Raw genomic sequence first — 57,671 nt, 5'->3', positions numbered from 1 at the left:
AGAAGAAACCCTATCTTTACAGGAAAAGGAAATAGAGCTGATAAAAAAATCACTGGAGCGCAACCGCGGAAAACGTAAAGCAGCGGCTGCCGAATTGGGGATTTCAGAGCGTACCTTGTATCGAAAAATAAAACAATACGATTTGTAAATTGCCAACTTTGCTGCACCAAATTGATATGAGAATGAAGAGAAAAAACAGTTTTAAAGTTGGACTTTTTGCACTGACCCTAAGTCTATACAGTTGTGGTGCTTATAATTTTTCTGGGGCCGATATTGGAACTGCTACGACCTTTCAGGTGAATTTTTTCCAAAATTATGCAGATCAATCCCCAAGTTCCATCATTGTTCCCGGTTTGGATCGGGATTTTACCTTGGCACTGCAAGATTTGATAAACAACCTTACCAGCCTTTCCCTTACCGGAAACAACGGTGATTTGTTGTACGAAGGAGAAATTGTGGAATACAAGGTGGTGCCCATGACGGCGACTGCCGATCAGCGGACCGCTCAAAACAGGCTTACCATGAGTGTAAACGTTCGGTTTTTTAACAACACCAAGGAAGATGCGGATTTTGAACGCCGTTTTTCCTTTTTTTACGATTTTGACGCAGCAGCTTCACTGACCTCGGTACAGGCGGCTGCCCACGAAGAAATCTTTGATCGACTTACCCAAGATATTTTTAATGCTTCCTTGGGAAATTGGTAATTACTATGAACGTATCGGATTTTATACAGATTCTTCAAAACTCAAATACCATCCTATCCCCAAAACAAACTCGGGAACTGGAAGATATCATTGAGGAGTATCCGTATTTTCAGGCGGCCCGTGCACTGCATTTAAAGGGACTTAGAAATCTTGATAGCTACAAATACAACAACGCGTTAAAAGTTGCAGCGGCCCATACGGCGGATAGGGATGTACTTTTTGATTACATCACATCGAAGGAATTTATCCAAAACAACATTGCCGATACCATAGCGGGACGACGGTCAAAATTGGAAGACCAAAATGCCATTTCTGAAGAAATTGAACCCAGTGAAAATGTGAATGCCATGCTGGTGGAAGCTGAGGAAGTAGCGCTTCCCCAAAACATTCAGGATGCCGAGCAGATATTGAACCCTGCCTTGTTCAAATCCAAATCTCCTGAAAATCAAGAAGAGGAAAAAGCAGAATCTCCCAAGGCTAAACAAGAAACCACTTCAGAAAATGACTTGAACCTTGGCAAACCAATTCCCTTCACCAAAAAGGAAAAGCACTCTTTTACCGAATGGCTACAATTGACCTCCAAATCTACCGAGAAAGAACCCGAAGAGGATGTCATGGATGAATTGGAAAAGAAGAAAAAGTTTGATCTCTTGGACAAGTTCATAGAAAACAATCCCAAGATTGTCCCCAAGGAAAATACCAATCCCAAAATCGACATCAAAGCATCCACCAAGTTCGATAAAAACGAGCTGATGACGGAGACTTTGGCCAAGGTTTATCTGGAACAAAAGAAGTACAAAAAGGCCATTCAAGCCTTTAAAATATTGAGTTTGAAATATCCAGAAAAAAGTGGTTTCTTTGCAGACCAAATTCGGGCGGTGAAGAAGCTGCAGAAAGAAAAAGAATAAGATAAAAAATGAGCACGTTTACAATTTTTTTGATTTTGATCATTATCGTGTGCCTTTTGTTGGTCTTGGTCATTATGGTCCAAAATCCTAAAGGTGGTGGATTGTCCTCGTCTTTTGGAGGCGGTGGAAATCAAGTTGTGGGAGGTGTGAAGAAAACCGGTGACTTTTTGGATAAAAGTACTTGGACCCTTGCCACATTATTAATAGTATTGATTCTTTTGTCCAACGTTTCCCTAAAGGGAAGCTACAGCCAAGCAGATTCAAAATTGTTGCAGGGCGATGATACGGAGGCCACTATTCCAGAAACAGTGCCCGAGGAAGTCCCTGAACAACTTCCTACTGGCAGTTCCGATCCAACAGACACCATCAATTGATAGTGACAACGCATACAAAAATGCCAGCTTGAGTGACAAGCTGGCATTTTTGTTTTCCATAATGTCAGTTTTTGGGCATTGGCACAATTTCTGCCCCAATGTTCCAGAATTTTTAAAACAAATACCTAAATAATTAAAAATATGGCTAAAGTTAATATCAAACCATTGGCAGACCGAGTACTGATCGAGCCTCTACAGGCCGAGACCAAAACTGCCTCCGGTATCATCATCCCGGACAACGCAAAGGAAAAACCACAAAAAGGCAACGTAGTTGCTGTTGGACCCGGAACCAAAGATGAAAAGGTCACCGTTAAAGTAGGTGATACCGTATTATATGGAAAATATGCCGGTACCGAACTTAAATTGGACGGTACGGACTATTTGATGATGCGCGAGAGCGATATTTTGGCAATAGTATAGCGGAAAATTCCAAAAACCAATAATCAAAATCCAAACCAATCCCTATCAACCTTCCAAAATGGAGTTTGGGAATTGAATTTTGGAAATTAATTTTTTCAACTAAAAAATTTAAAAATGGCAAAAGATATTAAGTTTGAGATAGATGCACGTGACGGCCTTAAAAGAGGTGTGGACAAATTGGCCGAAGCTGTAAAAGTAACCTTGGGACCCAAGGGAAGAAACGTGATCATCAGTAAATCGTTCGGTGCACCACAAGTAACCAAGGATGGTGTTTCTGTAGCAAAAGAAATTGAATTGGAAGATCCCCTAGAAGATATGGGGGCGCAAATGGTGAAGGAAGTTGCTTCCAGAACCAATGATCAAGCCGGTGACGGTACCACTACAGCAACCGTATTGGCACAAGCCATTGTAAAAGAAGGGCTTAAAAACGTTGCTGCCGGGGCCAACCCAATGGACCTGAAAAGAGGTATAGACAAAGCGGTTGAGGCTTTGGTAGCTGACTTGGAAAAGCAAGCCAAGAAAGTGGGCAACGATTCAGATAAAATCAAACAAGTTGCCTCAATTTCTTCAAATAACGATGAGACTATTGGTGACCTTATCGCCAAAGCATTTGATAAAGTTGGTAAAGAAGGTGTAATCACTGTTGAGGAAGCCAAAGGTACGGACACCTATGTTGATGTAGTAGAAGGTATGCAATTTGATAGAGGTTACCTTTCTCCTTACTTCGTAACCGATACCGACAAAATGGTGGCCGATTTGGAGAATCCTTATATTCTATTGTTCGATAAGAAAATTTCCAATCTACAAGAGATTCTTCCCATCCTTGAGCCCGTTGCACAATCTGGAAGACCCCTTTTGATCATTGCCGAAGATGTTGAAGGGCAAGCCTTGGCCACTTTGGTAGTGAACAAATTGAGAGGCGGTCTTAAAATTGCTGCTGTTAAAGCACCTGGATTTGGCGACAGAAGAAAAGCCATGTTGGAAGACATCGCTATCCTAACCGGTGGAACTGTAATTTCCGAGGAAAGAGGTTTCTCTTTGGAAAATGCTTCTTTGGATATGTTGGGTACCGCTGAGACCGTAACCATCGACAAGGACAACACTACAATTGTGAACGGTTCTGGTAAACCCTCTGACATCAAAGCAAGAGTAAACCAAATCAAATCTCAGATTGAGACCACTACTTCTGATTATGACAAGGAAAAATTGCAAGAACGTTTGGCCAAATTGGCTGGTGGAGTTGCCGTTTTATATGTAGGTGCTGCTTCAGAAGTTGAGATGAAGGAGAAAAAAGACCGTGTTGATGATGCCTTGCACGCTACTCGTGCCGCTGTGGAAGAAGGTATTGTTGCCGGTGGTGGCGTAGCATTGGTACGTGCCAAAAAAGTGCTTGAAAAATTGACTACCGATTCTTTGGATGAAACCACAGGTGTACAAATCGTGGCCAAGGCCATTGAGTCTCCATTACGTACCATCGTTGAAAACGCTGGCGGTGAAGGCTCCGTAGTAATTGCTAAAGTACTTGAAGGCAAAAAAGATTACGGATATGATGCCAAATCTGACAAGTATGTTGACATGCTTCAGGCAGGTATCATAGACCCTAAGAAAGTAACCCGAATTGCTTTGGAAAACGCCGCTTCGGTAGCAGGTATGATCTTGACAACTGAATGTGCATTGACTGACATCAAAGAAGATACTCCAGCCGGACCTCCAATGGGTGGCGGTGGAATGCCTGGCATGATGTAAGACATCCCATTCGGATTAAAAATAGGAACGCCCCGATTTTCATCGGGGCGTTTTCTTTTATCTCGTTGCAGGATTCCGGAGAATCCAAAAACCAAGTTACTTCTTCTTACCAGTAGCTTGGGTAGTCTTCTTTGCAGCAGGTTTAACCGCTTTTGCAGGAGATGACTTTCCAGTTGACTTCGCTTGTTTCATGAGTCAAATAAATTTAAAACTGAAGTAAATGTATTTCAGATTTGAATTCGTAGATTTTATTTGGCTAAATATTAACTAAAAACAAATGGCATACTTTTATCCGCAAAATTGTTGTCCGTATTAATCAAGCTGTTCTTGGTCTAAAACTTTCGCTATTCAATCTCTTTTGGAGTACTTTCTAAAAATCTAAATCACACAAAATGAAACAGCTGCGCTCCATCTCACTTCTACTTCTTTTCGGATTGATTACGGCATTTGCCGTTTTTAAAAATCAACCCAATTCCGATGAACCCTCAGTGGCCGTAATGGCCTATTATGTGCCTGAAAAAGACTATCATCCCGAAAACCTTCCGTTGCATCAATTGACACATATCATTTTTTCATTTACCCATGTCATCGATGGAAAAATGCAGTTCAGGAATGCGGAAGACGGCAAAAAACTAGAACAATTGGTGGAACAGCGAAAAAACCATCCGAATCTTAAGGTAATGATTGCCTGCGGCGGATGGGGTGCCGATGGGTTTTCCGACATGTCCCATACCGCTGAGAATCGAAAGAAGTTTGTAGAAAGTGTGGTGGAGTTCAATCAAAAATACGATTTGGATGGAATTGACATTGATTGGGAATATCCGGCCATACCTGCAGCAGGAACTGGCGCTCGACCTGAAGACAAGCAAAACTTCACGCTATTGATGAAGGAATTACGGGAAGCTTTGGATGCACTGGAACGCAAACAGACCTTGACTTTTGCTTCTGCAGGCTGGAAACCTTACTACGAGAATATCGAGTTGGAAAAGGTGATGGGTTTTGTAGATTATATGAACATAATGACATACGATCAAGTCGGAGGCAATTCTCCCTATACCGGACATCATACGCCTCTGGGATATATCAGGGAAAAAGACATTGAAGGTACTCCAGCAGCAGAGTTCATCAATGAATGGAAAAAAGAACGTGGGGATGACCGGGATTATGGGCCCAGGTCTGCTGAAAAAATAGTGGAATACTGTCTAGAGCAAGGGGTAAAACCCGAACAAATGGTCATTGGTTCCGCTTTTTATGGAAGGGCTTGGAAAGGTGTTCCTCCCAAAAACAATGGACTTTACCAATCTAACTCAGGTCCGCATATTGGATGGGCAGCCTACTACAATATCCGAACTGAGTTTGAAAAAGACCCAAATTTTAAACGTTATTGGGACTCAATTGCCAAAGCACCTTATTTGTACAATGCCAAAGACAGTATTTTTATCAGCTATGACGATACAGTTTCCGTTCGCCTGAAAACCGAATACGCCCTGAAAAAGAAATTGGGCGGCATCATGTTTTGGCAATTGGGCAATGACACTAAAGAACCGAGTAGTCTATTAAAATCAATGTTTGATGCCGCTACGAAGAACTAATTGAATTTCTTCCCAATAACTTCGTTAAAGTTTGGGATGACGTAGCCCATAGCAGAAACCCACTCAGTACCGTAATCAACCCCAAAAGGGAGAAGGCGCGGAGCACGGATGTATTAAAGTCATCCCGCCCTTGATAGTCCATGGTATGGGTCATCCACAAAAAATCAAACCAGCGCCAATTGCGATGTCGTACTGTTTGAAACGCCCCATTACTTAAAGCCACGTATGCTTTTAGGTCGTCCGCAGTGTCATACGAAATTTCATAAGCCGGTAAAGGCCTGCCACGGTACTCATGGTGCGCATCCACCTCATCCAATTGCACAACGGAAGTCACCTTTAAATCAGGACGCATGTGTTGAGCCGCCACCGACAAGGCTTCTTTTTGACTAACGGACTTCTTTTTCTCCCCTGTTCGAGCGTTGAATAAAACATTTTCATTGATCCAATAAAAAGGCTGCCCTGCAATATCAAGCAGTTGTAATGATTTAATTTCCTTTACCCCTTCCAATTGTGCGGTGCCCAGCAGGTTGGTAAATGCTGTTCTCTTGGGTGGCAACTGCTTGTAGTGATCTCCGTGGATCTCATCAAGGTCTGTCCAACTAAAGTAAAGACCACTTAAGGTCCACATTATAAATTGCAGGCCTAAAAAAAGGCCCAAATATCTATGGGCCTTTCTAATTTTTACTGCAATGGTTCTTTTTACCATGTATTAATCTATTTGTTTTGTTCTTGACCTAAGCGCACAAGATACCCAAAAAATAGATTCAAAACTCCATCGATTAGAACTCCTAAGCAATCATAGTTTGTATAATTTTCAGCCTCCTTAAAACTGGAACAACATAATCAGTGCCATCACCAACATGATCGCATTTTCAATAAAAGTTGCCTCCGTCATGGGAAGGTTCAACGCCGTTCCCAAACAAGCACAACGGATGCTTTTCTTATCCAGTAAAGATTTGGTTACACCATAGGTGGTAATGCCCAAAATTATTATGGTTATGACCAAGGACAAGGTAATTTGAAACCGCATCAAGAAAAATAGTCCCAATGCCAATTCCAGAAATGGGTAAATCCAACCATAAACAGGCACCACCTTTGCCAATGGGTCGTACATCCGAAAACTTTCCGGGAAACCTTTGAGGTCCAAAAACTTAAAAAAGCTGAAAACCACGTAAAAAAGCCCCATAAAATCGAGCATAGCATTGGAATAGTTCCAGTCGCTATAATTCAATAAAATGGCAGCGGCAAACAGGTATCCAAAAATGAGAAAGAGTGGTCTTAACTGCTCTAATTTTGATTTTTCAACCGGAAAACTTTGTGAAGCAACATCTTCTTCCGTGGTACTTATGCCATATTTAGCGGATAATGCGCCCCTTAATTTTTCAAGGGGCACATGCTGTTGCATTGCAATAGTAGCTTCCGCTTTTTCCAAATCCACATCTACCTCTTGCACATCTTCAACTTTAGAAAGTTGTTCTTTTACAGATGATGCACATCCATTGCAGGTCATTCCGGTTATGGAATACGTATGTTTCATTGTTCATTGTGATTTTTAGTATGGGTAGCTCCATCATCCGTGTTATCCTCCCTGTACTTGCAGCACGGGTGAACGGCATCATACGCCTCTTGGGTTGCTTTAAGCTCCTTGCTATCATGTCCTACTTCCGCGATTGCAGATTTTATTTGCATCGAATTTGTTTTACGTTCATCTATAACCAAAGACAATTGATGCGTGGGAATATCCCAACTCGCATATTTTACACCGGCTACCCCCAAAGCTGCTTTTTCAATTCGCATTTTGCACATTTCGCATTTTCCATTGACCTCAAAGGCCATTTTCTTGTTTTTGTCCTGGGCCGTCCCCGTTGCAGAAACCAATATGATTATTAGTACTGTTAATATTCTTTTCATGATATAAATTTTTATGTGTTAAATTTTAAATCTAAAGCCCGTATAGAGCATTCTTCCAAAAATGGGTGCGTACACAATAGTTGTGTCAAAATAATCACCGAAAGGGTCATCTGCCCCCAAAACGGCATTGTATTGTCTAAAATTAGTTAAATTCTCACCGCCAATATACACCTCAAATGTATCAGAGAATACTTTGGTAATCTGTGCATTCATTAAACCATACCCATCCGCAAATTCCCCCAATTGAAATTCCATTGGGTTCGAGGCTGTGCTTGGCAATCGCTGTTCTCCCAGAAGGTGCAAGGTATAATCGAACCGCCATTGCGCCCCATTTTCTTTGGGCTGGGTATTGTATCCCACATTGGTGAAAAATCGGTGTTTAGCCTGCAATGGTTTTTGTAACAAACCAGTCTGATAGTCAGTTTTTACGTCATAAAATTTATAGGCCGTTCGCATTTCCACATTGGGTAAAATTCTGTGGTTCAGTTCTACCTGCAAGCTGTTGGCATAACTTTTTCCATCAAGGTTAGAAAAAACAATTTCTTGCGGATTTTCCCAGTCCACCACTATCTGGTTTTCAAAATTGGTACGGTAAAAATCGATGCTGAAATCCCCAGGTCTATCGAACAACCTAAACTTTTGAATAAAACTCAGCCCATAGTTTACGGCTTTTTCCGGATCAAATCCATAAACGCTTCCCTCGTTACCATTCAGCTGAATTGTTCTTGAGGAAGCGAACAAACGTTGGTTTTCCGCAAAAATATTGGCAGCCCTTCTTCCGATCCCAAATGATCCTCGGAAACTTCCATTTTCCCAAGGTGTATAACGCACATGCAATCTTGGTGTAAAGAAATTTCCAATTCGGTTGTGTGTATCAAAACGGGCTCCTGCGGTAAGACTAAATTTTTCTAGGTTCGTGTAGTTGTATTCAAAAAAAGCCCCGGCCGACCTGTCTGAACGCGCAAAGGTTTCTCCGTTCACCAGCTCATCATACCCATCATAAGCAAAAGAAAGTCCCGTTGTGAACTTATGCTTTGTATTTCCAATAATGGAATTGAACAGTAGATTGGAATAGATACTTTCATGATCAATATCATAGGTATTGAAACCATAATAGGAATCCTGTTCATGATGGCTATAAGAAGCTTGAAATCCAAAACTTTGGAACGGCATTTCTGGAAACACATAGCCCAATTTTACAGCGCCATCAAAACGCTCCGTATCTATTTCACTGCCCCAGGCATTGGTGGTAAATCGGTCAGTTTCTGGGTCAAACCCTGCCTCGCCTACTTGCTTTTGGTCATTTAAGTAACGGACATTAAAGAAACTCACCCATCCTTTTTCTGGATTTTGATATTGCCAACGATTCATGATGTTGATTTGATTGGACAATGGCATATCCAAAAAACCGTCATCGTTGTTGTCCTCTTCCGAGTCCCTGCGGTTTCCGTGAATGTATAATCCCGTGCTCCACGTATCAGAAACTTTGGTGTTCAAGTGGGTGTTCAGCTCTAATCTGCCGTTAAGATTCGCATATCCATTTACAAAAACCGGAACATCCGTCAGTGGCTTTTGAAGTTCTGTATTGATTTGTCCTGAGATACTTTCGTACCCATTAATCACACTCCCCGCCCCTTTGGTGATTTGGATACTTTCCACCCACGTGCCGGGGGTAAAGGTCAATCCAAAGGATTGGGATGCCCCACGAACCATGGGAATATTCTCTTGGGTAATCAATAAATATGGACTGGTAAGCCCCAACATTTCAATCTGTTTGGTTCCAGTTAAAGCGTCATTAAAATTGACATCTATAGCCGGATTGGTCTCAAAACTTTCCGAAAGATTGCAACAGGCCGCTTTTAAAAGTTCGGCACTGTTCACAGTAACAACATTCTGCGCTGAGAAGAGTGCCTTTTGGACAGCTTCTTTTTTCTGCTCCACAACTACTTCATCGAGTTGGTTGGAGGGTTTTAACCAATGATGCACCGGTTTTGGCGCATCAATTGTTAAGGTATCCGATTGAAACCCAACAAAACTGATAATCAATTTATTGTATTCGTTTGAATAGGGGATGGAAAAAGTGCCATCATCTTGGGTCATGGTGCCGATGGGTGAGCCTTGCCAGTATACATTGGCCCCAGCCAGCCCTATATGCTTATTTTGTTCATTGGCTTCCATCACCATGCCCTCGACGGTCTCTTGGGCAATGCCGAAAAATGGGAGCCAAAAAAGAAATATTAAAATTTGTTTCATTTGTATTGAATTGAATTAAATGCGTGTAAAATCACTCAGCCCGAATCAAAAGTGAAACGGGTAAACGAAAATCAATTCAATAGTTTAAATCAAGAAGACCTGATCTAGGATATGGATATCCTGAACCAGTTTGGGAGGTGGGTAATGTTCGTTTGGAACAGGAAGTTTTTCCAACGGAACAAAGAGGTCAACATAAGATTTGGTAAAGGCCACCAAAAAGAGTTGGTGGTCCAAATCAAAATCGTTCCATGTAAGCTTAAGGTCATCCTGCCCCTCTATGGTGAACGACTCATCCTCACAACAACTGTTTTGCAAATCATCGTTATTCATGGCTTCCATGGATATTTCCATTCCGCAGTTTTCCGCATGCGCAAATAGAGAAATATCCATTACCCGGCCCATACAAAGATGCTTGTCCACCGTCCAAGAAACGGTAGAGGCCAACAGCAAAATTGCCATTGCCACAGATGTTATTTGATGGAAAACCTGTTTCATTCCAATGCAAATTTACAAAATATCGTTTTGAGGCACTCGACTTAACAAAAGTTTATTGTTTTTTAAGCTGTAAGTTCACTTTCTTTTGTCGGACAAATCCACGATTCAATACATTTGCAAAAAATACCTATGCTAAAATCTTTGGAACCCAAAATCCTTGAAATCGTAAAAGATGAAAACAAATCTTTGGACACCCGTTTGGGTGAAATCTGCGAACTTTTACGTAGCCATGTGGATTATTACGACTGGGTAGGGTTTTATTTTAAAAATGGGGATAAGGAAGAGTTGAAATTAGGTCCCTATGCCGGAGCCCCCACAGACCACACCATTATCCCTTTTGGAAAAGGCATTTGTGGTCAAGTGGCAGTGAGCAACCAAAACTTTGTAGTGCCCGATGTGGCTACCCAAGACAACTACATTGCCTGCAGTATCACCGTAAAGGCCGAAATTGTGGTTCCATTGTTTGTAAATGGAGAAAACGTCGGCCAAATCGATATTGATTCCAACACTCCAGACCCTTTTACGGAAGATGATGAGCGTTTTTTGGAATTCATCAACCAAGAAGTGGCCAAAATTCTGTAAAACTATTGCCATTTTGTTGATAAACCGTTTTACTTTTTAGGTTCAAAAGGGGTAATTTTGTCCGCTTATAAAATTGATTTCCAAAACCTAGAAGATGACTGCCAAAAAAGCCTCCGCTGCATTAATTTCCGTATTTCATAAAGATGGTCTGGAACCCATCGTAAAAAAATTGCACGAACTCGGCGTAACCCTTTATTCCACTGGGGGAACCGAAAAATTTATTCGCGATTTGGGCATCAATGTGGTACCCGTTGAAGATGTGACCAGCTACCCTTCAATTTTGGGCGGACGTGTAAAGACGTTGCACCCCAAAGTTTTTGGTGGCATTTTAAACCGTCAGGACAATGAAAGTGATGTGGCACAAATGCAGGAATTTGACATTCCCCAATTGGATATTGTCATCGTAGACCTCTACCCTTTTGAAAAAACCGTTGCCAGTGGTGCATCGGAACAAGATATTATCGAGAAAATCGACATCGGTGGTATTTCCTTGATCAGGGCTGCTGCCAAAAACTTCAAGGACGTGCTTTGTGTTTCCTCTATGGAAGATTATACTGCCTTTTTGGAGGTCATTTCCGAAGGAAACGGCACCACAACCTTGGAAGACCGCAAACGTTTTGCCGCCAAAGCTTTTAATGTTTCATCCCATTACGATACGGCCATTTTTAACTACTTCAACCAAAATGGAGAAGAAACCGTATTAAAAATCAGTGAAACTCAAGGTCAAATACTCCGTTATGGAGAAAATCCACATCAAAAGGGTTATTTCTTCGGAGATTTTGAGGCCATGTTCACCAAATTACATGGCAAGGAGCTCTCCTATAATAATTTGTTGGACGTGGATGCCGCAGTCAATTTGATGCAAGAATTCAAAAATGACGATCCTACTTTTGCTATTTTAAAGCACAACAATGCTTGTGGGTTGGCCACGCGGAGCACTATCAAACAAGCGTATGTGGATGCCTTAGCAGGAGACCCAGTATCTGCTTTTGGCGGAATTTTGATTTCCAACAAAGAAATTGATGCCCCAACTGCTGAAGAAATCCACACCCTGTTTTGCGAAGTGGTCATTGCTCCAAGTTATTCTAATGAAGCGTTGGAAATTTTGAAGGGCAAGAAAAATAGGATCATTTTGATTCAAAACGAGATTGATTTGCCAGAAACCTTGGTCAGATCTTGTTTGAATGGTGTTTTGGTTCAGGATAAGGATTCCAAAACCGATTCCAAGAAAGATTTGACTCCAGTAACAGAAAAACAACCCACTCCAGAAGAGATTGAGGATTTGATTTTTGCTTCCAAATTGTGCAAGCACACCAAGAGCAATACCATCGTTTTGGCCAAGAACAAACAATTGTGCGCCAGTGGAACGGGACAAACTTCACGAGTGGACGCATTGAACCAGGCCATCCATAAGGCTCAATCCTTCAATTTTGATTTGGATGGTGCCGTAATGGCCAGTGATGCCTTTTTCCCATTCCCCGATTGTGTGGAGATTGCCGATAAGGCCGGAATTAAAAGTGTGATTCAACCTGGAGGGTCCATCAAAGACCAATTGAGCATTGATTATTGCAATGAAAATGGAATGGCCATGGTGATGACGGGCACACGGCATTTTAAACATTAATTTTAGTACATTAGCCGATAATTTTTACCGTTAATCCGAAAATAAACGCTTTTTATGGGATTTTTTGATTTCATGACCGAGGAGATTGCCATTGACCTTGGTACTGCAAATACCCTGATCATCCACTTGGACAAAGTGGTGGTTGACAGTCCTTCCATTGTGGCCAGGGACCGCGTGTCAGGAAAAATAATCGCGGTAGGTCGCGAAGCCAATATGATGCAGGGGAAAACCCATGAAAACATCAAAACCATACGACCACTGAAGGATGGGGTAATCGCTGACTTTGACGCTTCGGAAAAGATGATCAATATGTTCATCAAGAACATTCCTGCGCTCAAGAAAAAGTGGTTTCCACCAGCACTGCGCATGGTTATCTGTATCCCATCGGGAATTACCGAAGTGGAAATGCGTGCGGTTCGTGAATCCGCGGAACGCGTAAACGGTAAAGAGGTTTATCTGATCCATGAACCCATGGCGGCGGCCATTGGTATTGGGTTGGACATTATGCAGCCCAAAGGGAATATGATTGTTGACATCGGTGGGGGTACTACCGAGATTGCTGTAATTGCCTTGGGCGGTATTGTTTGCGACAAATCAGTAAAGATTGCAGGTGACGTGTTCACCAATGATATCATATATTATATGCGCACCCAGCATAACCTGTATGTGGGTGAAAGCACTGCCGAGGCCATTAAAATTGAAATTGGTTCTGCCACTGAGGACTTAAAATCTCCTCCAGATGATAAATCCATCCAAGGGCGAGATCTTTTGACCGGAAAACCAAAACAGGTTCAAGTCTCTTACCGTGAAATTGCAAAAGCACTTGACAAAAGTATTTTGCGGGTTGAGGACGCGGTTATGGAAACCTTGTCCCAAACCCCACCAGAATTGGCTGCCGATATTTACAATACGGGAATTTATTTGGCCGGGGGCGGTTCTATGTTGAGAGGTCTGGACAGAAGGCTTTCCCAAAAGACAGATTTGCCAGTTTATATTGCCGAAGATCCTTTGAGGGCGGTTGTTCGCGGAACAGGGATTGCACTTAAAAATTTAGAGCGCTACAAGAGTATCTTGATCAAGTAAAACAGGAACTTTGTTCCTTTCCCGCTTGAAGCGTTCAAACTTTCTTAACGATACGATTGCATGCAACGGATCATCAACTTTATCCTACGTAATAGAAACGCGTTCCTCTACTGCTTTCTTGCGCTCATTTCGTTGGTGATTACGGTTCGGTCACATTCCTATCATCAATCCAAATTTTTTAACTCCTCCAAGTGGTTAACGGGCAATGTCTATGGCACGGCTTCGGATGTGTCCTCCTATTTCAACTTGCGAGAAGAAAATACCCGTTTGGTTGAAGAAAATGAACGATTGCGAAGAATGCTTTTCAACGCGGAAAATGCTGTAATTGAACCTTTGGATTCATCCCTCGTGAACTATGAGGTATTAAGTGCCCGACTTGTAAAGAATAGTTTTACTTCTCCCCGTAACTACGTTACTATCGACAAAGGAAAAAAACAGGGAGTGAGGCAAGATATGGGGGTAATCACCACCAAAGGAATTTTGGGCATTGTTGAGAATGTATCCAATAATTTTGCCACGGTGCAGAGCATTCTTAATACCAAATCCAACATCAATGCAAAAATTAAGCATTCCAATTATTTTGGATCACTGGTTTGGGATGCAAAAGACTACACAACCGCGCAATTGGTAGACATTCCCAGATTGGTGCCACTGGTGGTGGGAGATACGATTGTAACGGGAGGTATGTCCAGTATTTTTCCAGAGAACATCCCCATTGGGGTTATAAAAAAGTATGATCTGAATGCTTCCAAAAGCTTTTACAATATTGATGTTGAACTCTTCAATGATATGATAAACATTAAGAATGTATACTTAATTGAAAACAAAAACCGAGAGGAAATAAAGGCCTTGGAATCAACCACCACAAATGAATAACGCCATATTCTTAAATATCATTCGGTTTGTGCTACTGGTTCTGACCCAAGTGCTGATTTTTAACAATCTTCACTTTATGGGGCACATTAACCCAATGGTATACGTAATATTCTTTTACTGGTACCCCATAAAAGGCAACAGGGCGCTGTTCATGGTCATTTCGTTTCTGTTGGGCTTCATAATAGATGTCTTTTCAGACACCTTGGCACTGCACTCCTTGGCTTCATTAACCGTGGCCTACGCCAGACCGGTGGTAATGCGTTTTTGCTTTGGTGTGAACTATGAGTTTCAAAACTTCAGTTTTAAGAATACCACAAAAGTGCAACGGATCACGTTTATGGCCTTGCTTATTTTAATCCACCTACTGGTATTCTTTTCGTTGGAAATTTTAAGTTTTTACCACTTCCTGTTAATTTTGAAAAAAGTTTTTACCACAGGTATTGTAACTTTGATACTTTGTACACTCTTTAGTTCACTTTTTAGTCCTAAAAACGAATAAAAGCACTGTTGCGTCGTTGGAATAGTACAGGGCTTCGGGTTTACAAATCAGTATAGTATGAAAAAACTGCTCTTGTCTTCAATTATCGTGATCATAGGATTTACCTTTATTGGTAGACTCTCCTATTTGCAGTTATTTCGTTTTTCCCCTGATCAAATATTGGATGATCCAGCCATCAAAAAAATATACGACTACCCTGAACGGGGTTATATCTACGATAGAAATGGGGAGCTTATGGTTGGTAACCAACCGGCTTATGACGTGATGGTGATTCCCCGCGAGGTACAACCGTTGGACACCTTGGAGTTTTGTAGCCTTTTGGGAATCGACAAGGCCACTTTTATAACCAAAATGGAAAAAGCAAGGGTCTATTCACCCAGACTTCCATCTGTTTTGGTCCCCCAACTTTCTAAGGAAGATTATGCCACCCTCCAGGAAAAAATGAGACATTATGTTGGATTTTATATCCAAAAACGATCTTTACGCTACTACACCACGAACAGTGCGGCCAATGTTCTAGGCTATATCAGTGAGGTAAATGAGTGGGACCTACAGAACAATCCCTATTATGTAGCGGGCGAACTGAAAGGTCGCACCGGAATTGAGAAACAGTACGAAGAAGTTTTACGGGGACGAAAAGGGGTAAAACACATCCAAAAAGACCGATTTAATCGTGATATTGGCCCCTACAAAGAGGGTAAATTGGACACACTCCCCGAGCAGGGCACCGAGATTCGTATTACCTTGGATAAAGAACTTCAAGAATACGGTGAAAAATTAATGCACGGTAAAAGAGGCGGTATTGTAGCCCTTGAACCCAAGTCTGGTGAGATTTTAGCCATGATTTCAGGCCCCACTTATGATCCATCGCTTTTGGTGGGCAGGGAACGCTCCAAAAATTATAGCAAACTCCACTACGATACCATTTCCAAACCCACTTGGGACCGTTCCATTTTGGCAGAACCTTCGCCTGGGTCGCCATTTAAAACGTTGAATGCATTGGCAGCTTTGCAAGAAGGCGTTGTTGACCCCAGCACAAAATTTCGGTGTTACCATGGTTTTTACGTTGGCAATACACTAAGAGGATGCCACTGTGGAGGGGGAGTACGCGACATGAACTCTGGTATTTATCAATCATGTAATGCTTATTTTGCAGGTACGTTCAGAAGACTTTTTGACAAGTATCCTACTACGGATGAAGCAATGGATGTTTGGGAAAAACACATGAAAAGTTTTGGTTTAGGTAATTACCTAGGTACGGATTTACCAACAGGAAGACCAGGAAGAATTCCAGATAAGGATTTTTACGACAAATGGTACGGTGATGGAAGATGGGCCGCCTCAACCATAATATCCAATGCTATTGGCCAAGGGGAGATTGCGGCCACCCCGCTTCAGCTGGCCAATATGACTGCCGCCATTGCCAACAGGGGGTACTACTACATCCCACATGTTATAAAAAATATGGGCAGCTCTGGAACCATAGACCCCAAGTATACCGAACCTAATTACACTACCATTGACCGTAAGCATTTTGATCCCGTGATTCAAGGTATGGCCAATGTATACAAATATGGTACGGCCCGATGGGTTCAGATTCCAGATGTTGAAATTGCAGGTAAAACAGGTACCGTTGAAAACTTTGTGAGGGTTGACGGCGAACGAATGCAGCTTACCGACCACTCGGTCTTTGTCGCCTTTGCTCCTGTGGAAAATCCTCAAATTGCCTTGGCCGTTTATATTGAAAATGGGTATTATGGAGCACGCTACGCCGGACATATTGCCTCACTTTTAATTGAAAAATATATTAAAGGCGAAATCACGCGTAAGGACTTGGAGAAGCGTATGCTTGAAAAAACGTTGGAACACGAATATGCCAAACCGTATAGCGGTGAACCTTTCAAGATAAATGAATATGTCTGGTAGAGGGCTTTTTGGAAGGATAGACTGGATCACTATTTTTCTGTATGCCCTTTTGGTCTTCATTGGCTGGATCAATATCTATTCCACTTCGCTGGTAGACCCAAATACTTCAATTTTTGACTTTTCAACACTTTATGGGAAACAGCTCTTTTTTATTGGGCTGGCTGCTTTGGGCATTGTTTTTGTCCTTTTTGTGGAGTCCAATTTTTTTGAGCGCTTCGCCTCTATTTTTTACGTCATATCCATCGTTTTACTTTTAGGTCTCTTTGTGTTCGGAAAAACCATCGCCGGAGCAACATCTTGGTACAATCTTGGTTTTTTCAACCTTCAGCCATCGGAATTGGCAAAAGTGGCCACGGCCCTTGCCCTTGCCAAGTTTTTAAGTGATATCCAAACTGACCTTAAAACAGGAAGGCACCAGTTGTATGCCCTTGCCATTATCCTATTGCCAGCGTTATTGATTTTACCCCAACCTGACCCTGGGAGTGCCCTTATCTACTTTTCGTTCTTTTTTGTGTTGTTTCGGGAAGGGTTCCCATTATATTTTTTGGGAATATTATTGTTCATGGTGATTTTATTTGCCACGACTTTAATGTTCGGAACTGTATGGATTGCCATTGGATTGATCATATTGACCATATTAATCTATACCTTTAAAAGAGCTTCCGTTAAAATTCCGTTCCTGCCTGTTGCAGGTGTCATTGTCCTGTCGATTTTATTTTCCCTTTCGGTGGATTTTGTATATGAAAACATATTTGAACAGCGCCACCGAGATCGTATTGCACTTTGGCTGAGTTTAGAGAAGGATGAAAAAAAGCTGGATGAAATTAGAAAGACCATTGGTTATAACACCTATCAATCTGAAAAAGCCATTGAATCTGGAGGTTTTTTTGGAAAAGGATTTTTAGAGGGTACACGAACCAAAGGAGATTTTGTTCCGGAACAACATACGGATTATATCTTCAGTTCTGTAGGTGAGGAATGGGGATTTCTGGGTACGGCCACCGTAATCTTGTTGTTCTCCGTTTTCTTTCTACGGTTGATTCATATTGCCGAGCGGCAAAAAAGTGATTTCAGCCGAATGTACGGCTATGGGGTTATCTCCATTTTGGTGTTCCACTATTTCATTAACATTGGAATGGTGATCGGATTGCTACCCACCATTGGGGTTCCCCTGCCCTTTTTTAGTTATGGGGGTTCTGGACTAATATTTTTTACAATGTTATTGTTTATTTTCCTTAAGTTGGACTCCAATAGATTAAAGGACGGGATTTAAAACTTCCAACTGGAAGCATCTACCTCGCTCTCCAACTCGTCTTGCCAAACTTCATTCTGCTTTTCAAAAAAATTGATGCCCGTCAGTTTTTCAATACTGTCAATCGAAACCAAAAAATGATGTAAGGGCTCTTTACTTTCTTTGTTGGGCATTAAAAAAGCTACGGCCTTGTTGTTGTTTTTCTGCAAAACAATCTTGTAGAAGGTTTTGGGAACGTCCACATCTTCTTCGCCAATTTCCTCCAATCCACTTTCTAAAATGCCTCCCGTAATCACAACCAAATCGCCATAGGTTTTACACCAATACCGTACTTTCTGTTCCAATCGGTTCCAGACACCTGCATTAAAATCCCTATCCTGCGGACTTATGTTGCTGGTGTAAAATGTTTCATTATAAGCATATTCCGAAAAACGACGATCCCCAGCTGGACACAAGTGGCCTCGGTCGTATCCAGAACCCCTGTAATTTCGCCAATCAGCCGATTTGGTCTTTACCTTAGGGTCTTCAATAAAGTATGGCCGCTTTCTATCATCATAGGTAAGATGGCTTTTTTTGAGTTCATACAGTACCCACTCGGCCTGTTCAAAGGGTTCATTGTAAGAAAGCATGTAGTGCTCGTGCCGCACGATATCTCCCGTGGTGGAACTGGGTAAAAACACCTGTTCAACCATCTCTTCATTTGAACTTTCTGGATTGGAGTATGTAGCGGGAGTATAAAAATTTTTGAATACCCAAAAGCCTATCAAACAAAGGGCAAAAAGGATACTGTATATGGTTTTGTTTTTCATGTATACTGAAAAAATGCTGCTAAAAGCGCGTAAAGTTCATTAAAATATGCGTTTCTAAAAAATACAATCATTCAAAGGATATGCCTATATTGGAAGTATTCCAACCAAAACATTGAAACTAAATAAAGGTTATGGTACAAAAAAGCCTCTCTATTTCCCTACTTGTTGCAACACTCTGCTACGGCACTATGCAAGCGCAAAACTATGTCCCGACCAAAGAAAATCTGGAGAACCGCGAGTGGTTTCAAGATGCAAAATTTGGAATGTTCATTCATTGGGGCATTTACTCCGTTTTGGGTGTGCACGAGTGGGTCATGGAAACGCAATCCATCGATAAAAAAACCTATGAAAAGATAGCTCCTTTTTTTAATCCTACAGCGTTTGATGCCGAGTCATGGGTGCTATTAGCCAAGTCAGCTGGGATGAAATATATTACCGTCACCTCCAAACATCATGATGGGTTCGCCATGTTCGACAGTAAACTTACGGATTGGGACATTATGGACCGAACCGTGTATAAAAAAGATGTTCTAAAGCAATTGGCAGAAGCTTGTAGAAAGCATGGACTAAAGCTTTTCTTTTACTATTCACAATTGGATTGGAACCATCCCGACTATTATCCGCGAGGGGAAACTGGAAACAAAACAGGTAGGCCTGATGAAGGAGATTGGGAGAAATACCTGGATTTCATGAATGGGCAACTTACCGAGCTGTTGACCAATTATGGCGATGTTGCCGGTATTTGGTTTGATGGTTGGTGGGACAAGAAAGAAGCAAATTGGGAACTCAGAAAAACCTACGACCTCATCCATAGCCTGCAGCCACAGGCACTCATTGGAAGCAACCATCATCAGGCACCCATGGATGGCGAAGATTTTCAAATGTTTGAAAAAGACCTTCCTGGTGAGAACAAAGGCGGGTTCAGTGCAGAAGCCAAAATTGGTAAGCTCCCATTGGAAACTGCCGAGACCATGGCGCATCGTTGGGGGTTCTCATTACAAGATAAAGCCTATAAATCCACTAAAGAACTCATTCACTATTTGGTAAAAGCAGCCGGACACAACAGTAATTTTCTCTTGAACGTGGGGCCGATGCCCAATGGAAAGATTCAACCTGAGTTTGTGGATACCTTAAAAATTATTGGCGAATGGACTTCCAAAAATGGCGAAACCATATATGGAACTCGTGGTGGACCAGTACCCCCACAAACTTGGGGTGTTACCACGCAAAAGAATAACTCAGTCTTTGTCCATATCCTCGATTGGAAATCAAATTCATTTCTCTTGCCCAATTTCTCCGGAACTATTGCAAATTTGGTTGATTTCAATAGCAAAAAGCCCTTGGAGTATGAATCAACAGCTTTTGGCACCTTAATTCAACTCCCTGATAATTGGAGTGGCGAAATGGATTACATTATAGAGGTATCTATCAAATAAAAAAACCGGCCTTTTTAAGGCCGGTTTTTATTACTTTACTGTTATTGTTTAGTCCTTATTGGCACTCGCCAATTTTCTTTCAGTACTCTTGATGTTGTTCATCTGCAAATCTTTGAGCACATTCACGGCTTCTTCAACATAAACATCTTTGGCCAAATCTTTGTGCCATCTGTCTCTTTTCTCCCTAAGCACAGAATCTTGGGTGAACAGCTCAGTTTCATATTGTAAGGAACCAAAAGTTAATTTGGAATCATAATCCCTAAGACTTTTAAATTTATCCGACCGTTTTTTGGCTTCGCTTTCTTTTGTTACAAATTTATCGTAGTTGAGCGAAACAACGGTTTCATCTTGTTGTTCCTTGATCCATCTTGCGTTTTCCTCAATCAATTTGATTTGGGGATTGTTGGCCATACGTTTTTTACTGTTCTCAACAGTAGTTTCAAGATCGATGTAGCCATCCCAAACTTTATAATCGGCTGGGGTGATTTTATCCCATCCTAGTGGGTTTTCTTGGTCACGCTCACCCAAATCGATATAGGAATATCTGTCTGGAACAATGATGTCACTTTTAACACCTTCCAATTGTGTAGAGCCTCCATTGATTCGATAGAATTTTTGAGTGGTCAATTTAATGGCACCCAAATCGCCATGTTCATTGCTACGGACAATATTGTCCAATGGAATTACATTTTGAACCGTTCCTTTACCAAAGGTCTGCTTGCTTCCAATAACAACAGCCCGCTTATAATCCTGCATGGCGGCTGCCAAAATTTCAGAAGCGGAAGCTGACAATTCATTCACCATGATCACTAGAGGACCATCCCATTGAATACGTTCATCCTTGTCTTCATGAACTTCTTTTCGCTGTCCAGAAGAACGAACCTGTACAATAGGACCATCCTTGATGAACAAGCCGGCCATTTCAACAACCGTTTTCAAGGACCCTCCTCCGTTATCCCGAAGGTCAAGAATAATTCCTTCAACGCCATCTTCTTTAAGACGCTCCACTTCTTTGGCTACATCAGTGGCGGCATTTCGGTCTGTATAATCTTCAAAATCCACATAGAATTTAGGTAGATTGATGATTCCATATTCGTGGTCATCACTTTTAATGGTGGCGGATTTAGCATAGGATTCTTCCAACTCCACTACATCGCGTGTAATGGAAACTTTTTCGATGGTTCCATCCACTTTTCTTACGGTAAGGTTCACAATAGTACCTTTAGGGCCTTTGATCAATTTTATGGCATCATCCAATCGCATTCCCACTATATCAATGGCTTCCTCACCCTCTTGTCCAACTTTTAGAATTTCATCGCCCACTTCCAGGCTCTGATCTCTCCATACAGGACCTCCGGAGATGATCTCCACAATTTTTGCTCCTTCAGGTCTCTTTTGCAAACGGGCGCCAATACCTTCAAACTTACCGGACATACCAATGTCAAAACGTTCTTTTTCTTCCGGCGCAAAATAAAATGTATGTGGATCAAATTCATCCACTATGGTATTGATGTACTGTACAAACCAATCTTTGCGCTCTAGATCATCTACAAAATCAAAATACTCGTCCAGATTCTCTCTTACATTCTCACGGGCCTCTTGTTCAGTCACTGCTTTGTCAATGGAACTTGGAAATTCATTAAAAGCAATGATATCAGTGGACACCTCTCCATCCCCATTCTGAATCATTTCAGAAATCCTATTCTCAACCTTATTTCCAAAAATAGCCAGCGCATTGTACTTCAACTGCTTTCTCCAACGTTCACGAAGTTGCTTTTTGTTGGCCGCGAATTCTTGCTCACTGTAATCTATCTCAATGGTTTCATCCAAGGTGTAGTCAAACGGCTCAGAGAGGACCTCTTTGTAGATCTCCTTGGCTTCGTTCATGCGGACCATTAAACGTTGGTAAACAATATTGAAAAATGTGATTTCGGTATTCTTGATCTCATCATCGATCATGAACCGGTATTTTTCAAACTCCCTAACATCGCTCTCCAGAAAATAACGTTTGGTAGGGTCCAAAATGTCTATAAAGTCATCAAAAACACTGGAACTGAAGGTGTCATCCAAGTTTTTGGGCTCGTAGTGCCCTCTTTCCAACACGTAGGTAATTAAATCCAGTAACAGTTTATCCTTATCATCATTTTCAAAAGACTTGCTTGTGAAACTGCAGGAGGCTACTGCAACAAGAATTACTAGTAGTGCCAAAACAAAATTCTTCTTCATAAATCTATTTTTTTCGGAGTGATGGAATTTGAATTTTCCATTTCTTCATCCGTCATTTCTACTCGTATGAATTCCCTAAGATACTGAAAAAACCATGCCACTTCGGGCATTGTCATTTAATTTTTTGTTAAACAGTAAAGACTTCATATCCTTATGAAAAACGTATTTTTATACCATTAATTATCCAAAATGAAAAAACCACTCATACTGGTCACCAATGATGATGGAATTACAGCCCCTGGATTACGGGCTTTGATACGGACCATGAAGCAATTGGGAGACGTGGTGGTCGTGGCCCCGGACAGTCCCCAATCGGGCATGGGGCATGCCATAACCGTTGACAGCACCCTATTTTCCAAAAAGGTGGTAGTGGATCATGAGGAGGGTGCTCCCAACGAGTACAGCTGCAGCGGAACCCCAGCAGATTGTGTAAAATTGGCACTGCGAGTAATTCTTGACCGAACCCCTGATATTTGTGTAAGTGGCATTAACCACGGTTCCAATTCGTCCATAAATGTAATTTATTCAGGAACGATGAGTGCTGCCATTGAGGCAGGCATCGAAGGAATTCCCGCCATCGGTTTTTCACTGTGCGATTATTCATGGGAAGCGAATTTTGAACCAGCACTGGACGCCGTCAAAAATATTGTGTCCGAAGCACTGACCAACGGAATTCCAAAAGGAACCGTACTCAACGTGAACATTCCCAAATCGAATGACACCCCAAAAGGCATAAAAGTCTGCAGACAGGCCCGAGGAAACTGGAAAGAGAAGTTTGATGCCCGAACTAGTCCTTCAGGCAAGGAATATTACTGGCTTACCGGGGAATTTGAACTATTGGATAAAGGGGAAGATACAGATGAATGGGCCTTGTCCCAAGGATTTATCTCTGTGGTACCCACCCAATTTGACCTTACGGCGCATCATGCCATACCACAAATAAACAATTGGAATTTAAATGAACACTAAAAAGGAGATTTTAATAGGGTTTATAGTAGGAATCATTGCCAACGTTTTTGGCACGCTCATCTATGTTTTGTTGTTTTCTGATTTGGGCATTGCGGAGACCTTTAACGCTGCCATTGACCAAGGCCATATGGGTAGTCTGTTGGCTCTAGGAGCTATCTTGAATTTGGTGGCTTTTTTTGGATTCCTTCGAATAAAGCGGGAACATAGGGCCAGAGGAGTCATGATTGCCACTTTGGTTACAGCATTGGTCATTTTATTTTATAAAGTGTTTGCCTAAATAAGCGCAAATGCAAGCTCAAAATTCAAGTGCAAAATGATACTTGAACTTGTGCTTGAAACTTGGACTTGAACTTGAGATTTTGGTATGAAATACTACATCATTGCCGGCGAAGCTTCTGGTGACCTGCACGGTTCCAACCTCATCAAGGGTCTTAAAAAAAAGGACCCCTCAGCGGAAATACGTTGCTGGGGCGGTGACCTCATGCAGCAGGCTGGGGGGCAATTGGCCAAGCATTACAAAGACATGGCATTTATGGGGTTTTTGGAGGTGATTGCCAACATTCCCACTATCTTCAAAAACATTTCATTTTGCAAAGAGGACATTAAAAAGTTTAATCCAGATGTGGTCATTTTTATTGATTTTTCTGGCTTCAACCTTCGGATTGCCAAATGGGCCAAGAAAAATGGATTCAGGACCAACTATTACATTTCCCCGCAGATTTGGGCCTCACGCGAAGGCCGAATCAAAAAAATAAAACGGGATATTGATGCGATGTACGTCATTCTTCCTTTTGAAAAGGAGTTTTACGAAAAAAAGCATGGCTATCCAGTTCAATTTGTGGGACATCCGCTTATTGATGCCATCGAAAACACTCCAATAGTTGACGAAGCTACATTTCGAAAAGAAAATGATTTGGATGCGCACAAACCCATCATTGCCCTGCTTCCCGGAAGCCGAAGGCAGGAAGTCCAAAAAATGTTGGATGTGATGCTCTCCATTAAAGCTGATTTCCCTGAGTATCAATTTGTAATTGCTGGGGCACCCAGCCTTCCCGATGAATTCTATGCTCCCTTTTTAAAAGGGAACAAAGTAGGCTACGTTTCCAACAAAACCTACTCCCTTTTAGAACATTCCCACGCCGCATTGGTCACCAGTGGAACAGCCACTTTGGAGACAGCTTTGTTTGAAATCCCTCAAGTAGTGTGTTACAAGGGCAACTGGATTTCGTACCAAATTGCAAAGCGCATCATTACCCTCGATTTTATTTCCCTCGTAAATCTTATCATGAAAAAAGAAGTTGTCAAAGAACTGATTCAAAGCGAACTAACTTCTAAAAATCTTAAAAAAGAGCTCTCCAAAATTATTGAAGGGCATGAACGTGAACGTATCTTGGTAGACTATAAAATCCTAAAGGAAAAATTGGGCGGTAAAGGCGCCAGTCAATTGGCAGCTCGATTAATCGTTGAAAATGCTTAGATTTAGCCTCCAAGAAAGTAATACAATTTCTTGGATGTTACGTAAAACCATTTTCTTACTACTTTTTCTTGTCGTGGTAGCCTGCGGTCCTGGCAAGAGAAAACGAACCTACAGCAAGACCCGAACCGTTACGGTAGAGGGGTCAACCAATGACACTATCCCCCTAGAATCCAGAGAAGAAGAACCGGTCAATGCTAAGGCTGAGGCCATAATTTCTACCGCTATGGGCTATTCTGGAACACGTTACAAATATGGGGGCACCACCAAAAAAGGCATGGATTGTTCCGGATTGGTCTATGTTTCCCTACGGGAAAACGATATTCTATTTCCTCGGGTTTCCTACCAAATGGCCGAAGAAGGCCAGCGAATCAGGGTGGATGAAGTACAAAAAGGAGATCTCCTTTATTTTAAGACCGGTAAAAGCGGAAAGCGCGTCAACCATGTGGGGTTGGTCGTGGACGTGGAAGGGGACGACATTAAATTCATACATGCCACAACCTCCCGGGGTGTTTTGGTATCCTCATTACGGGAGGGATATTGGAACTATTCCTTTGTGAAGGCCATGCGTATTTTGTAGTGCGTTTGTTTAATTTTGTGTCCGTTAAGCTCTGCTTGTGCTTGATGGTAGGCATTATTTTGGGTTTTTATATCGAGGTCGCTCCGTTTTTCCCGTTGCTGGCGATGCTTCTGTTTTTCCCCATTTTATTCTGGTTGCAAAAAAGGCAGTCCCGAAAAAAATTACCCTATTTTGAAATCGCGACTGCCCTAACCACAATTTCTTTGGGGATTTTTGTGATTTCCATCGCTATGGGCAAAAGCTTAGGAAATCATTATGCCCACCACAATTTTGAAAAAGAAAACATGTGGCACCTAAAGGTGAGGGAGATTTTAAAACCAAATCCCTATTCTCAACGTTATGTTACCCAAGTCATTTCTTTGGATGAAGAAGAAGTTGTTGGAAAAATACTACTCAATCTTCCGGTTGACTCAACTTCCTCAAAATTGAGTGTGGATGATGAAATCTTTGTGCTTTCCACTACCGAAGCTATCAATCCTCCACTGAATCCATATCAATTTGATTATAAAGATTATTTGCGGAAACAAGCCATTTATCACCAAATTAGGGCGACACACAATGCTATTTTACGTGTTGATAATCCGTCAACCACCCTTTTGGGATTGGCTTCAAATACTCGAGAGCACATTATCTCAAAATTGAAAAAAGAATCATTCGGCGCCGAGGAACTGAGCGTTATTCAAGCCTTGTTGTTGGGCCAACGCGATGATATTTCGGAAAGTACCTATAACGACTACAAAAACGCAGGTGCTGTCCATATTTTGGCCGTATCTGGGCTTCATGTTGGGATTTTACTCTTGCTCCTACAGTTCTTATTGTCGCCCTTGGAGCGTTTCTCGAAGGGAAAGACCCTAAAACTATTGCTGGTGGTGCTCTTGCTTTGGGCCTATGCTTTTGTGGCAGGATTATCGCCATCCATAGTCCGGGCAGTGACCATGTTTACGTTTTTGGCCTATGCCATGTACTTGAATCGACCCACCAATTCATTCAATATCATTGCATTGTCCATGTTGTTTATTCTTTTGATTAAGCCCTTGTTTTTATTTCAGGTTGGGTTTCAAATGAGTTACGCCGCTGTTTTTGCCATTGTTTGGGTTTACCCGAAATTGCAGAAGTTTTGGTTTCCTGAAAATTTGGTTGTTCGGAAAACCTGGCAATTATTATCCGTGAGCGTTGCAGCGCAATTGGGTGTTTTGCCAATCAGTTTGTTTTATTTTCATCAGTTTCCTGCTCTGTTTTTTATCTCCAATCTTGTGATCATTCCTTTTTTGGGGTTGATTTTGGGTATGGGTATTTTGCTCATCGTTTTATCCCTAATCAATCAACTTCCCATATTCCTTGTTGATAGCTATAATTGGGTCATTGGAATGATGAACACGATAGTAAATTGGGTGGCAAAGCAAGAAGGCTTTATCATCAAAGACATTCCTTTTGATTCCGTTCAACTGGTCTTGGGGTACATCATGATTATTTCTTTAGTGGTGTTTCTGTCCCGCCCGAAACTGAAAACCGCCTTGATCCTATTTTATGGAATTATCGCGCTGCAAACATGGGCCATTTGGAGCCAATTTCAACTCCAAACCAAAGAAAGTCTCACCTTGGTCCATAAATCGCGAAACACCATTTTGTTACATCAAACTGGGAAGGATTTGAATGTATTTGCACAAGACACCGCCAGTGTGGACAGAATTGTGAATGATTTTGCTGTGGCGGAGCGCATTCAACAAATCACCAAAAAACAACGTCAAAATAGCTACTTCATCAACCGAAGAAAGTTGTATGTAATGGATAGTTTTGGATTCTACCCTTTAAACAAAGAGTTGGATTTTCTACTACTCACCCAATCCCCAAAAATTAATTTGGAAAGGGTATTGGATTCCATTCAACCGAAAATAGTACTGGCCGATGGTAGCAACTATAGAAGCATAATAGATCATTGGAAAATCACGTGTGCCCAAAAAGAAATCCCTTTCCACTACACCGGTGAAAAGGGATATTATGTTTTTGATTTCGAATAACCTTAATGGACGTTGCCCATCAATCGTTTCATCAATGGTGCAAAAATCAAGACTACGACTCCTGCGACCAACGAGTATTTGGCAATGAGTGCAAAACCATCCAGGTAGACAGAAAGGGTTTCCAAACCTCCTACGTTTTTATCCGTGCTTTCTATGGCCAATTGTTTGGAAATAAAACCAACAATTTGAAACGCGTAGGATGATGACAGGAACCATACCCCCATCATAAAGGCTACAATCCGTTTTGGTGAAAGGTCCGTTATTTTGGAAAGCCCTACGGGCGACATGAACAATTCCCCTACCGAAATTAAGAAGTACAAGGCCAACAAGTATGAAAATGGCACCATTCCGTTTTCATCGGCACTGCCCCCACTCAAAGAGACCACATAAAAAGCCAAGCCTGCAAGCACGAGCCCCATTCCAAATTTATAAGGTGTTCGTGGGTTGAGTTTCTTCTTTGCCAAATAGGTCCACATCACAGAAATAGGAATGGACAGCAATACAATAAAAATTGAATTCAATGCATTGGTCTGACTGGCATTGATAATGGAAAGATTTACGTTTCGTGCCGCGAAAAGCGTAATCACACTACCATGGAGTTCATGGAATCCCCAGAAAATGGTCATGAAAAATGTAATCAACAACGCCATGAACAACTTTTTACGTTCATCAGCCGTTGCCTTGACCATAATGGTGCCCATATAGACCAAAATGGCTATACCAATTAATTTGAACAATACATTTACAATGTTCTGATCTTCAAAAAAGGAACCTTCTCCTCCCAATGATTTATAGGAATACAATAGAAAAGCAATCAATGGCGCAGAAAGAAACGCTACGGCCGGGATAAAGTGCTTCTGTGGAATTCCGAAAATCTTTTTTTCATACACTTCCATACTCGGCGGCCTACCTCCTTCTCCAAAAACATTCTTTTTTATTCCGCTCCAAAAGAACAGCAGCCCCGTCAACATACCAATTCCGGCTAAGCCGAAACCGTAATGCCACCCGTAGGTGGCTCCCAGCCATCCACATAGTAAGGGTGCAATGGCACCTCCAATATTTATCCCCATATAAAAAATGGTGAAACCAGAGTCTTTCTTGGCATCACCATCTTCATATAACGTTCCAACAAATGTTGAAATGTTCGGCTTAAAAAACCCATTCCCAACAATAATAAAGGCCAAGGCCAGAAAGAAAGCCACATCATTTTCAATGGCCAATACAAAATGTCCCAAAGCCATCAAAACACCTCCTAAAAAAATAGAGGCACGCATCCCTAGAATGGAATCCGAAATTTTACCTCCAATAACGGTAGAAGCATATACCAATGATCCATACGATGCATATACCGCTGCGGCTGCGTAATCTCTAGTAGACAATGCCTCGAAAATGACATTGACCATATATAAGGTGAGCAAGGCCCGCATTCCATAAAAACTGAATCGTTCCCAGAGCTCAGCAAAAAACAGGTAAAAAAGGCCAATAGGATGCCCAAAAAGGGTCTTTTCATTGGCTGGTTTGGTTAAATCCGACATATATCTTCTGTTTGGTTATAAATTCTCTTTGACGAAGTTGGTCATCTTGGTGAACAAATGCAGCCGTGTATTGCCGCCGTATATTCCATGGTTCTTATCGGGGTAAATTGCCCAATCAAATGGTTTATTGGCCTGTACCAAGGCTTCGATCATGCGCATGGTGTTCTGCACATGGACATTGTCATCCCCGGAACCATGCACCAATAAATAATCCCCTTTTAACAGTTCTGGATAATTAAAAGGAGAATTATCATCATATCCGCTAGGATTTTCCTGTGGGGTCTGCATGTATCGTTCGGTATAAATGGTGTCATAAAATCGCCATGAAGTCACTGGGGCTACCGCTATCGCCATTTCAAAAGTATCGTTCCCTTTTAGGATACAGTTGGTGGACATAAATCCGCCATAACTCCACCCCCAAATGCCGGTACGGTCTTCATCAATATAGGGGAGTTCGCTCAATTTTTTGGCCGCGGCAATTTGGTCCTCCACTTCGTATTTGCCCAATTCTTTTTGGGTCAGTTTTTTAAAGTCTCTTCCTTTAAAACCAGTTCCCCTACCATCCACACAGGCCACAACGTACCCTTCGGATGCCAGGAGTTGATGCCAATAATCATTGCTGCCCAGCCAGGTATTCGCCACTTGTTGCGAACCAGGTCCACTATATTGAAACATGAACAGTGGATATTTTTTATTAGGGTCAAAATTTGCGGGCTTTATCATCCACATGTTTAGGTCGTAGCCATTAATCTTGATGGTAGAAAATTCCTTTGGAACAAACTCGTACTGCTGCAATTTGGTCAGGAGAGCAGAATTGTCTTTAATGGCTTTTACCAACTTTCCATCCGAAGCTTTATGCAAGGTAAACTCAAAAGGCGTTCCTGCACTTGAGTAGGTATTTATATAATAGGTATAATCGGCACTAAAATCCGCAGTATTGGTGCCCTCTTTTGTTGAAAGTCGCTTTTTCTTTTTACCCTTTGTTGAAATGCTGTACACATCCCTATTAATAGACCCGTTTTCTACCGACTGGTAATAGATTCTATCGTTGGAAGCATCGTACCCATAATAATGGGTGACTTCCCACGGTCCTTCGGTAATCTGGTTTTTCAGTTTTCCGTCCTTTGCATAAAGATATAAATGGTTGAATCCATCACTTTCGCTGGTCCAGATAAAACTGTCATCTGCCAAAAAGGTAAGGTCGTCATCAATGTCCACGTAAGCATCATCTTTTTCTTCGAGCAGTACCGACACAGAATTATCCTTGGCATTTACATCCAACAACTTCAAGTCATTTTGATGACGATTCAAGGTCTGTACACTCAAATGGTTTGGGTTGTTCATCCATTTAATTCTTGGAATGTAGTAGGGTTCGCCCAAATCAACCGGAGTTATGGAGCCTGAAGCGACATCCAATAAATGAAGTGTGACCTTGGAATTGGCTTCACCTGCCTTGGGGTACTTAAATTCATGCTGATAGGGATAAAGGTTGGTCCCGTACACATCCATGGAAAAGTGGGGTACTTCGGTCTCATCAAATTGAAGGAAGGCTATTTTGGTTCCGTCACTGTTCCATTCAAAAGCACGTACAAAACCAAATTCCTCTTCGTAGACCCAATCCGTAATCCCATTGATTATGGTGCCTTTGTTGCCATCAACCGTCAACTGTTTTGTGGACTGCGAGGCTACATCAAACACATATAAATTATTGTTCAAGACATAGGCCACTTGCTTCCCGTTAGGCGAGAGCAGGGGCTCTTGAATCTTGGTTTCGGAAATCTGGGTCAGGTTTTTTGTATTGATATCATATACGTAGTATATACCCAATCGAGAGCGTCTAAAAATGGGCTCAACCTCAGTGGCCAACAATACTTTAGATTCATCATCACTAAATGTATACGATGTAAAGTAGGGAACACTTCCACCAGAGGAAACAATAGTCTCTACCTTTTCCAAGGTTTCATAATCATATTTATCCAAGCTGCTGTTCTGTGGCGACCGGGAAAAATTAAGGATGGTGTATTGTTTTCCATTTTTCAGGGAACGGAGTACATCCATGCGTTCGGTTCTGAATTCGCCGCCCCAAATTTCCTCAAGGGTAATTTTTTTCTTCTGTGCGGTGGAAATGGCAAGAAATCCGAACACAGATACAAACAGGAGGAACTGTTTTCTCATGTGTGAAAATTTATTAAAAACTCCCAAGTTTACTAATATTTATCCAAAAAATAAATTTTGGTGTTGCATTTACAACAATAATCACCTATCTGAACTACGTTTGTTCACCATTAGGTATACATAGTATAAGCCAAAGTTCTATTATATTTATATTTGATGCCTTTAACCCAACACTATGAACACTCCTGTTGAAGGATTCTCGAAACGTTCCAAAGCCGAAAAGATAAATTGGATCGCTGAGCACTATACCAAGGACCCCAAGGCCTCTAAAGCCATTTTGGAGCAGTACTGGAACACCAATCCAAAAATGCAGAAACTGCATGATGAGTTCATAGAAAATACGCTTACCAACTATTATCTTCCTTTTGCCATTGCCCCTAATTTTTTGATCAATGAAAAGCTATATGCCATTCCCATGGCCATAGAGGAAAGTTCCGTTGTGGCCGCCGCCAGTAAGGCTGCCAAATTTTGGTTAACCCGGGGCGGATTTAAAACGGAGATTTTAGGAACCGAGAAAGTGGGACAGGTGCATTTTATGTATAGGGGAAATAATCGGGCCCTTCAATCCTTTTTTGAAGAATTAAAGCCCAAACTACATAAGAGTGTCTCTTCTATTACCAAAAACATGGAAAAGCGAGGTGGGGGCATCAGGAAAATTGAGTTAAGAAATCTTAGCGACCAAATGGAAGGGTATTACCAACTCCATTGCACTTTTGAGACCTTAGATGCCATGGGGGCCAATTTTATCAATTCATGTTTGGAGCAGTTTGCCAAGACGTTGAAGGAGCAGGCACAGCAATATGATGCCTTTTCTGAAGATGAAAAAAATTTGGAAGTGGTGATGAGTATTCTATCCAACTATGTGCCCAATTGTTTGGCCAGAGCCGAAGTAAGTTGCCCTGTTTCACAATTGGATGCTGACCCTACGTTGGCCAAGGAATTCGCCAACAAGTTCATACGGGCCATAACTATTGCCAATTTGGAACCGCACCGGGCCGTAACACACAATAAAGGGATCATGAACGGTGTTGACGCCGTGATCTTGGCTACTGGAAATGATTTTAGGGCGGTGGAGGCCGGGGTACATGCCTATGCCGCGAAAGATGGTCGTTACTCAAGTTTGACGCACGCTACGGTTGAGGGAGATACCTTTAAGTTTTGGATTGAAATACCCTTGGCACTTGGCACTGTTGGCGGGCTGACCACCTTGCATCCCTTGGTGAAGCTTGCCTTGGAAATCCTTCAAAATCCATCGGCTAAAGCGCTTATGGAAATTGTTGCCGTGGCAGGGCTTGCCCAGAATTTTGCAGCGGTGCGATCCTTGGTCACAACAGGAATCCAAAAAGGGCACATGAAGATGCACTTGTTGAATATGCTCAATCAAATGGGGGCCACCGAAGTTGAAAAACAACAACTAGTAGAGCATTTTAAACACCATGTTGTCACGAATGCTTCGGTAAAAGAAGCTTTGGAAAAGATTCAGTCCCAATAATGGAAAAGGAGTTTTACAGCAACGGAAAACTGCTGCTCTCTGGGGAATATGCAATCTTGGACGGGGCATTAGGCCTGGCAATTCCCACAAAACAAGGACAATCCCTGAAGGTTTCTGAATTGGATTCGGAGGTTTTAAAGTGGACGAGTTTTGATACAAAGAAGGAAATTTGGTTTCAAGCGGAATTCGACCTGAAAAGTTTCGGAATACGAACTGCTTCAGATGAGAAAGTAGCCCTAACCTTGATCCAACTTCTGACAGAAGCAAGAAATCAGAATCCTGACTTTCTATCCAACCATGCTGGCTTTAAAGTGGAAACGCATTTGGGATTTCCGCGTTCTTGGGGGCTGGGTACTTCATCGACCTTAATCAACAACATAGCAGAATGGGCCCAAGTGGATGCGTACCAATTGCTTTGGAATGCTTTTGGCGGCAGTGGGTACGACATTGCATGTGCGCAACACAATTCTCCCATCACTTATCAAATCCAAGATGGCATTCCAAAAGTCAATAGGGTTGTGTTTTCACCTTCTTTTAAGGAATCGCTTTATTTTGTGCACCTCAACGAAAAGCAAAGTAGTAGGGAAGCCATAGCTGCCTATAAAGAACAGCAATTTAACAGAGTTAAGCTTATCCATAGCATTTCTCTGTTGACGCGACAGATGATCAACGCCACATCTTTGGATGGATTTGAATTGGTCATTGCACAACATGAGGCCATCATGTCCGAGGTACTTCAAACTCCTACAATAAAATCCAGACTTTTTCCAGATTATTCGGGCAGCATCAAAAGTCTTGGAGCGTGGGGTGGAGATTTTATTTTGGCCACTGGAAATGATCAAACCCCGGATTATTTTAAGTCTAAGGGATATAAAACCGTAATTGCATTTTCAGAAATGCTATTGTAAGAATGAAACATGCCCAAAATATCCAACTTTACATGAAAAAAAATTATGCCCATCTTATATTTCTTGTAGTTCTCTTGAGTTGTAACACCAGAAAATCTCCTGTGAGCTATGAAACAGAGACCTTAAAAATTAACCAACTTACCGAACATACATTTCAACACATTACCTATTTACAAACAGAAAGTTTTGGCAAGGTGCCCTGCAATGGCATGATTGTAATCTCCGATGGCGAAGCTATTATATTTGATACCCCAAATACAGATGCGGAGTCTGAGGAATTGATGCAATGGATTCAAAATGAATTGAAATGCACTATAAAGGCTGTTGTACCCACCCATTTCCACACGGATTGTTTGGGTGGATTGCAAGCTTTCCACAATAGAGATATCCCGTCATATGCCTATAGTAAGACTTTGGAGCTTGCGGCATTGAACAATACTCCCATTCCCCAGCATGGTTTTACAAACCAATTGGAACTATCTGTTGGAAACGAAACGGTCATCTTGGATTACTTGGGAGAAGGACACACCATAGACAACAGCATTGGTTATTTCCCCTTGGATCAAGTTTTATTTGGGGGCTGTTTAATAAAATCGCTAGGTGCTGGAAAAGGATATCTTGGGGATGCCAATATTGCTGAGTGGCCCAAAACCGTATCCAAATTAAAATCCAAGTATCCAGAAATTTCAGTGGTTGTTCCCGGGCATGGAAAAGCCGGAGCAACAGATTTGTTCGACTTTACCATTACCCTTTTTGGAGAGCACTGATAAAAACCGCATCCATGACTCAAAAAATGGGTTTTCAATCAAATAGCTATCCATTTACCTTTATTATCCGTTACTTTTGAAAAAAGCATGTATTCATGAGAACACTACCATTCGTCCTTGCCATTTTTATTTCATTCAGCTTTACAGATAATCAGAAAACAAAAAAAATAATAGGGTATTGGGAAATATATAAAATTGAAAAATCCAACGAAGCTTCACAAACCGAAAGAAACAAATACCTCCATTTTCATGAAAATGGAGTGTTGGAAGGAGGAGGGATCGGGAAAAGCCCTAATAAATCCGGTACATGGAAAATTGATGCAAAATCCAATACCCTCATGCTGCAATCGGAAAGAGACAACAACGACGAACTTGGAGCTTTTACAATTGTACAATTGACCCAAAAAGAATTGGTCATAGAAAAAGATGTAATGCGGGTCTACTTGGAAAAAGTGGAGTCCCCGTAAAGTCTCAATTTCAAGTTTTATATGGTAATGCTAGGGATTTCATAAATCCAAATGAGGGTTTCGTCAATTGCGGGCCAAATTCTTCATGCTCATCTGTTAGATTTGGAAGTGTATCAAAAATACATGAGATATGTCTTCCTTACATGCCAACTTGGCCACTTCATTCTGTTCCCTACTTTTATGTTTCCAAGCATTTACGCAAACCAATGAACAGGCCCAACACCGAATAGAAGCATTCTTGAAAGAAAGTTTTGTCACCACAATAGAACGCATTGATTCTGAAGCCATTGAAAGCATCTTAAAATACAATGTCTATTGCATTAAGCGGAAAACTTTGAACACTTACCGTAATGATAGAACCCATGAAGATAAATTCATCGTTTTGGACACTGGGGAGGAAATCATTCATTTTCAGCATATCAATAACAATACATCCCTGGATTATTTCTTGAGTCTCATAAGGGAAGATTTTATGCTAGACCCAGAAACGGCTCCTGTTTTTGAGGGTGTGTTGGACATTCTCTATCCCGTGGCCGATTGGAAGATTGATAAAAGGGAATATTTTTTCAAAGATGGCAGCTGGTATTTTCTCCGGGATGCCTACTTCCGAACGAAACAAGGTTTTAAGGTTACCACAGATACTGAGGGGAAAATCGTTTCCATATGCTATAAAATGAAATGGGACGAACCAGACAGATTATAACGCAATACCCATAAACTTAGTCACAAAAAAGCGGGCTTTTCTAGAAAAGCCCGCTTTTATATATCACTTTCTCTTCTATTGAGTTCTAATAGAACGTTGCTCTTTTATCCTCAATTTCAGCCTTTTCCTTAAGTGCATTGTACACCGCACCATTTACACGGTTGGCCGCTGAACTTCTTAAGTTGTTGGCGTAGGTGCTAAAGTTTTCAATGCTCGGTGCTTCTTCCTTGTTCGTCACTTTTATCATAAACACCCCTGTTTCGCCTTCAATTAGGTTAGAAGTTTGGTCTTGGTCCAAGGCAAATGCCCTCCCAACTACCAAAGGCTCCCTTCCAGCACCGGGAATGGTAGGAGCTTTTATGGTCAAGGCCGAGGCATTGCTCAAGCTTACATTGTTATCGGAAGCAAAAGCATCCATTGCTTTTCCTTGATTGGCCGCTATAATCTGTTCTGCTTTACGTTTTTTTCTGATTTCTGGCAATGCGGTTGCAGAAGCATCTTCAGGGGTCATGAGACCTTTTTTGTACTTTTTGGTTAATTGTACAATAGCGTATCCGTTGTTTACATTAAAACGTCTGATATCCCCCACATTGGTATCATCATTGAAAGCCCATTGCACAATACTACGCTGTGATCCCAAACCAGGAAGGTTTTCTTCCATCTCTTTGATTTTGTTCACGGGACGTACCGTGTAGCTACTCTCCCTTGCAATGTCACCAAAATTTTCAGGTTCGGCATCCATGGTGGCCATTTCCAATTTAGTGGCATCGGTGAACAAGGTATTGATGGTTTCTTCAGATGGTTCAATTTCTCTTGAAAGTGTAGCTACCTGAATCACGTCTTGCTTATCATCAACCTTAATAATGTGATACCCAAACTGTGTTTCCACCAAGTCAATGGCACCTACTGGGTTATTAAAACAAAAATCGTTGAATTCATCAGCCATGACCCCTTCTTGGAAATAGCCCAAATCCCCTCCACGTGGCGCAGAAGGCCCATCAGAATTTTCACGGGCCAAGGTAGTAAAGACAGTTCCTTCTTTTTTGGCTTCGACCAAAAGCTCTTTTGCCCTTGCCTCGGCTTCTTCCTTGGTTCTTGTAATACTAGGGTTGGCACGTTCTGCACCTTCCCAAGTAATCAAAATATGACTTGCTTTTACGGTTCCATTGGTTTTCTTATCCATAATCTTGGAAACGCGGTAGAAATCACCGTCCTTATATGGACCATAGATTTCACCAACAGACATGCTCATCAAAGTATCGGCTGCTATGGAAGGTAAATCGTTTTTGGCTTTGTATATGGTATCAAACTTGGTATCTGAGTTCCGATCCAAGAAAGCGACCATATCGGTGGTATTCCTAAACCCAGGTATCGTATCTGTAGCGTCCCTTTCCTCCGAGTATTCAACGGTGTCGCTCAACAGGGCAGTGATGGCATCCTTGACCGCTTTATCGTCCTCAGCGGAAGGTTTTTCCTCAAAATAAACGAAACGGATGTCCCGTGCTTTTTCCTGTTGGAATTGATCTTGGTGATTACTGATATAGGCCTGAATCTCACTTTTTGAAACTTGGATGGTGCTATCGGGAATTGAAGAATATGGAACCCGAACGTACTGAATGTCCACTTTTCTATTGGCCAATTGGTAATCGAACTCACCTTCGGCCAAGGTAGCACCAACGCCTCCTTTGATCAAATTAAAGTACATGCGTTCTTTGGCGGCTTGAATGATTGATTTCTCGTCTTGCAGCCAAGCATCATAACGAAGCGGGTCATTGGCCCTCCAATCCGCAATGGCACTTTTAAATACCTCCTCGTTGAAAATTCCATTCTCATCCAAAAAATCTGGAATCTGTGCGTATCCCGAAGTTCTTACAAACTCAATAATCTGATCGCTTTCCACATCAATACCCAAATCCTCAAATTGTTGGTTTAGGATGGCCTTTCGTACTTCTTGGTCGTAAACGGTATTTACCAATTGTGTTGAAGAAAAGTTGGGACCGTACCTTCTCGAGGCGGTTTCCACTTCCCTTCTAAACGCGTCAATGGAAATACTCTCCCCATTAATCTCAGCCACTTCGGAGCCCACTTTGCCCCCAGCAAAATCATTGCTGGTAAAGACCCCTGATATTACAAATGCGAACAAGGCCATACCAATGATCAAGATCAGGATGGTTGTCCGTTTTCTAATATTCTCTAATATTGCCATTTTACTGCTTGTTTACTTTAATTTTAGTGGGCGAAAATACCACTTTCTTTTCAAATAGGAAAGGGTAAAAAACGTTGGAAATTGTTAATCCTCAGTGCGAACACGTACACTGACCAAATCGATTTTGGTGTTGGACACCTCTAAAATATGAAAGCTGAAATTTTCGATCCTCACTTCTGAATCCTGCTCGGGAATTTCGCCGGTCTCGTTCATGATCAGTCCGCCCAAGGTTTCGTATTCCTCACTTTCGGGCAATTCCAATTTATAGGTTTCATTGATGTAGTCCACCTCCAATCGTGCAGAAAACTTAAATACATTTTCACTGACCTGTTCTTCATGTAGGTCCGTACTGTCATGTTCATCCTCAATTTCACCAAAGAGTTCTTCAATAATATCCTCCACGGTCAAGAGTCCGGCCGTACCTCCGTATTCATCCAACACCACCGCCACGCTTTTTCGTTTTTTGGTAAGTACATTCAAAATATCTTGAATGAGCATTGTCTCTGGTACAAACTCTACCGGCAGCAAGATGCTTTTTATGGTTTTCGGCTTTTTGAAAAGTTCGTAGGAATGTACGTAACCAATGATTTCATCAATGCTATCCTTGAATACGAGTATTTTAGAATAGCCTGTTTCGGTAAACAACTTGGTGAGGTTCTTTGGTGTCTCCTCCAACTCAACAGCAGTGATCTCAGTCCTGGGCACCATGACCTCGCGTGCCTTTACCGTGGAAAATTGTAGCGCATTCTGGAAAATCTGTATTTCTGAATCCACCACATCCTCTTCTTCTACGGTTTCCATCTGTTCGGTAATATAATCTCCCAATTCCAATTTGGTGAAGGATAATTGCACCTCGTCTCCATCAATCTTGAAAAAAATCTTCAGAATAAAATCCGAAACCTTAATCACAAACCAAGAGACAATAGAGAACAACACGTAAAAGAAGTAGGCGGGAATGGCAAAGAATTTCAGCAGTGTGTTGGAATAGATCTGAAAGAGCACTTTGGGCAAAAATTCCGCCGTAAACAAAATAATCAGTGTTGAAATTACGGTTTGGGTCAACAGGCTGAAATCCGTAAGCAGAACATTTAAAAAGTCATATTTTGCCGGGAGTAGGCTTTGGAACCATTCCATGAGCACATCTCCCATGAACAACCCATAAATTACCAGGGCTATGTTATTGCCAATGAGCATGGTGGCAATAAACTTTGAGGGTTTGTCGGTGAGCCATGTCAGTAGTTTGGCCAAAAGTCCCTCTTGTTTCTTTTCAATTTCTATGTGAATTCTGTTGGCAGAAATAAATGCAATTTCCATTCCTGAAAAGAAAGCCGAAAACAGTAATGAAAGGACTATGATGATTACCGAGGTATCCAAGGCTATTGTTGATTATCCTTTTTATGTTGCTCAAAGCGTTTGCGGTATCTTCGTCTGAAGATGAACATGGCAATTGAAACCACCGCAAAGAAAATAAAAATATAGGTTTCTTTGGGCTCTACACTCCAAAGCGTAATGATCTTGTAGATTGAAATGACAGCCACGGCCAAGTAAAGGTATTCTGTATATCGTAATATTTTAATCATATCATTCTTCTTCTTTAATGGTCATGAGACCATAGGTTTTGTGGGCCTTGAAAAAACTGAAATCTTTGTTGAAATCCATCCCCTCGCCATCCATTACGGTTCCATCTTCTGGATTGGTATAGGTAAAGGTTTCTTCGGTGAAAATCCAGTTGTTTTTTCTATCAAAGAACAGCTGGGGTGTTTCCAACTTTTTCCCATCATGGCTTTCTATCACAACATTTCCACGTAGGTCTATCAAACTGGTTTGGGAATAGACAATACCGTAGTCGGCCGTAATTATACTTTTTTGGTTCTTATCGTCATAGAAATCAACCTTGAGTCCTTTAGGAAAGGTACGGAATTTAAAGCTTTGATTGTCAAAATCCTCCGATATGGGACTGGTCAGCACAGCTATTACTCGCGTCTTTGACGAATCTTGCGAGCTCAATTCTTCAATGCTTTCGGTATAGGTAAGGGTAAAGTTTTGGGCCACGCCTTGCGGAAAAATGGGTTTTACGGCCTCTTCTCCCACTCTTTTGTAGTTGTCACCACAGGACATAAAAAGGATTGCCACGGTAAAAACCGTGGCAAAACACTTTAAAATATGTTCAGAGGATTGTTTCACCTTATAGATTGGGCACCTTAACGCTACCACCTACCCAGCAACTGAACGATACTGTTTTTCCGGCCATTCCGGAATTAAAGATCATCTCTTTACTAGGAGCTCTTTCTGAATAACTAGCCGCTGTCTGACTGGCAGTGCTTCCCAAAGATGGGTCAACACGTCCTGCTTTTCTGGCCATATCCTCAGCTTTCCAATAGATAGCTCTCTTTTCAAATGGAGTGCTTCCACAATCGTTGGCACTGCTTGCATAAAGATTTGCAATCAACAAATATGCCTTACCGTTGGCGGGGTTGGCATCAATTGCCTTTAGGGCATAGCTTCTGGCCTGTGATTTACTGGTTCTACGTACTGTAGTAGCAATCTTGTATAGGATATCTGATTTTTTATAGGAGTCAGTTTCCAACTCAACAGCCTTGTTGAAATCAGCAATGGCTCCATTGGTGTCTCCGGATTTTTGCTTCAACGCACCTCCATACAGATATGCACTTGCGGAAGGCTCCAAGGCCAACTGGGCTTCGAACAACTTTCTAAACATAGGGTCGTCGGTACATTCTTTGGAGAACATTCTTCCCACGGCTCTTTTTACCCAAGCAACATCGCCTTTTTTCTCTTCATAGCTTTTTTCATAAAGAGGAATAAGATTGTCACAATCGGCCAAAGCTCCCAATTTGGAATCGATACTGGCTCCTACCTTACCGTAGGATTCAGAGTTGGTGCTGGCAACCCGTAGCATTCTTTTTTCTTTTGATGTAATGGTTCCTGTAGAATCTTTTGGAAGCAGTTTTGTGATAACGTCGGTCAACTTTTGGTTTTCCGTCTCAACCTTCTCGGTTACATCATCATAGGTGTCAAATACATCTTGTAGGTCTTTTTTACCAGCAGCGTGCAAATCCACCAAACTTGAGAAATAAAGGTACAGTGCCTTTGGGTTGGTGAAATTTTCTTTGTCTGATTTGAAAGCCTCATCCAACATTTTGAATATCTGCTCATCAGAGGCCATTTTGTTATCATATAATAAAAGGGCCTTGTCTATCCCAACACCTGCCGAAGAATAGTTTTTCGGGAAATATTTGAGACTGTTATCGTACAAAGACAACAATTCTTGTACATAGCCATCCTTATCGGCACCCGTTGAATTTTCAACCTTGTGCTTTAAGATTCTTTCCCCGTAGGAGAAATTGGCCTTATTGATGTCCGGACAACTTTCATACACCATTTTCCATGGTTCGTAGGCGGCATCATAGTTTTTTACTTTTGCGTGTTCTGCGTAAATGGAAAGATTGGTCATGCACTCTGGATTTTGTGCTTGAGCCATACTTAATCCCGTCAACATAATGACCGCTATCATCGTTAAGTAGTGTTTCTTCTTCATCTTACTGATTTTTAAAGTGGTTAAAGTACAAATTTTCATTAAAAAATCCTCTTATAGGGATTCATATGGTTGGTTAATTATGATATTTTTAAAAAAAAGGCGCATCAATCTATCTTTCTTTTTCTAAACCACCTTGCATTTAATGATAATCCCACATTGACTTTAAAATAGCTTTCCTCAATCAGTGCTGCATCCGTGGTTCCTCTTCTTCCAAGCTCAAATCCAATATTTAAGTTTGAGAAGGCTGATTCATAGTTTAATCCGCCCATCGGTAATCCTAGTCCAAAAGTTATGCCAAAATTATTGATCTCCTTATTGTTCACCTCCAAACCACTTAGGTCATACCGCACTCCAGCGCGATAGGTAACTCTTTTAAAATAGCTGGACAATGAGCGGTAATCCGGCACCCAGTACCCACCAAATGCGTAGGTGCTTGCGTCATTATAGGTAACATTCTCCAAACCAAGGAAGGTGTTTTCAAAATCACTGAATTGTTGAAAGCTGTATTCCCCTCCCATAAACCACTTTTTATCTTCACCAAATCCTAATCCTACCGTGGTTCGGGTAGGAATCTTCAATTCGGTGTTTCTTCTGTTGGTAGCGTCCAAATCCACATCAATGACCTCAATGTCGTCCCCTGTTACCAAGGAAAACGAACCCAGTCTTTGCGAGTTTTTGGAAACAAGATTTCCTTGGGTATTTACACGAACCGAAGTAAACAGTGTATACTTGTCTTTTATGGTAGGTGTATAATTCAAGGCGTAATTAAAGTCGTATCCGTTTATTCGCGATTCCCTATTATCCAACGTACCAAATTGAACGTCTTCCACACTTTGAATGCGTTGGTATTCCAATGTCCCAAAATTATAATTTACGGTTGCCCCCAAACTAACATTCTTGAAGGGTTCAAAACCCACTGATATGTAGATTCGGTTCAACCCTCCTTCACCCGAATACACATTGGTGACCATGGAACCTGTACCTGTTGAGGTCTCATCCCTAAGACTGTACCCAACGGATGAGAGTGGCATCAATCCAAAACCTACCCCAACTTTGTTGGCAACGGGAAATGCAATGGCCAAATAATCCAGATTTGTCACGGAAATCCGTTGTTCCTCGGTCCAGTCCTTCAATCTATTTTCGGTGTGCGATATTCCAGCGGTATAGGTGGTAAGTCGTAGTTTTGAGTAAGCTGCTGGATTTTGCAGGTTGATGTGGATACTATCGGCGTACATGGCCATCCCACCCATCATTTGGTTGTCCACTGTTCCAGAAGTTCTAAGATCTCCTATCCCAAAATATGAATATGGCGATATGGTACCGTTTTGTGCAAAAAGGCCTTGTGCGACCATGCAAACAAAAGCAATCAAAAATTTCTTAACCATCTAACGTTTGTTGTATTCCAGCAAGCAATTTAGCCCCTCCAGGAGAAATTTAGAATTCGCAAATATGGTGTTTTTTAGCCTTTTCGCAAAAAATTGGGCGTCGCCGCCTGTTAAAATAACTGTTAAATGTTGAAAACGATTGCGATACTGGTCTATCACCCCATCCACTTCTTGCGTAACCCCATTGATTACCCCACTGTGCATGCTACTTGCGGTGGAATTTCCAATAAAGTCCATAATATCCTCTGGGTCCAATAGCGGAAGTGCCGCCGTTTGGTTATGCATGGCTTTATAGCGCATGCGAATACCAGGAGAAATGGCGCCTCCCACGTACTCCCCAGCGTTGTTGACCATATCATAGGTAATGCATGTGCCGGCATCAATGACCAAAGTGTTGCCCCTTGGATTATGATAAAAAGCCGAGGTGGCCAGAGCAACCCTATCCATCCCCAAGGTCTGGGGTGTGGCATAGCTGTTCTTGAACGGCACTTTGGAATCGTGCGTGAGCACATGAACCTTGCAGAACAGGGCCACAATATCCCGTTCTTTTCGGTCCAGTTTGCCAACGGAGGAAATAAGGGCATGGTTAATTCTAGGGTACTGTTCAAAGAGCTCCTTGACCTTGGAGAGAAATAACCCCGACTCCGAACTCTGGTCATAAAGGAGGTTGCCGTTATCAAAAACGGCGTATTTAATTAAGGTATTGCCAATGTCTATGACCAGATTCATGCTGCAAAGATCGAGAATTGCAAAAAAAGGAATGCCTTTTTTGAGGTTTTTGTTTGTATATCCTAATTTTGAAATTATATTTGCACCCGCTTAACAGGCATGGTACCTTAGCTCAGTTGGTAGAGCAACGGACTGAAAATCCGTGTGTCCCTGGTTCGATTCCTGGAGGTACCACTTTTAAGTTTCATAGAAGCTCTGTAGGTCAACGACTTACGGAGCTTTTCTTTTTTCAGGGGACGAATGAGGGGACTAATAAAGCTTTATAAGCAACAATCTGGGAGTTTATTATTTATTTCGTTGGAAACTTCTTCAATTACATCTGCACAATTTATAACAAACTGATCATCAACTTCAATTAAGGTTGAAATTTCCGAAACATCTCCCTCATCAAAAAAACTTTCGTTTGGCAATTTTAATCTAAACGGCAATTCCTTATGGTTGGACACTAAGAAATCATAACTTCGTCCATTACCATGTTTAAGAACATTAATTGCACTTATAAAAATTTCAAACCTATCACACAAACCATCTTCTCCACATTGACTTAGAACTTCCTTTGCTTTTCGAAAACCATGCTTGCATGAAAGTCGGTCTTGCAAGATTGAATCAAACAATGAAAACATACCTACAGCAAGTATAGCTTTTTGAAGCTGAATCATTTGGAGACTCTTAACTGCAGATGTAGGTGCCCTATCCTCAAGGATTTTTAAAACTTCACTATTTACTTCCTTCAAAGCAGATAATGTAAAAAAAGTGCCACGATGCACCAAATCAGCGTAACTATGCATTTGTTTAATTTTAAAAAATTGTCGAATTAAATAAGGAATCGCCTATTAAAACCAATTCAATTAATTAACCACAAACCCTTTTGGAATTTTAAATACCATATTTGCTTTCCCTTGTCAAAAAGGCTTGTATTCCTCCTTCTAGCTTTAAGAGTTTATCCCTGTTCTCAATATTTTCAATTGTTGTGGATGTAACATGAGTATAAACATCGGTATTAGGAATTTCCAAAACATGAATAAGTGAAGAATCTCCGTTAATTACAAAGTTTGAATTATGACTGGCAAATATAATCTGTCGATCAAATTGTTTTTGCTTTACCAATTCAACCAAATAATCCGCTACAAGTTTATTATCCAGATGAGCTTCTGGCTCATCAATTATTAGAGGTTTAACCCCTGTCATTAACAATGTAACTATAACCGCTGTACATCTTTGCCCAAATGAACATGATTCTAATTCACGATCCCCATAAAACCCCTTAATTTTGATATATTTTGAAAGATTATAGCGATGCTTTCTTACTAAGTTTAAATAAATAATATAATTACCTCCATTGCTGAAAATATCTAGCACAACCTTAACATAATTGTTTTGTTTACGAATATTATTTTCTTCTAGACTATTGTTTAATCTGGAAACAAACTGCTTATAGTTCATCTTAAGTAATTCGAAATTTGGCTCAATCAGAAACAAAGCCTCCTTAACTTTTGCTTCCGAAGTACCAGAAATATGGTAAGAGCTAAATGTTTCATAAAATTCTTTAAAAAGACTACTCTTATAAGTTAAATCGTCGAAGTCATAAGTAAACTTAATACTTAAGACATTTTCATCATCTACCTGAAGCCTTTCATTTATCTTATCTAGGTTCTTCTTAATTAAAGCATTATTCCTTTCATACAGTTTATCTATATTACTTATGATTTCACTATTCTCGTTATAACTTGCTTTTAATCTTGAATCCATGGTTTCAAGATTTCTTATATCAGCCGAAATTTTTGAGAGATTTTCAGATGCTTTTTGAGAATCCTTTATTGTCTCTTCGTTTGTTCCTTTTTCTTGGAAAAAATCGCGCAAATTTTTAGCCTCTATCTCTAAGGCTGCATTGATTTCCTCTATTCTAGAATTAATTGCTTCAAACTCCTTTGGTTTTACATTAATTCCATCCTCAGTTTTAATCAATTCTTCAACCTCGTTGATTTTTGAAACTATCACCTGAATCCTTTCATCTATTTCATTTAATGCTTTTTCATTGCTATAATTAAGGGAGATTTTAGACAATTCATCCAATAACAACTTATAGTTTCTAAAACTGCTATTAATCGTCTCAAGTTCTTCTTTTAGGTCTTTTATGTTTGAGGTAATACGTTTGTATTTTTCGTCATTTATTGAATCAATTATTTTCCTTAAAGTCTCCTGCTCCTTAAGTTTCACCCCTTTTTCTTTTGAGTTTTTAATAAGGTTAAATACAATGAAAATGTTCTCTCCAATCTTTGTAATAATCTCATTATACTTTGTGTCAATCTCTATAAATTCACTTTCTATTCCCCTTATTCGCTCTTCAAAAACCAAATTTGTTAACTCATTACCTTCTGCCAGTTTTTCTATCTTTCCCTGACTAACAAATTCAATTTCATTGGTTCCAGTTATTTCTACATATTCATTTTTATCTTGCTCAATATCATATTCTCCATCATTTACAATTAAATCTGAACGCTTAAAAAATTCGGTACTCTCATTAAGCTTTTCTGCAATAATATTTATGATAGTACTTTTCCCCGTACCACGCCCACCAATTATACAAGTAAAATAATCACTAAAAAATAAATGCCTCTTGATGTTTTTTAAACAAAAATCTTGAGGCGAACCTGATTCTTTTCTTTGTATGTATGTAGCTGATGGGAAATTTAGTTTTACACTTTCAATTCTTCTAACAGGATGCCGTGGCTCATTTTCTGTTATTTTCACCCTGTAAATAGGTTCATAAACAACCTGTTTTAGCCCCTCAAATGTCAAATCAGCTTTAATCCATGTAACATCTTTTATAATTTCGATTTCACCCGTTTTGGGGTTTTCCCTTGAATATCTTTTCCCTAGAAAATCATCCATTTCCGTAAATGAATGTGCATCAGAACCACAAATTACTGGCTTTGCCTTTGCAACCTCTTCTCCTTCATACCTATCAACACTTAAACAATAATCAACATTTTGGATCCCCCCAAAGAACAAATGGCAGATTTTATCAATTTCATCCGTTATTGCCAACTTTCTTGGAGAATTGTTCATTGGTCTTAATCCCGCATTATTAACAGCAGCTAAAATCAGATATGACTTAGTATCGCCAAAAACATCCAAAAGACATCTTTTTAATTCATTATGATTAACTGTTGCACTAACAAATTGATCTTCAGATAAATTTTTACAAGACACTCTAGACCCTCCTGAATTTGTATGATGTGTTTTTAATATTGTAAGAAACTCATCAATATGTTTTCGTCCAACATCATTCGAAAAAATCACATGAATATTAACTTCTTCAGAATTTTTATTTACCGCAACCTCAAGTCTAAACTCAACATTAGGAAAAAATACCTTATTTGATTTGGGATAATATTTGGAGAATTTCTCTAAAAAGGTAAAATAGTTATCACAAGAAAAGTAATCTGTTATTCCAAATGCTGACACATCTGATTGTTCTATTTTATCACAATAAGTTTTCCAGATATCCTCACCATCTATTTGTTGAAAGTTGTTATTTAATTTAGTAAATGGGGTATGAATATGTAAGTCCCATTTTCTCCAAATTGAACCCTTATCAGACGTCAATAATTTATTGCTCATAACTTGATACTTTCTTTATAATTCATAAATGATTTATTTAAATATTATTTCAAATCTTAAGCAATCTGGTTTAAGAACGAAACAATGCTTTTAAATACTAAAAACAATTGCCATACGATTAACAATTGTTTTCGGATATTTCTGACGTTTAAAATAAGTAATTTTAACGGTTAGAGCTATTATGACAGAACATCAGTCTAATATATCAAACTCATTAATCTAAAACCGCCTTATTTTTCTCATCTAACCTCTTATACAAAGGCAATGTTCTTCTATTCAAATCAATACTCTTAACTCTTAAAAAAGTTCTATCTAAAGTATCCTTTACTGTAAACTCTCCTCTTACTGCATTAAGCTTTTCAAAGTTTTCAAGGTACTCCGATGAAGTATAAAAATCTGTATATAACTGAGAAACTCTTTTTGAACAGTTCCAAGGTTGACACTTGAACCTACCATAGTTTTTGGTGATATATTTTGTCACATAAGAACCTGTTGCTTTAATATTCTTAGTATGGATTTGCTTAACATCAAAAGCACTAGAGGGGTTGAAATTCTCATTCCTTGGGAGTACCCCATTTTTCTTTTGTAAGTCAATCCAATATTTCCACCACTTTTCTATTTTCCAGTATTTGTTGGTGATAATGTGAAAATGAACATTCCCTTTGAATTCATCATTCTTCGTCTGTCTTTCTGCTACCCATAAATATTGAAAATCATCAAATCGCTTTTTGGCATTGTCTAAAAACTTTCTGAGCAAATCAACCGCCTGTTCATCCTCCACTTTATTCATGAATGTTAGAGTAACAAAGCTGAAACGCTTATAACATCTGGAAAAGCAGGTTATCTTCTTCCTGATTTTCCTTTTTGAACGTTTTGAGAGGTGTCGCAACTTTGGTTCACCTGTCTTTTTCTTGGCAGGCTTAGACTTTTTCTCTTGAGGATCTTCCTCATCTTCTGGTTTTTTCTTCTTTCGTTGGAGTGATGAACCAGTAAACTCTTCTTCTGGAACTACACCGAACATTCTCGTAGAAAACTCAACGCTCGTTCCATAGGTATTCTTAACTATCATGCTACGCTAAAAAAATCGGAATCGTTGCGCATTTATAAATACCATATAAAGGTAGATACCAAAGGTGCTTATAGAATGCGCAATGATTTCTGAAGGTTAAAAAAAAGAAAACGCTACTCGCTTATGAATGGCGGGATAAAACTGTCCCTGTTAAACCTTCTCATAAAGGTTCCCGCCCTGCGGTTGTATACGTTCATGTATTCCCAATTCGAGTGATGCTTTTTTAGGAACAGAGAAAACCCATTGAGCTTATTTACATAAGTCCATTTTTTAGGTTTAGTTCCATTGTCAAAAAACACGATTACGGTATAATCATTCTTCTTTTTTAGCATGATAAACCTCCTCTCCTATTTGCAGGGTTAATAAGGTTTAGAGCTTGGTCAATATCAGCCTTTTTATAAAGCACTCTATTACCTATTCGATAAGCTCGTATTAAACCCTCTTTTGTCCAATCATGTAACGTTGGAAGTGAAATCCTGAGAAACTTAGCAGTTTCTTTTCTGGAAAACATATCAGAATCATTTGATTTCGGTGGATTTATAAACTCTTTTACTGCCCTTTTTAAGGCTTTCTCAAAAGCTTCCTCCAAAGCAAGATCAAAATCCGATTTTTCAAATGTTCTCAATTCAATTTTTGCCATTCTTAATTCTATTTTATGTATTAATAATGGCACAATGATAGAGTGGGAAACACCCTGAAGTGGGTAGAGTAGTAACTACTACCTATAATATAGTATTATCCTAATTTTATACTAATCACCCACATTGAAGTCCTTTATTTTTAGTTAAATCAGTGATTGCAATCAATATTCCATTGACATTCATGGGATGAATATGTTTATCTACAATTAGTGATGTAACTTGGTTATCATCATCAAATGCAATTTCATTCAAGGAGTCCAAAACTGTTTTAGCCAAATTATCAACATCTACGTCAAAAAATCTTTTTTTTGTGATTGATACAGATATTGATACCTGAACTGGGTTTGGGTGTTTTATTCTTTTTTCATCAGTAAATTTCTCTGAAATTAAATCCTTAATTGCCTGTTTGAATTTTTTTACTGAAGCTGTGTCTGGCTTTCTTAAGAATACGTTTTTTAAAACAGTTTCCTTTCCATCTTCATCTATTCCTATTGCTTCAATAGGCTTGTAACCATCCTGCTTGGTTGGTACAGGCATATTCCCAAAATAACCAAACAAATAATCAACATTTGGGTTTTGCTTGAATGTTACAGGCTTTTCATCCATAATGGAAATTTAATTAATGTTATTTATTGATTTCTTTTAAATCCTTTTCAACAAGTATTAACTCCTGTCCAAATTCCAATCTTTCGAACAAGAACTTTAGTTTTTTCAGTCCTCTTTCAGTCTTAACTTTTTTAATAGTATTTCCACTAAGATTGAAATTGGAAAAATGTTGCCTTGTTGCTTCTTCACTTTCTTCAATAACAAGAGATATGATTTTTGCATACTTAGTATTCTCATAGTTATTAAACCTTAGTCCTAGATAGTGAAGAGCAAGAAGTTTTTCCTTATGTGTTAATGAGAATTCCTTGTTTGATTCTTTTTCGGAGTCATTTTTAAAACTAAGGCTCTTCAACCATGTATAATATTTAGCAAATTCCTCTGCCTGTTTTGCAATCAACAGCCATTCCGCTAGGATATTTTCAGGCACGCTTGGATGGGGCTTTAATTCATAACTGCCCTTTAAAAAGCATCCATTAAATGCTTTTACAAATATATTTCGAGTAGCATTTGAAATGTCAATTTTAAAAACATGATAAGATATGCGCTCAGGAATAGCCCCACTACCTCCAGCCAAAGGATTTGGTGAGGGATAATTTACCCTAGGTTCAAGAAATTTATCTATTTCAGATATTTCATTATCAACTAGATTTTTCTTGTTAGGCGTGTTTTTAAGTTCATTTTGAAAGTTACTCTTGAATTCTTCAAATACGGTTAAACTCATTAATTAAAAAATGGGTGATTCAACAATTTATCTGCGTTCTGCTCTTGAGATATTTTTATATACTGCATAAAAGAACGCTCAGTTTTGTGTCCTGTTATCTTCATTATGGAAATACTTGGAACATCTGCTAAATATAAGTTGGTGGCAAAACTTCTTCTAGCAGTGTGAGTAGTTACCAATTCAAATTTTGGGCAACTATTCTTTTGTACACGACCTCCTTTTGTAATGGTTGTTTGAACCATTTGCTTTAATCCAGAAATACTTGCCACTTCTTTTAGGTATCTATTCATTAACTGATTCACATAAGCTTTTGGAAGCTCATTATTGTACTTTTTAAGAATAAGCTTTACAGTTGGATGAAGTGGAATAGTAACTCTCTGTCCTGTTTTTTGTGTCCTAATCTGTAAAATAGATTTTGAGTAATTTATATTCTCAGGTTTTATTTGAGTGAAATCTGAAAACCGAAGTCCCGTATAACAGCCTACTAAAAATAAATCCCTGACTTTCTCCAATCTGGGGCTTGCTGAAAAATCAATACTCTCCATCTTTTTCAACTCTTCAACGGTTAAGTAAATATTCTCAGACTCTTCTTTACTCGCTTTAAACTTTCTCTTTTTAAAGGTTAAATTTAGGTTGATACCTCTGTCCGTAGCTTCGTTGAGAAAAATCTTTAAAATCTTAATATGCTTACCGATGGTATTTAGAGACAAGTTGCATTGATGAGTGAGATAGCCAGTAAATTGATTGTAAAATTCCAAAGTAATGGAATCAAAGTCCAATGACTTATTATTAGCCTGTGCAAAGCCCTTTAAGTGCCTTAGAGAGGTCTTATAGGCTTTTACAGTAGATTTGGACTTCAATTGCTCACACTCTTCAATATACCCCTCTATAAACTTAATTAGGGTGGTTTTATCAGGCTGCAAAACATTTCCATCCACTTCCTCCAAAAAAGCTTTCTTCAAAATTGGATTTGTTGGCTGAATCCCATCATTGAGTAATTTCCTGAATGCGGTATTAATTCCATTTTCCAATACATCCAATCTAGAATTGAATTCAGGATATTGAGGAAACTTTCTAGTTTCTTTAGCTCTATGATTTTTTTTATTCCAAAATTGAGGGGCAATTTTTTCACCCGTTGAATACTTAAATCTTTTATACTGATAATCATAAACCATATACACCAAAGTTTCTGTTTTGGCATTTGGTTCTTTCAAAATAAATCTTGCGTTTGGCATGCCCCAAATATAGAAAAGAAAAATCCCCTAGGGGACGAGAGAGGGGACGAATAATTCTAATTTCGTCCAATTACACCATATTTCGGTTTATCTGAAAACAAGGCTAAAACCGCTTAAAACCTCAGTAAATACAAGCAAGAACGATAAAATAGAGCAAGAATTAATGGAGTACTGGAGGTACCACGAAGTGGCAACTACAAAAAGCCCATCCAATTTGGATGGGCTTTTGTTTTGGAACAAAACGGAATCGAAGTTTATGCTGAGCAAAAAACAGTGTTTTTGTCGAAGTAATACCCTGGAGGTACTACAAAGAACTCGGCAAATTTGCCGGGTTTTTGTTTAGATCTATTCTGCTAAACCACAAGATGCAATCTTGCGGCGGCGGGGGCACTAACAAACACACTCTACTTACTTCCTTAATAAAAATTTCCTAGCAACAAAGACCATCAATACTGCTAAAATTGCAATTACCAAATACCAATATTTAAGGCAATATGAGAAAAACAGGTTGACATAACTATAGAAGTGGTTGTTTTCAAGTGAAATTGCCTTTTTAAAATCGTTTATTGCATAGTTAACATTTAATGTTTTTAGATATAATACACCTCTACTATTATACGTATTTGCCCAATCTGGATTTAACTCAATTGCCTTATCAAAGTCACTTAGAGCCTTCTTTTGATTTTGTATTTTGAAATAAGCAGAAGCTCTTGAAGAATAGGCACGAAAATTTGATGCATTCAGTTGTATTGCCCTGTCAAAATCTTCTATTGCCTCCCCATATTTTTTTAGCTTGTAAAAAGATCTACCCCTATGATAGTAATTATCATTAATGGAATCATTTAATTCAATGGATTGATTAAAATCTTCAATTGCCGATTCATAATTTTTCAGTTCGAGTTTAGCTATTCCTCTGAAAAAATAGCCATCATAATCCTCTGGGTTTAATTCAGTAGATTTATCAAAATCATTTACCGCCTTTGAATAATTCCCAAGAAGAATATGTAAAAATCCTCTATTAAAATAGGCATAGGTATGTTCCCCATTTGATAGTAATATTGCTTTATTATAATCTTTTAATGCAAGCTGATATTTCCTTTCATTCTTATAATAGATTCCCCTACTATTATATGATGGCGAATATGTAGAATCTAAAGAAAGAGCCATTTCAATATCCTCCATAGCTTTTTTCTTTTGATTTAGGTCCCTGTAGGTGGTTGCTCGATTACCATATGCCAAAGTATCTATAGGGTTCATACTAATTGCAATCGAATAATATTTTATAGCCTTATGATATTCTTTCATTTTATCATATACAAAGCCTAAATAAATAAAATAATCCTCATCTTCAGGATTAAGCTCAATAGCTCTACTAAAGTCTTCAATTGAAGCTTGATAATTTTTACTTCGATCATAGGCTGCTCCTCTATTATAGTATGCTTTATGATAAGTGGGGTTTAAACTTATAGCTTTGGTGTAGTCCTCAATCGCTAATTGAAAGTTCTGTGAATTTTTATAAACAATACCTCTGTAATTATAATACTCAGAATTATCCGAAAACAAATTAATCGCCTTTGAATAAGCTTCGATAGAACAGTCGTACTGTTTTAAAGACTTGCACGTAAGACCAATATTTAAATAAACATTTGCAAGTTCTTCATTTGACAATGTATCGGAATCGATCATTATTCTTTCTAAATCAACAAAAGAAATTTTCTTCTTATTAATTTTTAGTTCAGCGAGCAGCGAAATCCATTTTCTTATGGAAAACTCGTTGATTTCGAAATTTCCACTTTCTATCTGTACAGGAGTAGTAATTACATATTTCGCGTCATGTTTGGTGACTGGAATATTGAACTCAGGATTCTCTCTTGAAACAAAATTTTCATTCACATTAAACCTAAAACAGACTTCTGCGCTATTGCAATCCTCAATATTCCTTGCTAAACCATAAATTATAAGGTCAGCATTATGCTCCTCTTGAAGTTCTTTTGCAAGTGTTTGATTATTAGGAGATAATATGCTATCGGCATAGACCGAAACAATTGGTATAGTAGATTCATTATTTGCATCAATTACACCAATACTTTGCTGAATGGACTTACCTATACATTCAGCATCATTTTGAGTTACATAATCTTCAAAACGAGTGATAAGCACATTAAAATTCAAGCTATCAGAAGATGGAAATATAGAAGATGGATATATTCTATCTGCACTGATTAAAACTTTTTCCTCTGGATATAACCATTCATAAAATAAGACAATACCAACAATACTACCTGGAATGCCGATAATCATTATTAATAGAGGAAAAACAGATGTTCGCCACTTATAGGTATGATCATGACAAAAAAAGAATTTGCATTGATTTTCGCAACGCTTTTTCCGACCAACTGTTCGTGCATAGCACCTCATTGAAAAGTTTTTTCAAAAACTAAAATGACATTGCTTTGTTTCTCAGAATTAACTATCATAATTTCTTTTCAAATGCGAAAAGCTCTTCCAGATTAACTTCCAAAGCCTTGGCAATTTTATGGAGCTGAAGAAGATTGGCTGCCCGTTCACCGCGCTCTATTCGACCAATCATGTTTCCATGAACTTTGGCCTCAAATACTAAATCAGCTTGAGTCATTCCCTTTTCTTTGCGTAAACGTCGTATCTGCTCACCAAATTTCAGGAGATATTGTTCTTCTTCTTTTGTCAAATCTTTCTGCATAGCAGCAAATTGCCCATTCCCAAAACCTAATAAAAACACCAAATGGTGTTATTTTATAATATTTTGCTTACCTTCCATCTATCATATCCCAAAATCTAACAATCCAACGATCCACTATGCCTACACGTCCTATTCTATCCACCCTTACCAACCTCCTCCACCAAAGTTCCCAAACCCAACTACAGATTATTACCTTTGCCTCTCTTGAAATTCGCAATTACCAAAGAGAGCAATTGTTGCACCGCGTGCAACGGCCACAGAGCCGTATCATCCTTCAAAAAATGCCGCAAAAAGGGCTGGCAGAAATCACCGTGCTGGACAATCTGGTCTTTAGCTTTTCCTTTCAATTCCAGATACTCAAAGCAGAAGAATTCTATGATGCAGAAATGCTGGTACTGCCCCGCCCCTTGGATCAAGGCAGAATGTATTTGGATGAAGAAAAATTACAGCTCTCTTTTCTAATAGATGCCCCAGACCCCACCCTACGGGTGCGGGTGACCCATGCGTATCAAGGCATCCTAAAACTGGAACGCCATTGCACACCGCTTTGTGGGCAAACCCAATAAAATGGCGTCTAACCTACAACCCCGGCTTCTTTTTTACTGCTCTTAAATTCACTGGGGCTTATCCCGTATTTCTCCTTGAATATTTTGGAAAAATAGCTCCTGCTGGTAAAGCCAATGGAGTAGACCACTTCAGAGATGTTCATTTCTGTGGTGTTGATCAGGTCCCGGGCCACTTCCAGCCGGGCATGTCTTATGTATTCGGTCACTGTTCTGTTGTAGAGCAGTTTAAAGCCTTCTTGCAGCTTGGCCTGGGTGAGTCCGGTTTCTGCCGCTATTTCTTCCAAAGAGAAGTCCTTGGCAATGTTCGTTTCTATCTTTTTGGCGTAGCTCCGTATAATCTTCAACTCGCGTTTCAACAAGGAGGTTTGCGGTCCTTTTTGGGCCATTTCCTTGTTATGCTGCATCATGTGCATGGACAAAATCTGGTACACAAGTCCTTCAATCTGCATAATACGGATCATGCCTTTCGCCTTCACTTTTTTCAGCGCATTCATTTTGTCGGCCATTTTAAGGTTGTACGAGCCGAAATAAGCGAACACCTTTTCATGATCGGTGTCCAAGAAAACGCGATAGAGTTCTTTGTTCAGCGTTTCCCCTTGATTGAGCCGTTTGCGTAAAAAGGGTTTTCGTTCCACCTGAATGATACTGATGGAGAGTTTTACATCTTTGGGAAAATACCCATGGTTGAAACCGCCATCCCTACTAGTAATGATCACGGATTGAAATTGCTCCAGAATCCGCAGTTCGTTCATGGCCTGATACCCAAATTTGTGTCCGCAATAGCCTTCCAAACAAAAGCAAAAATTAATGGGATTGTACTTTGAGGCGTCCACAATAAGGGTAACCTCATCAAAAAAAGTAATCTCGTACTCCAACAAGCTTACGCCCCAGTCAAAGGAAGTAAACCGAATATGGCCTTCGGCTTTTTTATTGGAAACCGTTAGGGTGTGCTGCCCCCATCGCTCGGTGAGCTCGCCCCCAATGGCTTCCTTTATCTGTTCCACGGTTCCCGCAGTATCCTTGGCATCAACGTTAATGGTAATCATAAATACGGAGTTGATCTTGTCCTTTGTTGCTCTCGGCAATTGCCCGATGATGGATAAAGATAACTTTTGTGCCGCTGTACCACAAGAATCCCAATAGAAACTGCCCGTTAGGTTCCTTGATATTCCCTCAAATGCCTGCCAAAACCAAACATTATCTAGTATTCGCATCACGAATAACTTTTTTTGCGTCAAGCTAATTTTTGATTTAGGCGTTACTTGCACTCAATAGTATTTGATATCATGATTTACAAACTTTCCAACGCAACAGAACGTGAACAGATTGAGGAGGAGTTTGGCGTACATTTCAAATATCCCCATCTGTATACCCCCAGTGCCTTAGTCAATGGTTTTAAAGAAACCAATGTCTGTATTGTTACCATGCAGGACAAGCGTAGAATTTCTTTTGCCATTTGGGGTTTAATGCCACAGGATTTCAAGGAAGATTGGTACATCTTTCAAAACAATGCCAACACCTTGAATGTGCAACTTCAAGATTTGGAAAAAGTGGAATGGATGAAAGAATCCTTTGTAAAGCGACGATGTTTGGTCATCGTTTCTGGCTTTTACACCCACCTTCTCAAAAACGGAAAAACCTATACATACTACGTTACCCTAAAAAATGGAAAACCATTTTATCTGGCAGGGGTCTATAATATCTTGGAGGATGGGTTTCAATGTTGTGCCCTTATCACGGCCAAGACCAATGCATTTGTGTCCAGTTATCATGACATTAGCAACTTGGCTCCCATCATTATTCCCAAAAGCCATGCTGATGCTTGGTTAACGGATGATTTTGACATCAACGCGTTGAAGGAAATCGTGAACAACCCTCCAGAAGTTGAACTCAAAGCCAATCTTATGGCCAATGAATTCTTTAAGGACATTACGCACCAAGACACCATTATACATCCCGACTTTCTGGAACGATAACCCCCTTTTTTACCTCGCAACACATTCTTATTGCACGTAAACCCCTGATTTTTCACATCTTAACGCTTATGGGTCAACATCAAACTTGATAGGAGCAAGGTTTCAGTCAAGAATCCCCCAAATTTGTAGTGTACTGATTAAGAGTTAGTCAGGCAACAACCAAAAACTATATAATATGTTACGTTGGACAGTCACCTTTGTAATTTTGGCCATCATTGCCGGGATATTCGGTTTTGGAGGAATTGCCGCCGGCGCGGCGAGCATAGCCAAAATTCTTTTCTTCATTTTCATAGTGCTATTCATTATTTCACTGATTACCGGAAGAAAAAGACTTTAAAATAAATACTAATTATTAACTAAAAATAGAAACAGATGAAACGATCAATAAGTTTATTAATGCTACTGATTGCCATGGCCATTGGTGCAAGTGTAACCAGTTGCAGGGAAACCAAAGAAAGTAAGGCTGAAGAAGCCGTAGAGGAAATTAAAGACGGAGCGGAAGAAGTTGGAGATGACATTGAAGATGCTGCTGATGATGTTGGGGATGAGATCGAGGATATGACGGATGACCACTAGAATTCGCACGTAGAACACTAAATTGGAACGCTGGACAGAATTGTTCAGCGTTTTTTTGTCCCTAAAGGAAAAAACATTGTGTATTGTTTTTTTGTGCAGTAGCTTAGAATCCAATTAATTACTGAATCCCTCTTTTGAAAACCTTATTCACCATTGTCTATATTGTCCTTTCCCTTTGGTCCATAGGTTCGATCATTTATCATGGAAGGCGCCCTTCCCGCTCCATTGGTTGGGTTCTCGCCATTATTGTCCTGCCCA

General features: G+C 40.0%; 56 protein-coding genes and 1 tRNA gene (2 of these 57 cut by a window edge). 31 read left to right on the top strand and 26 right to left on the bottom strand.

Annotated features, from left to right (window positions below; all coding sequences use genetic code 11):
* The 7 genes from AB1A65_RS07580 to AB1A65_RS07550 all read left to right on the top strand — a co-directional run.
* Positions 1–148 carry the end of a sigma-54 dependent transcriptional regulator gene (locus AB1A65_RS07580; protein ID WP_366587414.1) on the top strand. The gene continues 1,124 nt to the left of window position 1, outside the view, so the window shows 148 of its 1,272 coding nt (coding positions 1,125–1,272); the start codon falls outside the window, past its left edge; the stop codon is at positions 146–148.
* 34 nt (positions 149–182) lie between these two features.
* Positions 183–704 (top strand): LptE family protein, encoded by a 522-nt coding sequence (locus tag AB1A65_RS07575; RefSeq protein WP_366587412.1) that lies wholly within the window; start codon positions 183–185, stop codon positions 702–704.
* Positions 705–709: 5 nt separating this feature from the next.
* Positions 710–1,612, top strand: coding sequence for a hypothetical protein (locus tag AB1A65_RS07570; protein WP_366587410.1), 903 nt, complete (start codon positions 710–712; stop codon positions 1,610–1,612).
* Between the two features lie 8 nt (positions 1,613–1,620).
* Positions 1,621–1,986, top strand: a complete 366-nt coding sequence (gene secG / locus AB1A65_RS07565) for a preprotein translocase subunit SecG (RefSeq protein ID WP_366587408.1) — start codon at positions 1,621–1,623, stop codon at positions 1,984–1,986.
* 141 nt (positions 1,987–2,127) lie between these two features.
* Positions 2,128–2,406, top strand: coding sequence for a co-chaperone GroES (locus tag AB1A65_RS07560; RefSeq protein ID WP_036380142.1), 279 nt, complete (start codon positions 2,128–2,130; stop codon positions 2,404–2,406).
* A gap of 114 nt (positions 2,407–2,520) precedes the next feature.
* Positions 2,521–4,152, top strand: a complete 1,632-nt coding sequence (gene groL / locus AB1A65_RS07555; RefSeq protein WP_366587406.1) for a chaperonin GroEL — start codon at positions 2,521–2,523, stop codon at positions 4,150–4,152.
* Between the two features lie 392 nt (positions 4,153–4,544).
* A complete protein-coding gene (locus AB1A65_RS07550) occupies positions 4,545–5,744 on the top strand; it encodes a glycoside hydrolase family 18 protein (RefSeq protein ID WP_366587404.1) in 1,200 nt (399 codons plus the stop codon).
* Here AB1A65_RS07550 and AB1A65_RS07545 read toward each other — a convergent pair.
* The 5 genes from AB1A65_RS07545 to AB1A65_RS07525 all read right to left on the bottom strand — a co-directional run bounded on the left by AB1A65_RS07545 (position 5,731) and on the right by AB1A65_RS07525 (position 10,403).
* Positions 5,731–6,450 carry a PepSY domain-containing protein gene (locus AB1A65_RS07545; RefSeq protein ID WP_366587402.1) on the bottom strand — a complete coding sequence of 240 codons (720 nt, stop codon included), beginning with the start codon at positions 6,448–6,450 and terminating at the stop codon, positions 5,731–5,733. The genes AB1A65_RS07550 and AB1A65_RS07545 overlap by 14 nt on opposite strands.
* Positions 6,451–6,567: 117 nt before the next feature.
* On the bottom strand, positions 6,568–7,281 hold the full coding sequence (locus AB1A65_RS07540) for a MauE/DoxX family redox-associated membrane protein (RefSeq protein ID WP_366587400.1): 714 nt from the start codon (positions 7,279–7,281) through the stop codon (positions 6,568–6,570).
* The gene (locus AB1A65_RS07535; protein WP_366587398.1) at positions 7,278–7,655 is read right to left on the bottom strand and encodes a heavy-metal-associated domain-containing protein; all 378 of its coding nucleotides are present in this window, start codon (positions 7,653–7,655) and stop codon (positions 7,278–7,280) included. The genes AB1A65_RS07540 and AB1A65_RS07535 overlap by 4 nt, the downstream gene beginning before the upstream one ends.
* Positions 7,656–7,673: 18 nt before the next feature.
* The gene (locus tag AB1A65_RS07530) at positions 7,674–9,908 is read right to left on the bottom strand and encodes a TonB-dependent receptor (RefSeq protein WP_366587396.1); all 2,235 of its coding nucleotides are present in this window, start codon (positions 9,906–9,908) and stop codon (positions 7,674–7,676) included.
* 84 nt (positions 9,909–9,992) lie between these two features.
* A complete protein-coding gene (locus AB1A65_RS07525; RefSeq protein ID WP_366587394.1) occupies positions 9,993–10,403 on the bottom strand; it encodes a hypothetical protein in 411 nt (136 codons plus the stop codon).
* A 129-nt stretch (positions 10,404–10,532) separates the two neighbouring features.
* Between AB1A65_RS07525 and AB1A65_RS07520 the strand changes: the two genes are divergently transcribed.
* The 7 genes from AB1A65_RS07520 (at position 10,533) to rodA (ending at position 18,266) form a co-directional block, all read left to right on the top strand.
* The gene (locus tag AB1A65_RS07520; RefSeq protein ID WP_366587391.1) at positions 10,533–10,985 is read left to right on the top strand and encodes a GAF domain-containing protein; all 453 of its coding nucleotides are present in this window, start codon (positions 10,533–10,535) and stop codon (positions 10,983–10,985) included.
* Positions 10,986–11,079: 94 nt separating this feature from the next.
* Positions 11,080–12,609 (top strand): bifunctional phosphoribosylaminoimidazolecarboxamide formyltransferase/IMP cyclohydrolase, encoded by a 1,530-nt coding sequence (gene purH, locus AB1A65_RS07515; protein WP_366587389.1) that lies wholly within the window; start codon positions 11,080–11,082, stop codon positions 12,607–12,609.
* A 54-nt stretch (positions 12,610–12,663) separates the two neighbouring features.
* The gene (locus AB1A65_RS07510) at positions 12,664–13,692 is read left to right on the top strand and encodes a rod shape-determining protein (RefSeq protein ID WP_036380166.1); all 1,029 of its coding nucleotides are present in this window, start codon (positions 12,664–12,666) and stop codon (positions 13,690–13,692) included.
* A 60-nt stretch (positions 13,693–13,752) separates the two neighbouring features.
* Positions 13,753–14,568: a rod shape-determining protein MreC gene (gene mreC / locus AB1A65_RS07505; RefSeq protein WP_366587386.1), complete on the top strand. Its 816-nt coding sequence runs from the start codon at positions 13,753–13,755 to the stop codon at positions 14,566–14,568.
* Positions 14,561–15,067: a rod shape-determining protein MreD gene (locus tag AB1A65_RS07500; protein WP_366587383.1), complete on the top strand. Its 507-nt coding sequence runs from the start codon at positions 14,561–14,563 to the stop codon at positions 15,065–15,067. Before mreC ends, AB1A65_RS07500 begins: the two co-directional genes overlap by 8 nt.
* A gap of 57 nt (positions 15,068–15,124) precedes the next feature.
* The gene (locus AB1A65_RS07495) at positions 15,125–16,993 is read left to right on the top strand and encodes a penicillin-binding transpeptidase domain-containing protein (protein ID WP_366587381.1); all 1,869 of its coding nucleotides are present in this window, start codon (positions 15,125–15,127) and stop codon (positions 16,991–16,993) included.
* Positions 16,983–18,266, top strand: coding sequence for a rod shape-determining protein RodA (rodA, locus tag AB1A65_RS07490; RefSeq protein WP_366587379.1), 1,284 nt, complete (start codon positions 16,983–16,985; stop codon positions 18,264–18,266). Before AB1A65_RS07495 ends, rodA begins: the two co-directional genes overlap by 11 nt.
* On the opposite strand, the gene AB1A65_RS07485 is transcribed toward rodA, so the two are convergent.
* Positions 18,263–19,054 carry a DNA/RNA non-specific endonuclease gene (locus AB1A65_RS07485; protein ID WP_366587377.1) on the bottom strand — a complete coding sequence of 264 codons (792 nt, stop codon included), beginning with the start codon at positions 19,052–19,054 and terminating at the stop codon, positions 18,263–18,265. The genes rodA and AB1A65_RS07485 overlap by 4 nt on opposite strands.
* 131 nt (positions 19,055–19,185) lie before the next feature.
* Between AB1A65_RS07485 and AB1A65_RS07480 the strand changes: the two genes are divergently transcribed.
* Positions 19,186–20,490: an alpha-L-fucosidase gene (locus tag AB1A65_RS07480; protein ID WP_366587376.1), complete on the top strand. Its 1,305-nt coding sequence runs from the start codon at positions 19,186–19,188 to the stop codon at positions 20,488–20,490.
* A gap of 48 nt (positions 20,491–20,538) precedes the next feature.
* Here AB1A65_RS07480 and AB1A65_RS07475 read toward each other — a convergent pair whose 3' ends face one another.
* The gene (locus tag AB1A65_RS07475; protein WP_366587374.1) at positions 20,539–22,716 is read right to left on the bottom strand and encodes a carboxy terminal-processing peptidase; all 2,178 of its coding nucleotides are present in this window, start codon (positions 22,714–22,716) and stop codon (positions 20,539–20,541) included.
* A gap of 189 nt (positions 22,717–22,905) precedes the next feature.
* On the opposite strand from AB1A65_RS07475, the gene surE reads away from it, so the two are divergent.
* From surE to AB1A65_RS07450, 5 genes are all read left to right on the top strand, one after another.
* Entirely contained in the window at positions 22,906–23,685 is a 780-nt protein-coding gene (gene surE, locus AB1A65_RS07470) for a 5'/3'-nucleotidase SurE (protein WP_366587371.1), read from the top strand.
* Positions 23,675–23,962 (top strand): hypothetical protein, encoded by a 288-nt coding sequence (locus AB1A65_RS07465; protein WP_366587369.1) that lies wholly within the window; start codon positions 23,675–23,677, stop codon positions 23,960–23,962. Before surE ends, AB1A65_RS07465 begins: the two co-directional genes overlap by 11 nt.
* Before the next feature lie 87 nt (positions 23,963–24,049).
* Positions 24,050–25,162: a lipid-A-disaccharide synthase gene (lpxB, locus tag AB1A65_RS07460; protein WP_366587367.1), complete on the top strand. Its 1,113-nt coding sequence runs from the start codon at positions 24,050–24,052 to the stop codon at positions 25,160–25,162.
* Positions 25,155–25,739, top strand: coding sequence for a C40 family peptidase (locus AB1A65_RS07455; protein WP_366587365.1), 585 nt, complete (start codon positions 25,155–25,157; stop codon positions 25,737–25,739). The genes lpxB and AB1A65_RS07455 overlap by 8 nt, the downstream gene beginning before the upstream one ends.
* 44 nt (positions 25,740–25,783) lie before the next feature.
* The gene (locus AB1A65_RS07450; RefSeq protein ID WP_366587510.1) at positions 25,784–27,757 is read left to right on the top strand and encodes a ComEC/Rec2 family competence protein; all 1,974 of its coding nucleotides are present in this window, start codon (positions 25,784–25,786) and stop codon (positions 27,755–27,757) included.
* Positions 27,758–27,759: 2 nt separating this feature from the next.
* Here the strand turns inward: AB1A65_RS07450 and AB1A65_RS07445 are convergent, their stop codons facing one another.
* Both AB1A65_RS07445 and AB1A65_RS07440 read right to left on the bottom strand, forming a co-directional pair.
* Entirely contained in the window at positions 27,760–29,292 is a 1,533-nt protein-coding gene (locus AB1A65_RS07445) for an oligopeptide:H+ symporter (protein WP_366587363.1), read from the bottom strand.
* A gap of 15 nt (positions 29,293–29,307) precedes the next feature.
* The gene (locus AB1A65_RS07440; RefSeq protein ID WP_366587361.1) at positions 29,308–31,467 is read right to left on the bottom strand and encodes a S9 family peptidase; all 2,160 of its coding nucleotides are present in this window, start codon (positions 31,465–31,467) and stop codon (positions 29,308–29,310) included.
* A 175-nt stretch (positions 31,468–31,642) separates the two neighbouring features.
* On the opposite strand from AB1A65_RS07440, the gene AB1A65_RS07435 reads away from it, so the two are divergent.
* From AB1A65_RS07435 to AB1A65_RS07415, 5 genes are all read left to right on the top strand, one after another.
* Entirely contained in the window at positions 31,643–32,959 is a 1,317-nt protein-coding gene (locus tag AB1A65_RS07435; protein WP_366587358.1) for a hydroxymethylglutaryl-CoA reductase, degradative, read from the top strand.
* Entirely contained in the window at positions 32,959–33,867 is a 909-nt protein-coding gene (locus AB1A65_RS07430) for a GYDIA family GHMP kinase (RefSeq protein ID WP_366587356.1), read from the top strand. Before AB1A65_RS07435 ends, AB1A65_RS07430 begins: the two co-directional genes overlap by 1 nt.
* Before the next feature lie 32 nt (positions 33,868–33,899).
* Positions 33,900–34,634 (top strand): subclass B1 metallo-beta-lactamase, encoded by a 735-nt coding sequence (gene bla, locus AB1A65_RS07425; protein WP_366587353.1) that lies wholly within the window; start codon positions 33,900–33,902, stop codon positions 34,632–34,634.
* A 95-nt stretch (positions 34,635–34,729) separates the two neighbouring features.
* On the top strand, positions 34,730–35,101 hold the full coding sequence (locus AB1A65_RS07420; RefSeq protein WP_366587351.1) for a lipocalin family protein: 372 nt from the start codon (positions 34,730–34,732) through the stop codon (positions 35,099–35,101).
* A 130-nt stretch (positions 35,102–35,231) separates the two neighbouring features.
* Positions 35,232–35,804, top strand: coding sequence for a hypothetical protein (locus tag AB1A65_RS07415; protein ID WP_366587348.1), 573 nt, complete (start codon positions 35,232–35,234; stop codon positions 35,802–35,804).
* 85 nt (positions 35,805–35,889) lie between these two features.
* Here AB1A65_RS07415 and AB1A65_RS07410 read toward each other — a convergent pair whose 3' ends face one another.
* The 7 genes from AB1A65_RS07410 to AB1A65_RS07380 form a co-directional block, all read right to left on the bottom strand.
* Positions 35,890–38,010: a peptidylprolyl isomerase gene (locus AB1A65_RS07410; protein WP_366587346.1), complete on the bottom strand. Its 2,121-nt coding sequence runs from the start codon at positions 38,008–38,010 to the stop codon at positions 35,890–35,892.
* Positions 38,011–38,094: 84 nt separating this feature from the next.
* Positions 38,095–39,384 carry a hemolysin family protein gene (locus AB1A65_RS07405; protein ID WP_366587344.1) on the bottom strand — a complete coding sequence of 430 codons (1,290 nt, stop codon included), beginning with the start codon at positions 39,382–39,384 and terminating at the stop codon, positions 38,095–38,097.
* 2 nt (positions 39,385–39,386) lie between these two features.
* A complete protein-coding gene (locus tag AB1A65_RS07400) occupies positions 39,387–39,590 on the bottom strand; it encodes a hypothetical protein (protein WP_366587342.1) in 204 nt (67 codons plus the stop codon).
* 1 nt (position 39,591) lies between these two features.
* The gene (gene lptC, locus AB1A65_RS07395) at positions 39,592–40,194 is read right to left on the bottom strand and encodes an LPS export ABC transporter periplasmic protein LptC (protein WP_366587340.1); all 603 of its coding nucleotides are present in this window, start codon (positions 40,192–40,194) and stop codon (positions 39,592–39,594) included.
* A gap of 1 nt (position 40,195) precedes the next feature.
* Positions 40,196–41,566, bottom strand: a complete 1,371-nt coding sequence (locus tag AB1A65_RS07390; protein ID WP_366587338.1) for a hypothetical protein — start codon at positions 41,564–41,566, stop codon at positions 40,196–40,198.
* A 104-nt stretch (positions 41,567–41,670) separates the two neighbouring features.
* On the bottom strand, positions 41,671–42,951 hold the full coding sequence (locus AB1A65_RS07385) for a hypothetical protein (RefSeq protein ID WP_366587336.1): 1,281 nt from the start codon (positions 42,949–42,951) through the stop codon (positions 41,671–41,673).
* Positions 42,952–43,680, bottom strand: a complete 729-nt coding sequence (locus AB1A65_RS07380; protein WP_366587334.1) for a type III pantothenate kinase — start codon at positions 43,678–43,680, stop codon at positions 42,952–42,954.
* A gap of 101 nt (positions 43,681–43,781) precedes the next feature.
* On the opposite strand from AB1A65_RS07380, the gene AB1A65_RS07375 reads away from it, so the two are divergent.
* Positions 43,782–43,854, top strand: a tRNA-Phe gene (locus AB1A65_RS07375).
* A gap of 86 nt (positions 43,855–43,940) precedes the next feature.
* Here the strand turns inward: AB1A65_RS07375 and AB1A65_RS07370 are convergent.
* From AB1A65_RS07370 to AB1A65_RS07330, 9 genes are all read right to left on the bottom strand, one after another.
* Positions 43,941–44,468: a hypothetical protein gene (locus AB1A65_RS07370; protein WP_366587332.1), complete on the bottom strand. Its 528-nt coding sequence runs from the start codon at positions 44,466–44,468 to the stop codon at positions 43,941–43,943.
* Positions 44,469–44,556: 88 nt separating this feature from the next.
* The gene (locus tag AB1A65_RS07365) at positions 44,557–47,304 is read right to left on the bottom strand and encodes a TrlF family AAA-like ATPase (protein WP_366587330.1); all 2,748 of its coding nucleotides are present in this window, start codon (positions 47,302–47,304) and stop codon (positions 44,557–44,559) included.
* A 214-nt stretch (positions 47,305–47,518) separates the two neighbouring features.
* Positions 47,519–48,373, bottom strand: a complete 855-nt coding sequence (locus tag AB1A65_RS07360) for a hypothetical protein (protein WP_366587328.1) — start codon at positions 48,371–48,373, stop codon at positions 47,519–47,521.
* Positions 48,374–48,698: 325 nt separating this feature from the next.
* Positions 48,699–49,013, bottom strand: coding sequence for a helix-turn-helix domain-containing protein (locus tag AB1A65_RS07355; RefSeq protein ID WP_366587326.1), 315 nt, complete (start codon positions 49,011–49,013; stop codon positions 48,699–48,701).
* Positions 49,014–49,128: 115 nt separating this feature from the next.
* Positions 49,129–49,620: a RusA family crossover junction endodeoxyribonuclease gene (locus AB1A65_RS07350; protein ID WP_366587324.1), complete on the bottom strand. Its 492-nt coding sequence runs from the start codon at positions 49,618–49,620 to the stop codon at positions 49,129–49,131.
* A 19-nt stretch (positions 49,621–49,639) separates the two neighbouring features.
* On the bottom strand, positions 49,640–50,341 hold the full coding sequence (locus AB1A65_RS07345; RefSeq protein ID WP_366587322.1) for a hypothetical protein: 702 nt from the start codon (positions 50,339–50,341) through the stop codon (positions 49,640–49,642).
* A complete protein-coding gene (locus AB1A65_RS07340; RefSeq protein ID WP_366587320.1) occupies positions 50,341–51,576 on the bottom strand; it encodes a site-specific integrase in 1,236 nt (411 codons plus the stop codon). Before AB1A65_RS07340 ends, AB1A65_RS07345 begins: the two co-directional genes overlap by 1 nt.
* Before the next feature lie 408 nt (positions 51,577–51,984).
* Entirely contained in the window at positions 51,985–53,877 is a 1,893-nt protein-coding gene (locus AB1A65_RS07335) for a tetratricopeptide repeat protein (protein WP_366587318.1), read from the bottom strand.
* A 172-nt stretch (positions 53,878–54,049) separates the two neighbouring features.
* Positions 54,050–54,295, bottom strand: a complete 246-nt coding sequence (locus AB1A65_RS07330) for a helix-turn-helix transcriptional regulator (RefSeq protein WP_366587316.1) — start codon at positions 54,293–54,295, stop codon at positions 54,050–54,052.
* A gap of 116 nt (positions 54,296–54,411) precedes the next feature.
* Here AB1A65_RS07330 and AB1A65_RS07325 point away from each other — a divergent pair, with 116 nt between their 5' ends.
* Positions 54,412–54,861, top strand: a complete 450-nt coding sequence (locus AB1A65_RS07325) for a hypothetical protein (protein ID WP_366587314.1) — start codon at positions 54,412–54,414, stop codon at positions 54,859–54,861.
* 8 nt (positions 54,862–54,869) lie between these two features.
* Here AB1A65_RS07325 and AB1A65_RS07320 read toward each other — a convergent pair whose 3' ends face one another.
* Entirely contained in the window at positions 54,870–56,075 is a 1,206-nt protein-coding gene (locus AB1A65_RS07320) for an AraC family transcriptional regulator (RefSeq protein ID WP_366587508.1), read from the bottom strand.
* A 72-nt stretch (positions 56,076–56,147) separates the two neighbouring features.
* On the opposite strand from AB1A65_RS07320, the gene AB1A65_RS07315 reads away from it, so the two are divergent.
* The 4 genes from AB1A65_RS07315 to cls all read left to right on the top strand — a co-directional run.
* Positions 56,148–56,837, top strand: a complete 690-nt coding sequence (locus tag AB1A65_RS07315) for an SOS response-associated peptidase family protein (protein ID WP_366587313.1) — start codon at positions 56,148–56,150, stop codon at positions 56,835–56,837.
* Positions 56,838–57,012: 175 nt separating this feature from the next.
* Complete coding sequence (locus AB1A65_RS07310; RefSeq protein ID WP_179382879.1) at positions 57,013–57,174, top strand: DUF1328 family protein; 162 nt, start codon at positions 57,013–57,015, stop codon at positions 57,172–57,174.
* 35 nt (positions 57,175–57,209) lie between these two features.
* Positions 57,210–57,413: a hypothetical protein gene (locus tag AB1A65_RS07305; protein ID WP_366587310.1), complete on the top strand. Its 204-nt coding sequence runs from the start codon at positions 57,210–57,212 to the stop codon at positions 57,411–57,413.
* 134 nt (positions 57,414–57,547) lie between these two features.
* Positions 57,548–57,671, top strand: the 5' end (the start) of a protein-coding gene (gene cls / locus AB1A65_RS07300; RefSeq protein WP_366587308.1) for a cardiolipin synthase. The gene runs 1,298 nt beyond the window's last position; the window shows 124 of its 1,422 coding nt (coding positions 1–124); its start codon is at positions 57,548–57,550; its stop codon lies off the right edge, out of view.

Origin of the sequence: Allomuricauda sp. ANG21 (assembly GCF_040705235.1) — a bacterium.
GTDB lineage: Bacteria > Bacteroidota > Bacteroidia > Flavobacteriales > Flavobacteriaceae > Flagellimonas > Flagellimonas marina.
The sequence above is the reverse complement of the archived record's forward strand: the minus strand, read 5'-3'. Positions and strand labels throughout refer to the sequence as shown.

Bases quoted from the DNA above. Each gene is read 5' to 3' on its own strand.
- AB1A65_RS07575 (WP_366587412.1), top strand. From the start codon at position 183: ATGAAGAGAAAAAACAGTTTTAAAGTTGGACTTTTTGCACTGACCCTA.
- AB1A65_RS07570 (WP_366587410.1), top strand. From the start codon at position 710: ATGAACGTATCGGATTTTATACAGATTCTTCAAAACTCAAATACCATC.
- secG (WP_366587408.1), top strand. From the start codon at position 1,621: ATGAGCACGTTTACAATTTTTTTGATTTTGATCATTATCGTGTGCCTT.
- AB1A65_RS07560 (WP_036380142.1), top strand. From the start codon at position 2,128: ATGGCTAAAGTTAATATCAAACCATTGGCAGACCGAGTACTGATCGAG.
- groL (WP_366587406.1), top strand. From the start codon at position 2,521: ATGGCAAAAGATATTAAGTTTGAGATAGATGCACGTGACGGCCTTAAA.
- AB1A65_RS07550 (WP_366587404.1), top strand. From the start codon at position 4,545: ATGAAACAGCTGCGCTCCATCTCACTTCTACTTCTTTTCGGATTGATT.
- AB1A65_RS07545 (WP_366587402.1), bottom strand. From the start codon at position 6,450: ATGGTAAAAAGAACCATTGCAGTAAAAATTAGAAAGGCCCATAGATAT.
- AB1A65_RS07540 (WP_366587400.1), bottom strand. From the start codon at position 7,281: ATGAAACATACGTATTCCATAACCGGAATGACCTGCAATGGATGTGCA.
- AB1A65_RS07535 (WP_366587398.1), bottom strand. From the start codon at position 7,655: ATGAAAAGAATATTAACAGTACTAATAATCATATTGGTTTCTGCAACG.
- AB1A65_RS07530 (WP_366587396.1), bottom strand. From the start codon at position 9,908: ATGAAACAAATTTTAATATTTCTTTTTTGGCTCCCATTTTTCGGCATT.
- AB1A65_RS07525 (WP_366587394.1), bottom strand. From the start codon at position 10,403: ATGAAACAGGTTTTCCATCAAATAACATCTGTGGCAATGGCAATTTTG.
- AB1A65_RS07520 (WP_366587391.1), top strand. From the start codon at position 10,533: ATGCTAAAATCTTTGGAACCCAAAATCCTTGAAATCGTAAAAGATGAA.
- purH (WP_366587389.1), top strand. From the start codon at position 11,080: ATGACTGCCAAAAAAGCCTCCGCTGCATTAATTTCCGTATTTCATAAA.
- AB1A65_RS07510 (WP_036380166.1), top strand. From the start codon at position 12,664: ATGGGATTTTTTGATTTCATGACCGAGGAGATTGCCATTGACCTTGGT.
- mreC (WP_366587386.1), top strand. From the start codon at position 13,753: ATGCAACGGATCATCAACTTTATCCTACGTAATAGAAACGCGTTCCTC.
- AB1A65_RS07500 (WP_366587383.1), top strand. From the start codon at position 14,561: ATGAATAACGCCATATTCTTAAATATCATTCGGTTTGTGCTACTGGTT.
- AB1A65_RS07495 (WP_366587381.1), top strand. From the start codon at position 15,125: ATGAAAAAACTGCTCTTGTCTTCAATTATCGTGATCATAGGATTTACC.
- rodA (WP_366587379.1), top strand. From the start codon at position 16,983: ATGTCTGGTAGAGGGCTTTTTGGAAGGATAGACTGGATCACTATTTTT.
- AB1A65_RS07485 (WP_366587377.1), bottom strand. From the start codon at position 19,054: ATGAAAAACAAAACCATATACAGTATCCTTTTTGCCCTTTGTTTGATA.
- AB1A65_RS07480 (WP_366587376.1), top strand. From the start codon at position 19,186: ATGGTACAAAAAAGCCTCTCTATTTCCCTACTTGTTGCAACACTCTGC.
- AB1A65_RS07475 (WP_366587374.1), bottom strand. From the start codon at position 22,716: ATGAAGAAGAATTTTGTTTTGGCACTACTAGTAATTCTTGTTGCAGTA.
- surE (WP_366587371.1), top strand. From the start codon at position 22,906: ATGAAAAAACCACTCATACTGGTCACCAATGATGATGGAATTACAGCC.
- AB1A65_RS07465 (WP_366587369.1), top strand. From the start codon at position 23,675: ATGAACACTAAAAAGGAGATTTTAATAGGGTTTATAGTAGGAATCATT.
- lpxB (WP_366587367.1), top strand. From the start codon at position 24,050: ATGAAATACTACATCATTGCCGGCGAAGCTTCTGGTGACCTGCACGGT.
- AB1A65_RS07455 (WP_366587365.1), top strand. From the start codon at position 25,155: ATGCTTAGATTTAGCCTCCAAGAAAGTAATACAATTTCTTGGATGTTA.
- AB1A65_RS07450 (WP_366587510.1), top strand. From the start codon at position 25,784: ATGGTAGGCATTATTTTGGGTTTTTATATCGAGGTCGCTCCGTTTTTC.
- AB1A65_RS07445 (WP_366587363.1), bottom strand. From the start codon at position 29,292: ATGTCGGATTTAACCAAACCAGCCAATGAAAAGACCCTTTTTGGGCAT.
- AB1A65_RS07440 (WP_366587361.1), bottom strand. From the start codon at position 31,467: ATGAGAAAACAGTTCCTCCTGTTTGTATCTGTGTTCGGATTTCTTGCC.
- AB1A65_RS07435 (WP_366587358.1), top strand. From the start codon at position 31,643: ATGAACACTCCTGTTGAAGGATTCTCGAAACGTTCCAAAGCCGAAAAG.
- AB1A65_RS07430 (WP_366587356.1), top strand. From the start codon at position 32,959: ATGGAAAAGGAGTTTTACAGCAACGGAAAACTGCTGCTCTCTGGGGAA.
- bla (WP_366587353.1), top strand. From the start codon at position 33,900: ATGAAAAAAAATTATGCCCATCTTATATTTCTTGTAGTTCTCTTGAGT.
- AB1A65_RS07420 (WP_366587351.1), top strand. From the start codon at position 34,730: ATGAGAACACTACCATTCGTCCTTGCCATTTTTATTTCATTCAGCTTT.
- AB1A65_RS07415 (WP_366587348.1), top strand. From the start codon at position 35,232: ATGTCTTCCTTACATGCCAACTTGGCCACTTCATTCTGTTCCCTACTT.
- AB1A65_RS07410 (WP_366587346.1), bottom strand. From the start codon at position 38,010: ATGGCAATATTAGAGAATATTAGAAAACGGACAACCATCCTGATCTTG.
- AB1A65_RS07400 (WP_366587342.1), bottom strand. From the start codon at position 39,590: ATGATTAAAATATTACGATATACAGAATACCTTTACTTGGCCGTGGCT.
- AB1A65_RS07390 (WP_366587338.1), bottom strand. From the start codon at position 41,566: ATGAAGAAGAAACACTACTTAACGATGATAGCGGTCATTATGTTGACG.
- AB1A65_RS07385 (WP_366587336.1), bottom strand. From the start codon at position 42,951: ATGGTTAAGAAATTTTTGATTGCTTTTGTTTGCATGGTCGCACAAGGC.
- AB1A65_RS07380 (WP_366587334.1), bottom strand. From the start codon at position 43,680: ATGAATCTGGTCATAGACATTGGCAATACCTTAATTAAATACGCCGTT.
- AB1A65_RS07370 (WP_366587332.1), bottom strand. From the start codon at position 44,468: ATGCATAGTTACGCTGATTTGGTGCATCGTGGCACTTTTTTTACATTA.
- AB1A65_RS07365 (WP_366587330.1), bottom strand. From the start codon at position 47,304: ATGAGCAATAAATTATTGACGTCTGATAAGGGTTCAATTTGGAGAAAA.
- AB1A65_RS07360 (WP_366587328.1), bottom strand. From the start codon at position 48,373: ATGATAGTTAAGAATACCTATGGAACGAGCGTTGAGTTTTCTACGAGA.
- AB1A65_RS07355 (WP_366587326.1), bottom strand. From the start codon at position 49,013: ATGGCAAAAATTGAATTGAGAACATTTGAAAAATCGGATTTTGATCTT.
- AB1A65_RS07350 (WP_366587324.1), bottom strand. From the start codon at position 49,620: ATGGATGAAAAGCCTGTAACATTCAAGCAAAACCCAAATGTTGATTAT.
- AB1A65_RS07345 (WP_366587322.1), bottom strand. From the start codon at position 50,341: ATGAGTTTAACCGTATTTGAAGAATTCAAGAGTAACTTTCAAAATGAA.
- AB1A65_RS07340 (WP_366587320.1), bottom strand. From the start codon at position 51,576: ATGCCAAACGCAAGATTTATTTTGAAAGAACCAAATGCCAAAACAGAA.
- AB1A65_RS07335 (WP_366587318.1), bottom strand. From the start codon at position 53,877: ATGATTATCGGCATTCCAGGTAGTATTGTTGGTATTGTCTTATTTTAT.
- AB1A65_RS07330 (WP_366587316.1), bottom strand. From the start codon at position 54,295: ATGCAGAAAGATTTGACAAAAGAAGAAGAACAATATCTCCTGAAATTT.
- AB1A65_RS07325 (WP_366587314.1), top strand. From the start codon at position 54,412: ATGCCTACACGTCCTATTCTATCCACCCTTACCAACCTCCTCCACCAA.
- AB1A65_RS07320 (WP_366587508.1), bottom strand. From the start codon at position 56,075: ATGCGAATACTAGATAATGTTTGGTTTTGGCAGGCATTTGAGGGAATA.
- AB1A65_RS07315 (WP_366587313.1), top strand. From the start codon at position 56,148: ATGATTTACAAACTTTCCAACGCAACAGAACGTGAACAGATTGAGGAG.
- AB1A65_RS07310 (WP_179382879.1), top strand. From the start codon at position 57,013: ATGTTACGTTGGACAGTCACCTTTGTAATTTTGGCCATCATTGCCGGG.
- AB1A65_RS07305 (WP_366587310.1), top strand. From the start codon at position 57,210: ATGAAACGATCAATAAGTTTATTAATGCTACTGATTGCCATGGCCATT.